The sequence below is a fragment of the Rhizobacter sp. Root404 genome (assembly GCF_001425865.1).
GTDB lineage: Bacteria > Pseudomonadota > Gammaproteobacteria > Burkholderiales > Burkholderiaceae_C > LMDS01.
Window position 1 is genome coordinate 164,954 of sequence record NZ_LMDS01000006.1, and the last position, 55,681, is coordinate 220,634.

Sequence of the window (55,681 nt, forward strand, 5' to 3'; positions counted from 1 at the left end):
CGACCCCGAGCACCTGCGCGAGCCGCCGCGCGCGATGTTCGTTTCGCCGTCACACCAGTACCCGACCGGCGCGCTGATGAGCCACGGCCGCCGCCGCCAGCTGCTCGACTACGCGGCGGTGCACGGCGTGTGGGTGGTCGAGGACGACTACGACAGCGAATTCCGCTACGGCGCGCGCCCGCTGCCCGCGCTGCAGGGCCTGGACGAACACGGCCGCGTGATCTACCTCGGCACGTTCTCGAAGACGCTGTTCCCGGCCATGCGCCTGGCCTACCTGGTGCTGCCGCCCGAGCTGGTCGACCCCTTCGCGCGCGCGCTGAACGAACTCTTCCGCGAAGGCCAGACGCTGCAGCAGGCCGTGCTCGCGCGCTTCCTGGCCGAGGGCCACTACGCCAGCCACATCCGCAAGATGCGCGCGGTCTACAGCGCCCGCCACGACGCGCTGATCGACGCGATCGGCCGCCACTTCGGCAGCGCGCTGCCGGTGATCGGCGGCGATGCGGGGCTGCACCTGGTGCTCGGCCTGCCGGACCCCCTCGACGACCATGCCGTCGTGCAGCAGGTGCTGCGCGCGGGCGTCGCGACCCGGCCGCTGTCGCTGTATTCGATGCGCCGGCCCGCGCCGGCGAAGGGGCTGCTGCTCGGCTACGGCGCGGTGCGCGAGGAAGAGATCGCGACGAACTTCGCGCTGCTGGCGCGGGCGGTGCAGGGGTTCCTGTGAAGGGCCGCATCGCCAACGAATTGGCGCACGCCCGCTACGATCAGCGTCGCCTCCACTCGAATCACTCCGCATGAACCCGCTCACCCGCCTGCCCGGCCACCGCTTCCTGCATTCGCCCGGCCCGAGCCGCGTGCCCGACGAGGTGCTGCACGCGATGAGCCGCCAGCCGATGGACCTGGCCGACCCGCGGGTCGACGCGACGATCGCCGCGTGCGAGGCCGGGCTGAAGCGCCTGCTGCACACGGAGCACGACGTGTTTCTCTACGCCGCCAACGGCCACGGCGCGTGGGAGGCGGTGATCGCCAACCTCGTGGCGCCGGGCACGAAGGTGCTGATCGCCGGCACCGGCCACTTCTCCGAGTCGTGGGCGGGGCAGACCGAGGCGATGGGCGGCGTCGTGGTCCGCACGCCGTGGGTCGAGGGGCTGCCGATCGCACCGGCCGACATCGAGGCGGCGCTGCGCGACGACACCGCGCATGATGGCCCGCACGAGATCGCCGCGGTGTTCGTCGTCCACACCGACACCGCCAGCGGCATCACCAGCGACCTGGCGGCGATCCGCGCCGCGATCGACCGCGCCGGCCACCCGGCGCTGTTCGTCGTCGACGTGGTCGCCTCGCTCGGCGCCGCGCCGTTCGACATGACGGCGTTGCGCGCGAACGTCGCGCTCGGCGCGTGCCAGAAGGGGCTGATGGTGCCGCCGGGCCTCGCCTTCGTCGCGGTCGATGACGTCGCGATGGAAGCGTCCCGTCGCAATCCCGCGCCGCGCTTCTACTGGGACTGGCGGCTGCGCCAGAGCCCGCTGTCGTACCGCAAGTTCTGCGGCACGCCACCGCAGAGCCTCCTCGCGGGCCTGGAAGCGGCGCTGACCCTGATCGAGCGCGAGGGCGAAGCCGCCGTGCTCGCACGCCACCGCCGCCTGGCCGACGCGGTGCACGCCGCGGTCGCGCGCTGGAGCGAGGGCGGGGCGCTGAGCTTCTTCGGGCAGGTGCCGGCGTCGCGCTCGGTCTCGGTGACGACGATCGCGGTCGCGCCGGGCGTCGACCCGGAGGCGATGCGCACGGTCGCGCGCGAGCGCTTCGAGGTCGCGATCGCCGGGGGCCTGGGGCCGCTCGCGGGCCGCGCCTTCCGCATCGGCCACCTCGGCGACATCAACGCGGCGATGGTGCTGGGCGCGCTCGCCGGCGTGGAGGCGGCGATGGCGGTGCAGCGCATCCCGTTCGGGCGCGGCGGCGTCGAGCAGGCCGTCGCGAGCCTCGCCGCCGACTGAGCGGCCGGCGGCGCGTCAGCCGCGCAGCAACTCGAACGGCCCGCGCCCGCTGGCGGCGGTCAGCAGCCCGAGCACGCGACCTGGTTCGGGGCCGACCATCGACCAGTCGAAGCGCCAGCTCCAGTTGCCGGTCGGCGTGCCGGGCAAGTTCATGCGGTGCGTTCCATCCAACCCGAGCACGTCCTGCATCGGCACGATCGCGGTGTTCGCGACCGAGTTGAACGCGGCGCGGATCATCGCCCAGTGCACGTCGTCGGCATCCGCCGCGAGGTATGCGCCGGCGAAGGCACGCTCGTGCGCCGGGATCGCCGCCCACCAGCCGCGCGAGGTGTCGTTGTCGTGGGTGCCGCTGTAGACCACCGAGGCGGGCGTGTGGTGGTGCGGCAGGTAGACGTTGCGCGCGTCGTCGCCGAACGCGAACTGCAGGATGCGCATGCCCGGGAAGCCGCAGCCGTCGCGCAGCGCGGTCACGTCGGGCGTGATCACGCCGAGGTCCTCCGCGACGATCGGCAGCGGGCCGAGCGCGCGCGCGAGCGCGTCGAACACGGCCTGGCCCGGTCCGGGCACCCAGTGGCCGTCAATGGCCGTCGGGCTGGTCGCCGGCACTTCCCAGTACGCCGCGAAGCCGCGGAAGTGGTCGATGCGGAACGCGTCGGTCTGCGCCAGCGCGCGCCGCATCCGGGCGATCCACCAGGCGTAGCCTTCGGCGGCCATGCGGTCCCAGCGGTACAGCGGGTTGCCCCAGCGCTGGCCCTCGGCGGTGAAGGCATCGGGCGGCACGCCGGCCACCACGGTCGGCTGGCAATCGGCGTCCAGTGTGTACAGGTCGGGGCGGGCCCAGCAATCGGCGCTGTGGTGCGCGATGAAGATCGGCAGGTCGCCCATCAGGTAGACGCCGCGCTGGTTCGCATGGGCCTTCAGCGCGGCCCATTGGGTGTCGAAGCACCACTGCACGAACTGCCAGAAGCGGATCTCGCCGGCCAGCTCGCGCCGCGCCGCCGCCAGCGCCGCCGGCTCGCGCGCGCGCTGCGGCTGCGGCCAGTGCCACCAGGGCGCGCCGGCGTGGGTCGTCTCCAGCGCCATGAACAGCACGTAGTCGTCCAGCCAGTCGGCCTGTACGAGGCACCAGGCCGAGAACTCGGCCCGGTCGACATCGGCAGCGCGTGCGAAGAAGGCGTCCGACGCCGCGCGCAGCTGCGCCAGCCGCCAGGGCGTGACGCAAAGGTAGTCGACCCGCTCGGTGCCGAAGCCCCCCGCGGGCAGCACCGGCGGCGCGAGCCAGCCTTTCGCGACCAGCGGCTCCAGCGCCACCATCACCGGGCTGCCGGCGAACGCCGAGACGCTTTGATAGGGCGAGTCGCCGGGGCCGACCGGCGTGGTCGGCAGCACCTGCCAGATTGACTGCCCCGCCGCCGCCAGCCAGTCGACGAAGTGATGGGCCTCGGGGCCGAGGTCGCCGATGCCGTGCGGCCCCGGCAGCGAGGTGATGTGCAGCAGCACGCCGGCGCTGCGCTGGTTCAGGTTCATCGGCAGGATTGTGCCGGCCGCCTCGGCCCGGCTTCGCGCGCGATCAGCCGTTCAGCAGGCCCGCGAGCACTTGTGCCGCTTGCGTGCACTGCGCGCCGCTCACGTCCAGGTGCGTGACCGCGCGCACCGTGCGCGGGCCGAACGCGTTCAGCAGCACGCCGCGCTCGCGAGCCCGCGCCGTCAATGTCGGCGCGTCGATCGCGACGCTGGCCGGCAGGTGGAACACGATGATGTTGGTCTGCACGCTGGCCAGGTCGAGCTGCACCGGTGCCGCAGCCGCCAGTTGCTCCGCGAAGGCACGCGCGTTCGCGTGGTCCTCGGCGAGCCGGTCGAGGTGGTGGTCCAGACCGTGCAGCGCGGCCGCGGCGAAGATGCCGTTCTGCCGCATCGCCCCGCCCAGGCGCTGGCGATGGCGGTGCGCGGACTGGATCAGCGCCTTGCTGCCGGCCAGCAGCGAGCCGCCCGGCGCGCCCAGGCCCTTCGAGAACGCGACCGCGATCAGGTCGAACGGGGCCGCCAGCGCGGCCGGCGCCAGCCCGGTCGCGACGCTCGCGTTCCACAGCCGCGCGCCGTCGAGAAAGCGCGCCAGCCCGTGTTCCCGCGCGGCATCGCACAGGCGCTGCACGTCGGCCTGCGGCACGACGACTCCGCCGGCGCGGTTGTGGGTGTTCTCGATCTGCATCAGCGTGGTCGACGGGAAGATCGCGAAGCTCTTCGGCTTGATCGCCGCGAGCATCTCGTCCACGCTGAACACGCCGCGCGCGCCGATCTCGTGCACCTGCACGCCGGCGTTCGCCGCAGCGCCGCCAGCCTCGTGCCAGCCGGCATGCGATTCGCGTGACGCGATCACCTCGTCGCCCGGCCGCGTCAGCACGCGCAGCGCGACCTGGTTCGCCATCGTGCCGGTCGGCAGCCACAGCGCCGCTTCCTGGCCGAGCAGTTCGGTCACGCGCGCCTGCAGGCGGTTGGTGGTCGGGTCCTCGCCGTACTGGTCGTCGCCGACCGGGGCGGCGGCCATCGCGGCGCGCATCGCGTCGGTCGGGCGGGTGACGGTGTCGGAGCGCAGGTCGATCGGTGCAGTCATGGTGGGGTCGAAGTCAGGGTTGGACGATGCCGAGCGCGAGCAGGCTGCGCGCGGTGTCGAGGATGCTTTGTTCTTCGGGCCGCGTCGCCCAGCCGAGCACGGCCCGGGCGTGCGAGGCGTCCTGGTTCCGGACCGAACCGAGCTCCGGGGCGACCGCGCGCGCGACCGGGTTGAAGCGCGCGGCGATCCGCACCAGCCAGTCGGGCACGTCGCGCGTGGTCACGCGCCGCGCCTGCGCCCCGAGACCGGCGCGCAGCACCTCGGCGACTTCGCGCATCCTCATGAAGCGGCCCGAGGCGATGAAACGTTCGCCGGCCATGTGCGGTGCCGTCAGCGCCCGCACGTGCAGGTCGGCCACGTCGCGCACGTCGACGATGCCGAAGCCGAAGTTCGGACAGGCGCGCACGCTGCCGTCGAGCAGCTTGCGCACGATCACGACCGAGGCCGAGTAGTCCACGCTCCACACCGGCCCGAGCACGACCGACGGGTTGATCGTGCAGAACTCCAGCTCCGCGCCTTCCGCGGCGACCCAATCGCGCGCCGCGCGCTCGGCGATGGTCTTGGAGCGCACGTACGGCGTCAGCCCCGGCTTGTCCAGCAGCGTCCAGTCGGCCTCGGTGAAGTGGTGGACGCCGCGGCCGCGGCCGTACGCGATCGCGGCGACCGACGACGTCATCACGAAGCGCCGTGCGCCCGCGGCCCGGGCGGCGCGCAAGGCCCGCAGCGCGCCGTCGCGCGCCGGCACGATCAGCTCGTCCGGGTGTTTGGGCACGCCGGCCGGCAGCGGCGACGCGAGGTGCGCCACGTGGCTGCAACCGGCCGCCGCCTCCGCCCAGCCGGCGTCGGCGTTCAGGTCGGCCGCGAAGAAGTGCAGGCGGCTGTCGTCGACGGCCAGCAGGCGCCGCACGCCGGCCTCCTTGGCCAGGTCGCGCACCGTCGTGTGCACGGTCCAGCCCTCGGCGACCAGCTGGCGGATCAGGAAGCCGGCGATGTAGCCGCTGCCCCCGGTGACGAGCACTCGCTTGTCCATGACGCTGTTCCCACTCCAGGTGCCGGATGCACCCCGGCCGGATTGTGGCCGGCTTCAACCGCGCGCCGCGTGCAGCAGGTTCGCGAGCTCGACGGCCGAGGCGACCTCGAGCTTGTCGAACACCTTCGCGCGGTGGACCTCGACGGTGCGCACGCTGAGCTCCAGCGCGTCGGCGATGCGCTTGTTCGGCAGGCCGCGGGCAACCAGCGCCATCACCTCCTGCTCGCGCTCGCTGAGTTCGGCCAGCCCGCGCAGCCGGCGCGCGCGCTCGCCCCGCGCCACCAACGCGGTGGCGCTGGCGGCGAGCGCCTGCTCGATCCGGTCGACCAGCGCGTTGTTCGAGAACGGTTTCTCGACGAAATCGAACGCACCGCGCTTGACCGCCGCCACCGCGGTCGGCACGTCGCCATGGCCGGTCAGGAAGATCACCGGCAGGGCGGCGGTGAAGCCCCGGTCCACCAGGCGCTCGAACAGCGCCAGCCCGCTCATGCCGCCCATGCGCAGGTCGAGCAGCAGGCACGAGGGCGCGTTCGGCCAGGCGCCGGCCTCGGCCCCGGCCAGCGCGGCCTCGAACGCCTCGGCGCTGGCGTGACCCTGCGACAGCAGCCGGCGCGAGCGCAGCAGCCAGGCCACGGCATCGCGCACCACGTCCTCGTCGTCGACGAGGTAGACCATCGGCAGGCCCAGGCCGGGCGGCAGGTCCAGGCTCACGACGCCAGCGCCTCGACAGCCAGCGGCGCGCGGGCCGCGGGGCCGGGCGCGGCCGGCAGCGTGAACCGGAACTCGGTGCCCACGATCACGCCGCCCGCCCCGCGCAGGTTCGCGAAGTCGAGCGCCCCGCCGTGCTGCTCGACGATCGTCCGGCACACGCTCAGGCCCAGGCCCATGCCGTCGCTGCGGGTCGTGAAGAACGGCGTGAACAGCTGGCGCGCGACCTCGTCGGCGATGCCCGGCCCGCGGTCGACGACCGACAGCTGCACCCATTGCGCATGGGTCTGGCGCACCCGCAGCGTCAACACCGGCTGGTGGCCGGCGGGCGCGCCCTGCATCGCCTGGATGCCGTTGCGGGTCAGGTTCAGCAGCACCTGCTCGACCATCGCGCGGTCGCAGACGACGCGCGCCATCGGCGTCGGCAGGTCGAGCTCGACGCGGGTGCCGCTCTTGCGCGCCTGCAACCGCACCAGCGGCAGGATCGCATCGATCAGCGCATCGGCGCCGACCGCCTCGCGCGCCTGCTCGCGGCGCCGCACGAAGTCGTGCACGCTCTTGATGACCCGGCCGGCGCGCTCGGCCTGCTCGGCGATGCGCTGCGCGGCTTGGTGCAGCAAGGGCCACAGCGTCGGGTCGTTCGCGGCGCCCGCGGCCTGCGCTTCCATCATGTTCAGCGAGCCGGTCGCGTAGGCCGCGATCGCCGACAGCGGCTGGTTCAGCTCGTGGCTCAGCAGCGAGGCCATCTCGCCCGCGGTCGCGAGCCGCGCGGTCGCCTGCAGCCGCTCCTGCTGCTGGCGCGCGACCTCCTCGACACGGCGCTGCGCGGACAGGTCGAGCACGGCGCTCATCCACCCGGTGTGGGTGCCGGTGCTGTCGAGCAGCGGTGCCTCGAACACCATCGCCGGGAAGCGTTCGCCGCCGCGGCGCACGAACACCGTCTCGAAGGCCTCGCGCGAATGGGTCGCCGGCGAACTCGCGAGCCGGCGCTGCTGGCGCTGCTGGTACTCGGGCAGCTGCTCCGGCGGCCAATACGGCGGCGGGTCCTGGGCGACGAGCGCGTCCGCCGCGTAACCGACCATCGCGCAGAACGCCGGGTTCACGTAGGTCGTGCGGCCCTGCAGATCGCGCGCCCGCAGACCGGTCACGACCGAGTCCTCCATCGCCTTGCGGAAGGCCAGCGCATCGGCCAGCGCGCCCTCGGCCTTCGCCCGCTTGCGGACGTCGTGCGCGAGCAGCACCACGACGCCGAATAGCGTCACCGACAGCCCGATCACCAGGCCGGTGACGAGATCGGGCACCAGGCTCGGCGTCCGGGCCGCGCTGTCGACCTGCAACTGCATCGCGGTGCCGGGCAGGTCGATCATCCGGCTGGCCTTGTAGACGCCGGCGCCGACGTGCATCCGGCCGTGCGCCAGGCGCGAGCCATCGGCCTCGACGAAGAACAGGTCGTGGCCGGGCGCGAGCGCCTGCGCCGACAGCTGGTCGAGCAGGCCGGTCAGCGAGTAGCTCGCGATCACGAAACCGGTGACGACATCGCTGGTGCGCTCGGCCACGCACAGGTCCATCACCTCGACGCCCAGACCGTCCGGCTGCGGGACGTAGTAGCTGTGCGAATATGTGGGCCCGCCGCGCCGCTGCGTCGCGCGACAGGCGAGTTCGACTTCGAACTGCACCTCCTCGCGCCGGTAGCGGCCGAACAGCGGCGGCCGCGCGCGGGTGTCGACCGCGCTGACGATACGCATCTGCGCATCGCGGCGCTCGAAGCGCAGCAGCTCGGGGCGCGCCACCAGCAGTTGCTCGGCCCGTGCCTGCCACGCGGCCGCCGGCGCGCCTGGGCCCGGCATGTCGAGCATCGCCTGCAGATCGCGCGCGAACAGCTGCGCCAGTTCGGCGCTGGCGGTCGCGGCAATCGCCTCGACCGCCTCCTGCGTGCGCGCCGAGCGGTAGTGGAAGGCGAGCGCGACCAGCAGCGTCTGCGCCGCGATCAGCAGCACCACGAGCGCCACCCACAGCAGCGTGCGCCAGCGGCGCGGGCGGGGCGCCGCCAACGCGTCGAGCGGCGGCAGCAGGAGGGCGGGCGGAGCGTTCATCGGAGGCGGGCGGGTCAGCCCCGCACGGTAGCCGATCCGGGCGGCGCGCGGGGCCGCCGCGCGCTATTCGGCGATCAGCTCGGCCGGCTCGCGCAGCTTCGGCGCCAGGCGGATCTTGCGGCCGTAGGCGACCAGCTGGGCGATGATCAACAGGCTGCAGGCGCCGATGAACCAGGCGCTGATCGGACGGTTCAGGAACACCATCAGGTCGCCGCGCGACAGCAGCATCGCGCGCCGGAAGTTCTCCTCCAGCATCGGCCCGAGCACGAAGCCGAGCACGATCGGCGAGACCGGGAAATCGAGCGACAGGAACACCGCGCCGATGACGCCGAAGATGGCCACCTCGCCGACGTCGAACAGGCTGTTCTTGGTGCTGTAGACGCCGACGCAGATGAAGAACAGCGCGGCCGGGTACAAATACTTGTACGGCACCTGCAGCATGCGCACCCACACGCCGATCATGGGCACGTTCATGATCACCAGCAGCACGTTGCCGATCCAGAAGCTCGCGATCAGGCCCCAGAACAGGTCGGGGTGCTCGGTGATCAGCTGCGGGCCCGGCTGGATGCCCTTGATGATCAGCGCACCCAGGATCAGCGCCATCACCGCGTCGCCGGGGATGCCCAGCGACATGGTCGGGATGAAGTCGACCTGGGTCTTCGAGTGCGACGACGCCTCCGGCGCGGCCACGCCTTCGATCGCGCCCTTGCCGAAGCGGCTCGGGTCCTTGGCGATCTTGCGTTCCAGCGCGTAGGCGATGAAGGTCGTGATCGTCGGCCCGGTGCCCGGCATCGCGCCGAACAGCGTGCCCACCATCGTGCCGCGCACCATGGGCCAGAACGCCTGCTTCATCTCGGCGCGGGTCGGCCGCATGTCCTTCATGCTGACCTTGGCGTCGCTCGCCTTGACCGTCGTGCGGTTGACGCTGACCAGGAAGTCGGCGATGCCGAACAGCCCCATGCACAGCGCACCGAGCTCGACGCCGTCGGCCAGTTCCGGCAGGTCGAAGGTGTAGCGCGTGGTGCCGCTGATCACGTCGGTGCCGACCACGCCGCACAGCAGCCCGAAGATCGTCATCGCCACGCCCTTCAGCGGCGAGCCGCGCGACATGGTCGCGCCGGCCAGCAGGCCGAGCAGCATGATCGAGCAGATCTCGGTCGGGCCGAACTTGAAGGCGATCTCGACCAGCAGCGGCGACAGGAAGATCATCACGATGATCCCGACCGACGCGGCAAAGAACGAGGACATCATCGTGATGCCCAGCGCCGCGCCGCCGCGGCCGGCCTTGGTCATCGGGTAGCCGTCGAGGCAGGTCACCGCATGCGGCGGGTGGCTCGGCAGGTTCAGCAGGATCGCGCCGATCGCGCCGCCGTACTGCGAGCCGTAGAAGATGCCCGCGAGCATCAGGATCGCCGGCACCGGCGCGATCACGTAGGTCAGTGGCAGCAGCATCGAGATCGTGGTCAGCGCGCCCATTCCGGGCAGCACGCCGATCAGGTTGCCGATCAGCACCCCGAACACGCTCCACATGAAGTTGCTCGGCTGCAGCGCGATGCCGAAGCCGTACCACAGGTCCATCATCGATTGGTACATGGTCGGCTCCTCAGACCCACTGGAACAGCGGCAGCTGCAGCTTCAGCCCGAAGTGGAAGACCACCAGGCAGAACAGCGTCAGGGTCGCCGCGAGCAACGCCGACGCCTTCACGGTGCTCTGCCGGTCGCCGAGCGCCGCGACGAACACCGAGGCGAAGGTCGCCGGCAGCAGCCCGCCGTGGTCGCCGATCACGACGAACGCCAGCACGGCGCCGAGGATGCAGCCCCAGCCGCGCCACTCCGGGCCGTGGTGCGCGCCGCTGTCGTGGCCGGGCAGCGGGTTGGTCATCTCGCGGCCGGCCGGTGCGGCGGTGATGCCGATCACCGCACCGACCGCCATCAGCAGCACGCCCAGCACGACCGGGATGAAGCCGGCGCCCATGTGGTTCAGGCTGCCGATGTGGTAGCCGATGCCGAGCGCGAGCACGGCGGCACCGAGCGCGAGCAGCAGCAGCGCACCGAGGTGGTCCTTGCTCCAGGTGGATGGTCGCGGCACGGTGGGTCTCCCGAAAAGTGGTCGACCCAGTCTAGGCAGCGCCGCCGTGCGTGCGCTGTGGGAACTACGTAGCCGCGACGCGCGTCAGGCGGTGTCGGCGATGCCGATCTCGGCGCGGGTTTGCGCGTGCAGCCGCGCGCACAGTTCGGCGGCGGTGGCCAGCGCGCCGTCAGCCAGGGCCGCGTCCACCTCGGCCGCCAGCGCGGTGATGCCGCAGTAGCCGAACGAACCGGCCGTGCCCTTCAGCGTGTGCGCCAGGCGGCGCAGCGCCGGCCAGTCGCCGTGGTTCAGGGCGCGGTCGATCGCGGCGAGCGTGTCGGGCAGGCCGGCGACGAACTCGGCGGTCAGCGCCGCGAGGTGGCGCTCGTAGCCCGTCTCGGTGTCCTCGAACGGCGCCGCCGCCGGGTGTGCCGCGGCGACGTGCCGCTCCAGCACCGCGTAGAAGTGGCCGCGGTTCACCGGCTTGGCGAGCACGTCGTCGCAGCCGCAGTCGCGGTAGGTTTCGACATCGGCGCGCATCACGTTGGCGGTCAGCGCGACGATCGGGCCGGCGTAGCCCCGGTCGCGCAGCGCGCGGGTCGCGGTCACGCCGTCCATCAGCGGCATCTGGATGTCCATCAGCACCAGCGCATAGTCGCCGGCCAGCGCCCGCTCGACCGCGTCATGGCCGTTGTCGACCATGTCGAACGCCAGCCCGGTCTGGCGCAGGTAGGTCGCGAACAGGCGCTGGTTGTCGACGCCGTCTTCGGCCACCAGCACCCGACCGGTGAGCACGGGCACCGCGATCGGCGCGCTCAGCGCCTGCGGGCGTTGCGCCTCCTCGAAATGGCGCGGATCGGCGAGCAGCTGCAACGCAGCTGCGTCGATGCCGAGCGGCACGCTCAGCGTGAAGCAGCTGCCCACGCCAGGCTCGCTGGACACGCTCACTTCGCCGCCGAGCACGTCGGCGAGCTGGCGCGAGATGTAGAGCCCCAGGCCGGTGCCGCCGAACTCGCGGGTCGTCGACACGTCGGCCTGCACGAAGGGCTTGAACAGGCGCGAGATCTGCTCGGCCGTCATGCCGATGCCGCTGTCCGTCACCTCGAAGCGCAGCGTCTGTGTCGCCGCGTCGTGCCGCACGTCGATGCGGACTTCGCCGGCCGCGCTGAACTTGATCGCGTTGCTGCAGAAGTTGAGCAGGATCTGCTTGAGCCGGACCGGGTCGGTGCGCAGCGCCGCCGGCAGCGGCAGGTGGTGCGCGACCGAGAACTTCAGCGCCTTCTCGCGCGCCCGGCCCGAGACCAGCGCCGTCACGTCGCCCAGCAGCTTCGGCAGCGCGACCTCGATGCGCTCGACCTCGAGCTGCTGGGTCTCGATCTTCGACAGGTCGAGGATGTCGTTGATGACCTCCAGCAGGTGGCGGCCGTTGCGGATGATGGTCGTGGCCGCATCGGCCTTGTCGCCCGCCGAGCCGCTCGGGTCGAGCAGCAGCTCGGCGAAGCCGATGATCGAGGTCAGCGGCGTGCGGATCTCGTGGCTCATGTTGGCGAGGAAGCTGCTCTTCGCGCGGTTGGCGCGCTCGGCGGCGTCGCGCGCCTCGCGGAACTCGGTCACGTCGACGATGCTGCCGACGATGCCGCCCGGCGAGCCGTCGAGCTTGTTGAAGCTCACCTTGGTGACGATCGTGTCGCGCGGCGGCCGACCCGGGCGACGCAACTGCTTCTCGTAGCTGGCCCGACCGGGTTCGCGCAGCAACGCCGCGTCGCATTCCAGGTTCGTGGGCGCCTCGTCGCCGAAAACCTCGTGCGGGTGGCGGCCGATCACCGCCTCGTGGGGGAGCGCCATCAGGTCCAGCCACGCCTGGTTGACGATCGCGTAGCGGCCCTCATCATCTTTCAGGAACACCGGGATCGGGCTGATCTCGAGCAGCCGCGCGTTGAACGCCAGCTGCGCCTTGAGCTTGTCGCGCGCAGTCTGCTGGGTCTTGCGGTCGGCGATCACCGACGCCGAGATGTCGTTGCCGACGCCGCGGTAGCCGATGAGACGCTCGCCCTCGAACACCGGCTCGCCGCTGATGCGCATGTAGTAGCACGGGCCCTGCGCGGAGGTGACCTCGAACTGCAGGTTGTGGAACGGCTTGCGCGCGGCCATGCGCTGCTGCAGCCGGTCGAGCTCGGCGGGCGCGCAGCGCAGCGTGCCGTCGACCGCGCAGGCGGCGCCGAGCAGCTGTTCGGCCGCGAGACCGGTGCGCACCTCCAGGTCTTCGGACACGTAGATGAAGCGGCCCTCGACGTCCTGCTCCCAGGCCCAGTCGGACGAGAGCGAGAGCAGGCTCGCGAGGCGCGACTGGCTGGCCTGCAGCGCCGCGTTCAGGGCCGCCATCTCGGCCGTGGCGTCGTCCTGGGACCGATCGAGCAGGCCGCGTTCGCGATCGGCATCGGCATAGGCGTGGCTGATCCGCGCCAGCAGCGACGCATACGTCGCGGCGTCGGGCAGCTGGCCGGGCGCCAGGCCCAACACCTGCAGCTGCCGCTGCAGCGCAGGGTGCAGGTCGGTGGTCGGCATCAGCAGCAGGTCTCCGAGAACAGCGCCCGCTCGGCGAGCGCCGCGGGCGGCAGCGTCGACGGCGGCGGCAGCGTGATGTGGATGGCCGCGCCGCCACCGGGCGCGTTGGCGGCGCTGATCCGGCCACCGTGGGCGCTCATGATCTTGCGGCAGATGGTCAGTCCGAGACCCGTGCCGCCCGAGCCGTCGCTGGTGCGCGAAGACTGCACGAACGCGTCGAAGATCGTCTCCAGCTCATCCGGCGGGATGCCGGGCCCATGGTCCCGGACGACCAGCTCGACCGTGCCCAGTGCATCCGCGGCGCGGCAGTCGACCTCGATGCGCGAGCCCTCGGGCGCATAGCGGATCGCGTTGGCGAGCACGTTGCGGATCACCTGCTGCATCCGGAACGCATCGACATCGGCCGGCAGTTCGGCGACCGGCCGCGGCACCTCGATGGCGAGGGCGCGCCCGGCGGCGATCGGCCGCAGTTCGCGCACCACCGCGTCGACCAGCTCGACGACATCGCGACGCTGCAGCGCCAGCGAGCCGACGCTGCTGTCCATCTTCGAGACATCGAGCAGCCCGTTGACCAGCCGCAGCATGCGCTGGCCGCCGTCCTGGATGTCGCCGAACATCTCGTGCAGTTCGGGCTGCGCACCGGCCAGCTCGGTACCGAGTTCGGAGAAGCCGATGATGGCCTGCAGCGGCGTGCGCAGCTCATGGCTGATGTTGGCGATGAACTCCGACTTGGCGCGGTTGGCGCGCTCCGCGGCGGCCTGCGCCTCGCGGGTGTGGCGCTCGGCCTCGCGGAACTCGGTCACGTCGATGATGCTGCCGACGATGCCGGCCGGCCGGCCATCGGCCTGCGTGAAGCGCACCTTGGTGACGACGGTGTCGCGCTCCTCGCCGTCCGGGCGGGTCAGGCGGTTCTCGTAGCGCACGCGCTGCTCGGTCGTCAGCAGTGCCCGGTCGCTCTGCGCGTGGGTCTGGATGTCGGCACCGAACAGTTCGATCGAATCGCGGCCGATCACGGCGTCGGCGCTCAGGCCCATCAGGTCCAGCCAGGCGTGGTTGACGGTCATGAAGCGGCCTTCGCGGTCCTTCACGAACAGCGGCGTCGGGCTGACCTCGAGCAGCCCGGCAGTGAACGCGAGCTGGGATTCGAGCTCGGCACGCGCGCGCTGGCGCTCGGTCACGTCGATCGCGAAGCCGGCGAAACCCTGGACCGCGCCGTCGCGGCCGTGCACCGCCGCCACGCTGACCTCCAGCGTGCGCGCGGCGCCGCGGGCATCGACGATCTGCACCGTCAGCGTGCCCGGTCCGTAGCCACCCGGTTGCGGGCCGAACAGCGCATCGACCTCCGGCTGCCCGGCCGGCACGCACAGCTCCGACAGGCGGCGCCCGATCGCGCTCGATTCGAGGCGGCCGGTGATCTGCGTCCAGCGCGCGTTGACGAAGGTGATGCGGCCCTCGGGATCGGTGCGGAAGATCATTTCCTGCACGCTCTCGACCAGCGTGCGCAGGTCGCGCTCGCTGGTCGCGACGCGGTCGCGCGTGGCCTGGAGCGCGAGCTGCACCGCCGCGTGGCTGCCAAGGCTGCGCCAGCCCAGCGCCACCATCACGCCGATCAGCAGCAACGCGATCGTGCAGGCGCCGACCAGCCAGCCGGCGATGCGCCGGAACTCGGCATCGACCCGGGCGTGGTCGCACTCGACGATCACCGCCAGCGCGCGCTTGCGCAGGGTGCGGAAAGCGGTCAGCACCAGCGCGCCGTCGAGACCGGGGCCCACATAGCTGCCGCTCTCGCGCGCGGGGAGGAAGCGCGTGAAGAACGCATGGCGCGCGGCCGAACTGCCGGGCGCGAGCTGGATGTTGCCGGTGGCCGCCAGCAGCGTGCCGTCGATGCCGAGCAGCGCGGCGGCACGGTCGCGATCGGCCAGCGTCAGCTCGTAGGCGTTCGCGAAGAAATCCGGGTTCAGCGCCGCGACCAGGTACAGCGCGTCGGCAGCCGGCGGGCCGACGCGCCGCACCAGCGGCACGAAGCTGTGCGAGGTGCCGACCGGCGGCGCGGCGGCGTCGGCCAGGTCGCGCCCCAGCACCAGCGAGCCGAGCCGGTCGACCGCCGTCTCGCCCGGCAGCGGGAGCTTCCGCGCCGCGACGGTGGCGCCGACGTTGCGCGTGTCGGAGCTCGCGAGCACGTGCCCGGCCGCGTTCACCATCGACAGGCTGCGCAGGAACGGCATGCCGCGCTGCGCCTGGGCCAGGGCGAGGCCCGCGCCCGCCGGGTCGGCGCGCGCCGCGTCCGGCGTCATCGCTTCGGCCAGCGTCGCGAGCGTCAGGTCGACGGTGTCGAAGGTGCGGTTCGCGTGGTCCTCGATCACGCGTGCCAGCATCTCGCTGCTCTGCAGTTCGTGGTGCTGGATCTCGCGGTGCTCGTACCCGAGGAAGGCGGCGACCACGGCCAGCACCGCCCCGGCCAGCGTGGCGCCGGTCCAGGCGATCGCGCGCCGGCTCAGCCAGCCCGGCAGTCCGGAACGTTGACGATGGGGCATGCCGACCACCGCTCGCTACTTGCTCACCGCGATCTCGCTGAGCCCGTTGTGCTTGGCCGCAGCCTCGAGCCGGCCGTCGCGCTTGATGCGCGCGACGAAGTCGTCGACCCGGCGCAGCCAGTCGTCGTCGCCTGGCTTCACCGCGTAGGCGTACGGCAGCACGTGGTACGGCGTCGGCGGCGCGACCAGGCGCGCCCAGTCGGCGTTGTCGAGCAGGCGCCGGCTGTACGGGTAGTCGGTCATGAAGACGTCGACCCGGCCGGCCTCGAGCTCCTGCTCGCGCGTCTGCGGCGGGCGGACCACGACCAACCTGGCCTGCTTCAGGCCGGCGGCCATCACCGGTTCCATGAAGGTCCCGGCCTGCACCGCCACCTGCACGCCGGGCTTGTCGATGTCGGCCCAGCTGCGGATCGCGCGGTTGCTGCGTGTCGTCACGCCGTAGATGTCGCTCTGCAGGTAGGGCTGCGAGAACCTGAGCGCCTGCTGGCGCTGCGGCAGCACGCCGATCGCGAACATCGCGATGTCGCAACGGTCGGCGACCAGGTCGTCGATCAGCTTCGGGAACGAGGAGTCGACGTACACGAGCTTCACGCCCAGGTCCGCGGCGAAGGCCTGCGAGAGCTCGATGTCGATGCCGGCGAGCTGCTGCGTCCGCGGGCTGCGGAACGTGACGCCGTAGTAATCGGGCCAGATGCACACGCGCAGGCTCGCCCCGGTGGTCACGCGGTCCTGCACCGGCCCGGCGTGCGCCGACGCGGCGAGGGTCAGGGCGATGGCCGCGCCGAGCGCGACGGCGGCGAACGCAGCAGTGGTCTTCATGCGGAAATCCAATCGAGCGTGTGGGTGGTGTGGAAGGGCGCCGGCTCGGTGGCCGGCGGTTCGGCAAAGCGCTCGCGGATGCCCTGGATCTCGGGCACGAGCGCGACGAAGTGGTCGAGCAGGCGCGGCTCGAAGTGGCTGCCCGACTGGCTGCGCATGAACGCGACCGCGTCCTCGACCGACCAGGCCGCCTTGTACGGGCGCTCGGAGGTCAGCGCATCGAACACGTCGGAGATCGCGACGATGCGCGCGGCTTCGGGGATCGCCTCGCCGGCCAGGCGGTGCGGGTAGCCGCTGCCGTCCCACTTCTCGTGGTGCGCGATCGCGATGTCGCGCGCCATCACCATCAGCTCGCTGCCGCCGCCGGCCAGGATCGCGGCGCCCACGCTCGTGTGGGTCTGCATGACCTGCCGTTCCTCGGGGGTCAGCGGGCCGGGCTTGAGCAGGATGCGGTCGGGAATGCCGATCTTGCCGACGTCGTGCATCGGGCTCGCGTGCAGCATCAGTTCGCAGCGCAGGCGGTCCCACCCGACCCGGCGCGCCAGCAGCGCCGACGCGTGGCTCATGCGCATCACGTGCTGGCCGGTCTCGTTGTCGCGGAACTCGGCGGCACGGCCCAGCGAGTGCACGATGTCCAGGCGCGACCGGCTCAGCTCGCGGGTGCGCTGCTGCACCATCTGCTCGAGCACGCCGTTCTGGTTCAGCAGGGCCCGGCGGGCCAGGTGCGCGAGCAGGATGTTGTTGACGCGCGCGAGCAGTTCGCGCCGGTTGAACGGCTTGTTGAGGAAGTCGGTCGCGCCGGCGTTGAGCGCGCGCAGCAGGAAGTCGTCGCCCGACTGCGCGGTCAGGATCACGATGGGCGGCGCGAGCATGTCGCCGACGCCGCGCACCTGCGCCATCACGTCGAAGCCGTCGAGGTGCGGCATGTTGATGTCGAGCAGGATCAGGTCGGGCCGCTCCCGCAGGTAGCTGCCGAGCGCCTCGCGCGGGTCCTGCACCAGCTCGATGTCGTGGTAGCCGGCGGTGCGCAGCATCAGGCCGAGCAACTTCAGGTTCGCGGGCTCGTCGTCGATGGCGAGGATCCGCGCCGATTTGGTGTCGAAGGAGGCGTCGGCTTGCATCAGGGTTCTGGCGGCTGCGGAGCGGGGGGTACGTCGCTATCGGCCCCGTCCAAAGGTTCTGAAATAGAAACACCTCAGAACTGATCCAGATCACGTTCGATAAATGAATTACGCGTCATTTCTCACGCCACCTTCGCGCCGGCGTCGCGCCGGACTTCGGGTAATCTCGGCGCGCCAGATCGAACGGGCCTTCTGACATGCTTCCCAAGACGCTTGCACTCGTCGACGACGACGCCGAGTTCTCCGAATTCCTCGCGCAGTACCTGCAGGAGCGCGAGGTCGCGGTACGCGTGTTCCACGACAGCGACGAGCTGTTGACCGACCGCGAGCCGTACGACTTCGACTTCTACGTGCTCGACCTGTCGCTGCCGGGCGTCGACGGCCTCGAACTGATCCGGCTGCTGCGCCGCCGCACCAGCGCCGGCATCCTCGTGGTCTCCGGCCGCCTCGCGCCCGACGTGTTCGACTCGGTGATCAACGCCGGCGCCGACATGTACCTGGCCAAGCCGGTGCGCTTCGAGCAGGTTGCGCTCGCGGTCAAGGCGGTGCACCGCCGCAGCGCGACGGCCCGCGAGCAGGTCTCGAACTGGCGCCTCGACCGGCGCGGCAGCGAGCTGGTCGCGCCCGATGGCGCCCGCATCGCGCTCAGCGAGACCGACCTGCTGGTGATGGAGTGCTTCGCCGCCGCCGCCGGCGCGACGGTCACCCGCGAGGCGCTGCGCGAGCGCCTGGGCCGTCCCGCCGCGGACGAGCCCGACAACCTGCTGCATGCCACGATCTACCGGCTGCGGCGCCGGATCGAGCGCGCCACGCCGGTGCTGGTGCCGCTGCAATCGCAATCGCGCGTCGGCTACGTGTTCCGCGCGACGCTGTCGAGCGGCTGACCACACGTCGCCGCACGCCGTCGATCAGTCGTCGAACGCCTGCGGCACCACCAGCTGCATCGTCAGCCCGGACGGCTCCTGCCGCACCCGGACCTCGCCGCCGTGCATCTGCAGGATGCGCTGCGTGACGTAGAGCCCGAGGCCGTGTCCGCGCGGGTTGTTCACGTGGTCGCCGCGGGCGCCGCGGGTGAACAGCCGCGCCGCCAGCTCGGGCGGAAAGCCGCCGCCCCGGTCGCTGACCTCGATCAGCAGCGCGAGGGGTTCGTCGGAATCGGCGATCTGCACCGTCACCGGCTGATCGGGCGGGCCGTAGGCCAGCGCATTGGTCAGCAGGTTGCGCAGCGCCAGGCGCATCAGGCCGGCGTGCATCGAGGCCGTGCGGGTCGACGTCGTGCGGCTGCGCACGATGCGCTCGCGGCTGGCCGGGTCGATGTCGGCGATCGCCAGCGAGACCAGGGTGTCGATGTCGATGTCCTGGCGGGCGAGCGGCCCGTCGCCGCCGAGCAGGACCGCGTCGGTCAGCGTGTTGTCCAGCGAGGCCGTCACCTGCGCCAGCACCGTCTTGGCGCGCCGCAGCCGGGCCGTGGCGCGTTCGCGGTCGTCCGGCCCGCCGACCAGCGCCTGGGCCGCGCTCTGCAGCGCCGCGGAGGCGTTGTTCAGCGGCTGCCGCACCTCGTGCGCCAGCACCGCCAGCATCTCCTCGCGGGACGACAGCAGACGCCCGCGCACCTCGAGCAGCGCCGCCTGCTCGGCGTTGCGCAGCTCGGTCTGGGCCCGGCGTTCGAGTTCACGGGCCAGTTCGGCGGAGCGCCGCAATTCGTGGTCGCGCGATTTCTCGAGTGCGATGCCGATGTAGCCGAGATTGCCGAACAGCGCCGCGACCACCGACGACGCGAAGCTGAGCACGAAGTCGAGGCTGCCGGCGAACGGCCGCGGCTCGCTCCAGTGGCCGCCGACGAAGGTCAGACGAACCCCCAGGGCCACCGCGTAGAGCGCGAAGGTGCCGCTGACGAGTGCGGCGCTGCGGTACCCGGTGGCGCGGTGCAGTTGCCAGGCGGTCCACGCCAGCCAGGCGGCACCGGCGAGGTTGACCGCCAGCGCGATCAGGAAGCGCGCTTCGTCGGCGCCGGGCCGCAGCCAGGTGATCGAGTACAGGCCCGCCGCCAGCAGCCACGGCAGTGCCAGCGGCAGCACGGCGACCGGCAGACCGCGCTCGCGCTGCATCGCCGCGCCGCGCAACGGGTAGGCCGCGAACATCAGCGGGCTCGCCAGCCCGAAGCCCAGCCAGTCCGGCAGCGGCTCGCGCTGCACGAGCAGGATGAAGCCGAGGCCGTAGAGCAGGCTGCCGCTGCACCACAACGCCACCGCGACGCGGTCGTGGCGCCGGTGCAGGATCGTCCACGCCGTCGCCGGCAACGCGAGGAAGAGAAGTCCGACGATCAGGAACGCCGTGGGCGGGTGCAGCATGGGGGCCGATCATCCGCGATCGATCCCCGGGCAGCCAGCGGCGCGCACAAGCCGGTCGAGTAACAATATGAGCTTCTTGGTCAGATATGACTCAAGGTCGGGGGGTTGCGGACGATAAGTGTTCCGTGCCGCTCCTTTGCCATCGCTCCATCCGCACTCACCTGCTGACCCTGGTCGCCGCCTGCGTGATCCCGGCGATCGTCGCGTCCGCGTTCCTCGTGTACCAGAACCACCGTCTGCAACGCGAGCGCACCTACCTCGATGCCGAGCGCGTCGCACGCAACCTGGTCGCCGACGTCGACGGCGAACTGCAGGGCATCGAATCGGGCCTGCGGGTGCTCGCCACGTCGGCAGAACTGGAACGCGGCGACCTGCCGACCTTCCACACGCGTGCGCTCGAGGCCCTGAAGTTCCAGAACGCCGACAGCTATGCCTTGACCGACCGCAGCGGCCAACTCGTGCTGAGCACGCTGCGCCCGTTCGGCAGCCTGCTCGCGCCGAGCGGGGTGGCCGCGCAACTGGCGCCGGTGTTCAGCGCGCGGTCGGTCGTGCTGAGCGACCTGTTCCAGGGCACGCTGATCAACCGGCCCCTGATCGTGATGGCGGTCCCGGTCCAGCGCCGGGGCGAGGTCGTCTACACGCTGAACGCCAGCCTGTCGCCGCAGCGCCTGACCGACATCCTGGTGCGACAGAAGCTGCCCGAGGGCTGGGTCGCGGCGCTGCTCGACAGCTCCGGCACGATCGTGGCGCGCAGCCGCGACGCCGCCCGGTTCGTCGGCCAGCGCGCCGTGGAGCCGCTGATCAAGGCGTCGCACGAGCGCCGCGAGGGCACGCTCGAGACCGTGACCAAGGACGGCGTGCCGGTGCTGACGGCGTACAGCCGCTCCGGCACGTCGACGTGGACGATCGCGGTCGGCGCGCCGCGCCAGGCCCTCATCGCGCAGGTCGAGCAGGGGCTGACCGGGATCGGCATCGGCATGATGGTCGCGCTCGTGTTCGGGCTCTGGCTGGCCTCCTCGATCGCCGCGCGGATCGCCAGCGCCGTGCGCGGCCTGATCGAGCCGGCGCTGGCGCTCGGCAGCGGGCGCCCGGTGGAGCTGCCGCCGCAGCCCCTGCGCGAGACGCAGGCGGTCGGCCAGGCGCTGCAGCGCGCGGCCCAGATGCTGGCCCAGGCGCAGCACCTCGCGAACCACGACGGCCTGACCGGGTTGTGCAACCGCATGCTGTTCGACGAACTGGCGCGCCGCGAACTGGCCGAGGCCCGGCGCTACGGCCGCGCGCTCGCGGTGCTGGCGATCGACCTGGACGGCTTCAAGGAAGTGAACGACCGGCACGGCCATGCCGCCGGCGACGCGGTGCTGAAGGGCGCCAGCGAACGCATCCTGGGCATGGCCCGCGCGACCGACACGGTCGCCCGCCTCGGCGGCGACGAGTTCGCGATGCTGCTGCCCGGCGCCGATCGCGACGGCGCGAGCCGCTTCGCCGCGACGCTGGTCGAAGCGCTCGGGCGGCCCTACCCGGGCGTGGGCACGGCCGTGTCCGCGAGCATCGGCGTGGCGCTGCTCTCCGAGGCCGGCACCACCGTGACGACGGTACTGAAGCGCGCCGACGGCGCGCTCTACGACGCCAAGCGCGCCGGCAAGAACCGCGTGATGGTGTGGAGCGACACGATCGCCGACGCCTTCGCCTGACGCGCCGCCGCGGTCAGCGGGTGTTCAGGAAGAAGCGCACCATCTCGGCCGACGCGTCGGGCCCGCGCGGATCGGTGTACGAGCCGTCGGCGCTCCCGCCCGACCAGGCGTGCGCGCCGCCGTGCACCAGCCACGCTTCGACCCGCGGGCGGCCGGCACCATCGGCGTAGACGGTGCGGGTGTAGGCACGGCCGCGGGCCGAGCCGCGTTCGCCGGGGGTCGCGGTCAAGGGCTCGGTGCCCGCCACCGCCTGCGCGACGATCGCCTCGCCGTTGCGCGCCACCACCGTCGCGTCCTGGTCGCCGTGGAACACGATGGTGCGCGGGACGCGCGCGCCGGGGGCGACGCGCGGCGGCGCCTTGGCGGCGCGTCCGCCGCTCATCGCCATGAACGCCGAGCCCACGTCGTGCGCGGCGCCGATCGGCAGGCCCGAATGCGCGCCCACCGCGGCGAACACGTCCGGATGCGTCTGCCCGAGGATCACCGCCATCGCCGCGCCCGCGGACAGGCCGGCGACGAAGACGTGCGCCGGGTCGACACGGTGGTCGCGCGCCACGTCGGCGACGATGCCCGCGAGGATCGCCGGTTCGCCGCCCTCGCGGCGCTGGTCCTCGGGTCGGAACCAGTTCCAGCAGTTCGAGCCGTTCGCGTTCCGCGATTGCGCCGGGTAGGCGACCAGAAAGCCGTGTTGCGCGGCCAGCGCATTCATCCGCGTGCCGGCCGCGAAGTCGTCCGGGTCCTGCTTGCAGCCGTGCAGCATCACCACCAGCGGCCGCGGTGTGCCACCGGCGCCGGCCGGCACGTAGAGCCTGTATGAGCGGCTGCCCGCCGCGCCGGAGTGGGTGCGCGAGAGGAAAGAACCGCCGTCGACCCGCTCGACAAAGGGCAACGGTTCGTCGCCCGGCGGCGCCGCCGGCGCATCGGCCGGCCGGGCGGGCGCATCCTGCGCCAGGCCGGCCGACTCGAGGGCGCGACGGATCGTCTCGGAAACGCTGCGGGTGGTGCCGCTGGTCGGGTCGAGCCCGGCCGAGCGCAGGGCGCGCTCGATGGTGTCGGAGATCGTGTTCAGGCTCATGAAGGTCCGTGAAGGAGAAATGGTGCAGTGCAGCATAGTGCCCTGAATTTCGATTCCGGGTCATCGGCAGCAACCCTTTCCCGTGTGGGACATCGCCTACCCCGACGGCGCCGGGTGCCGCCTGTCGTCCTACAGCACGAGCCGCTGCAGGCCGGCACGGGCGCCGAGGTGCGCTGCTTAAGCTCAGCGAACCAAGAAACCGAGGAGAACCCCGCATGAGAACCATCCTGATCCCCGCCGCCCTGGCGTCGCTGTTTGCCCTCGCCGCCTGCGACAAGCCGGCCGTCGTGGCCGTTCCGGCCCCGTCGCCGGCCCCGTCGACCGTCGTCGTCCCGGGCCCTCCGGGTCAGCCCGGTCCGCAGGGCGAGTCCGGCAAGGCGGGCGACACGACCGTCATCGTCACGCCGCCGGCCAGCGCCGCGTCGAACTGACCGCCTGACCGCCGTCACCGGCTCGCGATCGGCGAGCCGGGTTTGACGGCTCTTTTCCGGCGATCGCGCGGGGCGCGCCGCGGCATGCTGCGGGCTGGGCCGTCTGGTCTGCCCGCCGCACAGTCTCGACATGCCCGCTTTCACCGAAGAACAAGCCCGCGCCTACATGCACAAGCTGCTGGCGGCCATGAGCCAGGCCGGCGGCTCCGACCTGTTCATTGCGGCGGACTTTCCGCCGAGCATGAAATCGCACGGCGCGATGAAACCGCTGACCACGCAGAAGCTCAGCGCCGAGCTGACCCGCGAACTGGCCAACGCCCTGATGAACGAAGCGCAACGCGCCGAGTTCGAGCGCGAGATGGAATGCAACTTCGCGATCTCGATCCCGGGCATCTCGCGCTTCCGCGTCAACGTGCACGTGCAGCAGCAGTGCGTCAGCATGGTGATCCGCACGATCGCCTCGGAGATTCCGAACTTCGAGAAGCTCAAGCTGCCCGAGGTGCTGAAGGACGTGGTGATGAACAAGCGCGGCCTCGTGCTGGTGGTGGGCGCGACCGGTTCGGGCAAGTCGACCACGCTGGCCGCGCTGATCGACCACCGCAACCGCACCCATGCCGGCCACATCATCACCGTGGAAGACCCGGTGGAGTACGTGCACGCGTCGCGCCTGTCGCTGGTCACGCACCGCGAGGTCGGCGTCGACACCAAGTCGTGGCACCACGCGCTGAAGAACACGCTGCGTCAGGCGCCCGACGTGATCCTGATCGGCGAGATCCGTGACGCCGAGACCATGGAACACGCGATCGCGTTCGCCGAGACCGGCCACCTGTGCCTGGGCACGCTGCATGCCAACAGCTCGAGCCAGACGATCGAGCGGATCATCAATTTCTTCCCCGAGGAGCGGCGTGCACAGCTGCTGATGGACCTGTCCGCGAACCTGCGCGCGATCGTCTCGCAGCGCCTGGTGCGGCGCGAGGACGGCCACGGCCGCGCCGCCGCGATCGAGATCCTGCTCAACACGCCGATCATCGCGGAGCGCATCTTCCAGGGGCAGTTCCACGAACTGAAGGCGATCATGTCCAAGTCGCGCGAGCTCGGCATGCGCACCTTCGACTGGGCGCTGTTCGAGCTCTACAACGCCGGGACGATCAGCTTCGAGGAGGCGATCCGCAACGCCGATTCGGCCAACGAACTGCGCCTGCACATCAAGCTCAAGAGCGAGCGCGGCGAGCCGCCGCCGTCCAACTTCATGGACCTGGCGATCGAGGACGACGGACCGACGCCCGAACAGCTCGAGGAGCAGCGCCACGAGGAGCTGCTGCGGCAGCAGGAGACGCGCCGCCGGCGCGAGGACGCGGAGCTCGAACAGATGCGCGAGCGCAAGCGCCTGGCGGAGGCGGCGGCGCGCAAGCCCTGACCGCGGGCTCTCCGCCCAGTTCCCGACACCTGTCGGGTGCGTGCAGCGCCACCCGGCGGGTACGCTCGTCCCGTGGACGCGATGAGACCCGTCTTTGCCGTCTGGCGCGCGATGCTCACGCCGGCGCGGGCGTTTCAGCCGGCGTCGCTGGAGCGCGATTTCCTGCGCGACTATGCGCGCCGCTTCGCCAACGAGCGTCGCGCGATCACGCTGCTCGCGGCGCTGCTGTGGATCCCGCTCGCGGGCTGGGACCTGATCAACATGCGGGAGATCGGCGCCGACCTCCATGACGCCGGCCTGTTCGTCGGCGTGCGGGTGACCAGCATGGCCGTGCTGCTGGGCGTCGCGGCGGCCGCCACCGGCCCCTGGATGGAGCGCAACGAGCACGCGGCGTCGGCGCTGCTGATGGGTTCGTGCACCACGACCTTCGTCTTCGCCTACTGCCAGATGCGGCTGCTGCCGCCGGAGTACGGCCACGTCTACTACGGCCTGGCCCTGTCGACGATCATGACCGCTGGCTTCGCGGCGCTGCGGCTGCGCGGCCTGCCGGTGCTCTGCGTGATGGCGGCCTGCGTGGTCGCGCCGGTGGTCCTGCTGCACCTCGAGATGCTGTGTCGCCCGGGGGTCGACCTGCAGGCCGAGCAGCACTATGTGTTCAAGCTCTGCAACATCCTGCTGGTCGTCGGGGCGCTGGGCACGGCGCTCGCACAACAACTGGAGCGGTCACAGCGTGCGACCTTCCTGCGCGAGCACGAGCTGGCGCACTCCAACCACATCCTCGCGCGGCAGCGCCACGAGCTGGAAGCGCTCAACGGCGCGATCCGCCGCGCGAGCCAGCAGACCGAGGAGAAATCCAGGCTGCTGATCGACGCGCAGACCGCGCTGTCGCTCGCGCTCGACGCCGCGAAAGCCGCCAGCCGCGCCAAGAGCGACTTCGTCGCGAACATGAGCCATGAGTTCCGCACGCCGATGAACGCGATCATCGGCCTGACCCACCTGCTGATGCAGTCCGAACAGCAACCGCGCCAGGTCGAGTGGCTGCGCTCGATCGAGACGGCGTCCGCGCACCTGCTGTCGCTGATCAACGCGATCCTCGACATCTCGAAGATCGAGGCCGGCAAGCTCGAGCTGCAGCACGCCGACTTCGACCTCGCGGCCACCTTCAACCAGCTGCGCGCGCTGGTCGCCAACCAGATCATGACGAAGGGCCTGCAGATCGAGCTCGACACCGGCGACGTGCCGGTGCGCCTGCGCGGCGACTCGACCCGCCTGCTGCAGGCGCTGCTCAACTACACCGGCAACGCCATCAAGTTCACGACGCAGGGCACGATCGTCGTGCGCGCCGAGCTGCTCGAGGCCGGCACCGAGGAGGTTCTCGTCCGCTTCCAGGTGAGCGACCCCGGGCCCGGCTTGTCGTCCGATCAGCTCTCGCGCCTGTTCCGCGCGTTCGAGCAGGCCGACGGGCCGCCGGGCCTCAAGGCGGCCGGCACCGGCCTGGGGCTGGCCATCACCAAGAGCCTGGCGACCTCGATGGGCGGGGACGCCGGCGCCAACAGCGAGCCGGGCCGGGGCAGCACCTTCTGGTTCACCGCGCGGCTGGAGCGGGCCCGCGAACCGGCGCGCCACATCGACCGGCACGAGCAGGTGCGCGACGCGCGCGCCGAGCTCCGGCGCCGCCACGAGGGGGCTCGCGTGCTGCTCGCCGAGGACAACGAGGTGAACCAGGAGGTGGCGTGCGCGCTGCTGTCGGCGGCTGGCATCAGCGTCGAGGTCGCCGGCGACGGGCGCGAGGCGGTCGAGAAGGCGAGCAAGGAGAGCTTCCAGCTGATCTTGATGGACGTGCAGATGCCGGTGATGGACGGTCTGGCCGCGACCCGGGCGATCCGCCTGCTGCCGGGCCGGGAGGCGACGTCGATCCTGGCGATGACGGCGGACATCTTCACCGACAACAAGCAGGCGTTCGAGGAGGCCGGCATGAACGACTACGTCGACAAGCCCTGCCACCCGAACGACCTCTACAAGGCGCTGCTGAAATGGCTGGCGCCGCTCGCCGCGCCCGCGCGCAACGAGCGCGGGCCGGCGAACACGGTCCACTAGCGAGTCCGCGCGGCATGAAGCTTGCAACACTCGCCCCTTCAACTCCCGGGGACCAGCGTGCAGGTGTCGACGTCGATCAAGGTGCGACTCCGGGCCATCGCCGAGGTGCTGGTCATCGCGATGCTCGGCACGATCCCGGCGCTGCTGCCCGCCACCGCCCTGCTGGCGCTGATCGACTTCCACAAGGACAGCGACGGCTTCATGATGGCGATGCTTTACGCGGGCAGCGTCGGCGGCGCCGCGGTCGGCATGGCGTTCGCGAAGCGGCGCGCCGGCAAGCCCTGACGGTCGCGCGGCGACGCCCTACATCGCCGCCCGCGCCGATGGGCTAAGTTCGAGGCTGCAGGACCGAGCCTGCCAGCCACGAAGGAGCCAGCGCATGAGTGCCGAGGGCGTCGAGCGGTTCCTGGATGCCCAGGAGCCGATCTACGGACAGGTCGTCGAGGAGTTGCGCCGCGGGCGCAAGACCGGCCACTGGATGTGGTTCGTGTTCCCGCAGCTGCGCGGCCTGGGCCGCAGCCCGACGGCGCAGTTCTACGGGCTCGCATCGGCGGACGAGGCCCGGGCCTACCTCGCACAGCCAGTGCTCGGTCAACGACTCAGGCAGTGCGTGGACCTCGTGCTCGCGGTCGACGGCCGCTCGGTGCACGACATCTTCGGCAGCCCGGACGACCTGAAGCTGCGCTCCAGCCTGACCCTGTTCGACCACGTGGCGCCGCACGACCCGGTGTTCGGTCGGGCGCTGGACCGCTTGTTCGGCGGCGTGCGCGACGACCGCACGCTGGCGCTGCTCGGCCATCGACCCTCAACCCCAGGAGATCCCCCATGACTTCTCAGCAGATCAAGCCCGAGCTTCACGGCAAGACCATCGAATCGGCCGAAGTGCTCGAACGCCCGAGCGGCGACGCGGAATTCGTGATGCGATTCACCGACGGGTCCACGGCCACCGTGGCCGCGTGGAAGCGCGAGGGTCATGCGCTGCAGATGAACGTCGACCTGTCGCAGAACGCGCATCCTCTGACCGATGGCGGGACGCATCGGCGCAACGTCTGAACATCGCCAGCCCGACCGCGAGGCCCAGCCCGAGCAGCGCGGTCGTGGACGGCTCCGGCACCGGCAGGAAGCGGATGTCGTCGATCGCCACGGCGGTGCGTTCGTCCGGGGTGCGCAAACCGATCCTCAGCTCGACCAGCCGACCCGCGAACGCCGACACGTCCCCGCGCCATTCGCCGCCGACGGGCCGCATGTCGATCATCGTGCCGTCGAGCGACAGCGAAAAAGCGGCGTCGCTGGCGAGCAGGCTCACGGTGGTCGCACCGATCGGGACCGTGCCGGTCTGCCACACCTCGGCCTCGACGAAGCCGCCACGCGGGATCTGCTCGTACAAGGTTCCGCTGTGCATGTACAAGGCGTACGAGCCCGTCCCGAAAGCCGTGCAGCACCCCGACACCGGATACAGCGAATAGCTGACGCTGTAGCCCACGTTGAGATTCTCGTAGCCGAGGTAGGCATCGGCCGCCAGGTGACTCCACCCCGGGGCACCCTGGCTCCAGGTCAGGAAGCCGCCCTGCTCGAGTTCGGACAGCTGCGCCTCCTCGAACCCGAGGTTGACGAAATTCTGCGCGTGAACCCCGAAGCTGGCGCCTGCCAGCACAGCGATGACGCAGGACGCGAGTCTCATGGTCGTCTCCCGCCGACAGAGGAAGCCCGGATATTCGGCGGTGCGACGGCGCCTTGCAAGTGCTTGATGCGGGGCCCGGGCTCTTCCCCGGGTCGAGGACCTGCTACTTAAACGTCGATATTCGCCGCCCGCAGCGCATTCGTCTCGATGAAGTTGCGCCGCGGCTCGACCTCGTCGCCCATCAGCATCGTGAAGACGCGGTCGGCCTCGATCGCGTCGTCGATCTGCACGCGCAGCAGGCGGCGCACGGCCGGGTCCATCGTCGTCTCCCAGAGCTGCGCGGGGTTCATCTCGCCCAGGCCCTTGTAGCGCTGGCGCGCGACGGCGCCTTCGGCCTGCTGGATCAGCCAGGCCATCGCCTCGCGGAAATCGCCGACGCGCATTTCCTTCTGCTTCTCGCCTTCGCCGCGCATCACCACGGCCTCCTCGCCGACCAGGCCGCGGAAGGTCGCGCCGGCGGTGCTCAGCGCCTCGTAGTCGGCGCCGTGCACGAAGTCGGCGGTGATCACGCTGCTCTTCACGTTGCCGTGGTGCATGCGGCTGATGCGCAGGATGTGCTTGTCGGTGCGGGCGTCGAACTCGGCGGTGACCTCGGCGTCGTGCAGCGCGGCCTTCAGCGCGGCGGCCGATTGCTCGGCGGCCTCGAGCGTGTCGACGTCGAGCGCGAGGCCGTTGGCCATCGCGCGCAGGGCTTCCACGTCCATCCAGCTCGACAGGCGCTCGACGACGTTCTTCGCGAGCACGTACTGGCGCGCCAGCGCTTCGAGCGCATCACCCTGCAGCAGCGCGGCACCGGGCACCTTGGTGTCGAGCTTGGCGTCTTTCAGCGCGACCTTGAGCAGGTACGCGTCGAGCTCGTGGCCGTCCTTCAGGTACTGCTCTTCCTTGCCGAGCTTGACCTTGTAGAGCGGCGGCTGCGCGATGTAGATGTGGCCGCGCTCGACCAGCTCCGGCATCTGGCGGAACAGGAACGTGAGCAGCAGCGTGCGGATGTGCGCGCCGTCCACGTCGGCGTCGGTCATGATGATGATGCGGTGGTAGCGCAGCTTGTCGGGGTTGAAGTCGTCGCCGCCCATGCCCTTGCCGATGCCGGTGCCCAAGGCGGTGATCAGCGTCAGAATTTCATTGCTGGTCAGCAGCTTCTCGTAGCGCGCCTTCTCGACGTTCAGGATCTTGCCGCGCAGCGGCAGGATCGCCTGGAACTTGCGGTCGCGCCCCTGCTTGGCGGAGCCGCCGGCGGAGTCGCCCTCGACGATGTAGATCTCGCACAGCGCCGGGTCCTTCTCCTGGCAGTCGGCCAGCTTGCCGGGCAGGCCCATGCCGTCGAGCACGCCCTTGCGGCGCGTCATCTCGCGCGCCTTGCGCGCGGCCTCGCGGGCGCGGGCGGCGTCGACGATCTTGCTGCAGATGATCTTCGCGTCGTTCGGGTTCTCCTGGAGGTAGTCGGTCAGCGCCTTGCTGACGACATCTTCCACCGGGCCGCGCACTTCGCTGCTGACGAGCTTGTCCTTGGTCTGCGAGCTGAACTTCGGCTCGGGCACCTTGACGCTGAGCACGCAGCACAGGCCTTCGCGCATGTCGTCGCCGGTGACCTCGACCTTCGCCTTCTTGGCGAGCTCGTTGTCCTCGATGTACTTGTTGATCACCCGCGTCATCGCGGCACGCAGGCCGGTCAGGTGGGTGCCGCCGTCGCGCTGCGGGATGTTGTTGGTGAAGCACAGCACGCTCTCGCTGTAGCCGTCGTTCCACTGCATCGCCACGTCGGTCGTGATCGTCGTGCCCTGCTCGCTGATCTTCTCGCCGGTCGCGCCGAACACCGTCGGGTGCAGCACCTTCTTGCCGGTGTTGATGAACTCGACGAAGCCCTTGACGCCGCCGGCGAACGCGAAGGTGTCTTCCTTGTTGTTGCGCTCGTCCTTCAGGCGGATCTTCACGCCGTTGTTCAGGAAGCTCAGCTCGCGCAGCTTCTTGGCGATGATGTCGTAGTGGAAGTCGATGTTCGAGAAGATCTCGAGGTCGGGCAGGAAGTGCACTTCGGTGCCGCGCAGGTCGGTCTGGCCGATGATCTTCATCGGGCTGACTTCGAACCCATCACGTTGCTCGATCAGCCGGTCCTGCGGGATGCCCTGCTTGAACTCCATGAAGTGCGCCTCGCCGTCGCGGCGCACGGTCAGGCGCAGCCACTTGCTCAGGCCGTTGACGCAGCTCACGCCCACGCCGTGCAGACCGCCGGAGACCTTGTAGCTGTTCTGGTTGAACTTGCCGCCGGCATGCAGCTCGGTCAGCGCGATCTCGGCGGCCGAGCGCTTGGGCTCGTGCTTGTCGTCCATCTTTACGCGCGTCGGGATGCCGCGACCGTTGTCGGTCACGCTGATCGAGTTGTCGGAGTGGATCGTCACGACGATGTCGTCGCAGTAGCCGGCCAGCGACTCGTCGATCGAGTTGTCGACCACCTCGAAGACGAGGTGGTGCAACCCGGTGCCGTCGGACGTGTCGCCGATGTACATGCCGGGCCGCTTGCGCACCGCCTCCAGGCCTTCCAGGATCTGGATGCTGCCTTCGCCGTACGCGGCGCTGTCGGCGGCGTGTCGGGTGGTCTTCGCGGCGTCGTCTTCGGGGGTGATCGGGGTGTCGCTCATCGGGTCTTTCACACTCGCATCTGGGGCCGGAATCGCTAAAAGCCAGCCCTTTGAAAAGCACTCAAGCGGGCCGAAGCCCGCTTGGTCGTGGGTCGTTCGCAGCGGCGCTAGATGCGCATCGGCATCACGACGTACTTGAAGCCGGCCTGCTCGGGCACGGTGATCAACGCGCTGGAATTGGTGTCCTGCAGCTCCATCTTGATCATGTCGACGCTCATGTTCGACAGCGCGTCGATCAGGTAGGTCACGTTGAAGCCGATCTCGATCGCGTCGCCGCCGTAGTCGACCTCGAGTTCTTCCTTGGCCTCTTCCTGCTCGGCGTTGCTCGACGCGATGCGCAGCGTGCCCGGCTCGAGGTTGACGCGCACGCCCTTGAACTTCTCGCTGGTCAGGATCGCAGCGCGCTGCAGGCTGGCCAGGAACGGCGCCCGGCCGAGCGTCACCGAGTTCTTGTGGTTCTTCGGGATCACGCGGTTGTAGTCGGGGAACTTGCCCTCGACCAGCTTGGTGACGAACTCCATGCCGCTGAAGCTGAACTTGGCCTGGTTGCCGGCGAAGCGCATCTCGATCAGGCCCTCGTCGTCCTTGCCGTCGTCCTTCAGCAGGCGCTGCAACTCGAGCACCGTCTTGCGCGGCAGGATCACCTCCTGCTTCGGGATCTCGACATCGAGCGTCGCCTGCGCCAGCGCGAGGCGATGGCCGTCGGTCGCGACCAGCGTCAGGCTCTTGCCCTCGGCGACGAACAGGATGCCGTTGAGGTAGTAGCGGATGTCGTGCACCGCCATCGCGAAGTGCACCTGGTTGATCAGCCCCTTCAAGGCCTTCTGCGGGACGCTGAACGCCGGTCCGAAATCCGCCGCTTCCTGCACCAGCGGGAAGTCGTCGCTCGGCAGCGTCTGCAGCGTGAAGCGGCTCTTGCCGCCCTGCAGCGTGAGCTTGCTCTGGTTCGCGGTCAGCGTGACGATCTGGTCCGCCGGCATCGAACGCAGGATGTCGATCAGCTTGCGCGCTCCGACCGTGGTCGCGAAGTTGCCGCTGTCACCACCCAGTTCGGCGCGGGTTCGGACCTGAATCTCCAAGTCGCTGGTCGTCAGTTCGAGGTTCTCGCCGGTCTTGCGGATCAGCACGTTCGCCAGGATCGGCAGCGTGTGGCGCCGCTCGACGATTCCGGCCACAGCCTGCAGCGCGCTCAAAACTTTTTCTTGTGCTGTCTTCAAGACAATCATTTGAACCTCTCAACTTGGTCGTAATAGTAGAGAACGCCGGTTTCTGTGGACAACGCCATTTTCGCCTGTTCCATCAATCACTTAGGCCAATGACAAGCCTGGGGCCCGACCCCTTGGCACGCTCGTGCCGAACAGACAACAACTTCCCGGAACCCGTCGGGCCTGTGGACAGACCGGCAGTTGCCAGAAAGTTGTCCCCAGGGTTGTGGCTTGACAAGGCGCGATTCATCTCAGCCCTTCAGGGTCTGCTCGAGCACGTGCAGCTGCTGGTTCAGCTCGGTGTTCTTCTGGCGTTCGGCGGCGATCTTGCGCACCGCGTGCAGCACGGTCGTGTGGTCGCGGCCGCCGAACAGCTCACCGATCTCGGGCAGGCTCTTCTGCGTCATGTCCTTGGCCAGGTACATCGCGATCTGACGCGGCCGGGCGATCGAGGCCGGGCGCTTCTTGCTGTACATGTCGGCGACCTTGATCTTGTAGAAGTCGGCCACCGTCTTCTGGATGTTCTCGACACCGATCTGGCGGTTCTGGATCGACAGCAGGTCCTTCAGCGCCTCGCGCGCCAGGCCGATGTTGATTTCCTTGTGCGAGAAGCGCGAGTACGCGAGGATCTTGCGCAGCGCGCCTTCCAGTTCGCGCACGTTGGCACGCACGTTCTTCGCGACGAAGAAGGCCACGTCCTCGGGCATCGGCGTGGCTTCGAGCTCGGCCTTGCGCATCAGGATCGCCACGCGCATCTCGAGTTCGGGCGGCTCGATCGCCACCGTCAGCCCCGCGTCGAAGCGCGACGTCAGCCGCTCGTCGATGTCCACCAGCCCCTTGGGGTAGGTGTCGCTGGTCATGATGATGTGGGCGCGCTTGGCCAGCAGCGCCTCGAAGGCGTTGAAGAACTCCTCCTGCGTGCGCTCCTTGCCGGCGAAGAACTGCACGTCGTCGATCAGCAGCAGGTCGAGCTGGTGGTACTTGGCCTTCAGTTCGTCGAAGGTCTTGCGCTGGTAGTTCTTCACCACGTCGGTGATGAACTGCTCGGCGTGCAGATAAAGGATGCGCGCGTCCGGCTTGTCGGCCAGCAGCGCGTTGCCGACGGCGTGGATCAGGTGCGTCTTGCCCAGGCCGACGCCGCCATAGATGAACAGCGGGTTGTACATCTGGCCCGGCGCGCCGGCGACATGCAGCGCCGCGGTGCGCGCCATCTGGTTGGCGCGGCCGGGCACGAGCGTGTCGAAGGTAAGCGCCGGGTTCAGCCGGCTGCGCGACGGCACCTGCTGCCCCGCGCCGACTGGTGCGGTCGCGGCCGGAGGGCGCGTCATGTGGAGCGCCTGCGAGACCGGCACCGCACCGCCCGCACCGTTCGATACCGCCTGATGCGCGGCCTCGTGCTGCACCGGAGCCGTGCGCGCGGCCAGCGCGATGTCCAGGCGCACCGGCTTGCCGGCGAGTTCGGCCAGCACGGCCTCGATGCGGCCGCCGTACTGGTTGCGGATCCAGTCGAGCTTGAACCGGTTGGGCACGCGCAGCGTCACGACGGCGCCTGCCTCGCCCTGGTCGGTGACCTCGGCAGCCGCCAACGGGCGGATCCAGGTGTTGAATTGTTGTTCAGGCAGCTCGGCGGCGAGTCGCTCGCAGCCACGTTGCCAAAGGTCAGCGCTCATTGTGGAAAACTTGTCTCGGGAGCGGGCGAATTGTACGTTGCGCGGGGCGGTCGGGGATGGTTATCCACAGTCCCAGGGGCGCCTCGAATGCCCCCGCTCCTGCAAGGCCCGCGGTGTAAGTCATTGACCGAGCAGGGGGTTTTTGGTGTAATAGTGGGTTTCCCGAAGCCGACCCCGGCCGACGGCAAAAACCAAATCGAAACATCGACCTGGCGTTTCGCCAGGGCACATGCTGGTCTTCGCCAGCGGGGATCAGATCATGAAACGCACCTACCAAGCCTCCAAAGTCCGCCGCGCCCGCACCCACGGCTTCCTCGTCCGCATGAAGACGCGTGGCGGCCGCGCCGTGATCAACGCGCGCCGCGCCAAGGGCCGCAAGCGCCTCGCCGTCTGAGGCCCGCGCCTCGTCGAACTGCGCCAGTCCATGATCGCGCGCCTCGTGCGGTCGGCAGATTTCGAACGCGTGCTGCGCACGCGAACCCGGGTGAACAGCCAGCACTTCGCGGTGCACCACGTGGCTGAGCGTCCGAGCACGCCCTCCAGGCCGGCCGCCAAGGCGCTCCCGGGTGAGTTGTCAACAGGTGAGGTACGTATTGAACTTCCGCCTGTGGATGACTCGGTCTGGCTGGGCACCGTCGTGCCGAAGCGCCATGCCAAGCGGTCGGTCACGCGCAGCTTGCTGAAACGCCAGATCCGGCACGCCGTCACGGCCCATTCGGGAGCGCTGGCGGGCGGCCTCTGGGTCGTTCGCCTGCGGGCCCCGTTCGACCGTGCGCACTTCGTCAGCGCCGCGTCCGACGAACTGCGGCGCGTTGCGCGCGAGGAACTCGACAGCCTGATCGGCAGCGCCGCCCAACGCGTGGCCGCCGGCGCCTAGTCGCCGCGCGCGTGCCATGCTGAATGCGATCGCCCTCTTGCCGCAGCGCGCGCTGATGGCGCTGGTGCGCGGCTACCGGCTGGTGCTGAGCCCGTGGCTGGGCAGTTCGTGCCGCTTCGAGCCGACCTGTTCCGCGTATTCGCTGCAAGCACTCGAAAGACACGGTGCCGCAGTGGGCACTTACATGACACTTCATCGGCTGGCGCGTTGCCACCCCTTCTGCGCCGGCGGCCATGACCCGGTGCCGGAGCGCGCGCCGGCCCTGTTCCCCACCTCGACCGACAAAGCCTCCCCATGACCGATATGCGCCGCACCCTGCTGTGGGTGGTGTTCTCGATGTCCCTGTTCCTGATCTACGACGCCTGGCAGAAGCACAACGGCCACCCGTCGTTCTTCAGCCCGGTGCCGGCCAAGGTCGCGGCGCCCGCGGCGTCCGCCGCCGGTGGTCTGCCCACCCCCACGGCCGCGAACCCGGCCACCGGTGCCACGGCTGCCGCGCCCGGCGCACCGGCCGGGGCGGCGCCGACCGTGGCCGAGCGCACGACGATCACGACCGACGTCGTCAAGGCCACGCTCAGCGGCGCCGGCGGCACGCTGACCCGTGTCGAGCTGCTGAAGTACCCGGATCACGTGCTGAAGGAGTGGTACGACCCGCTGCTCGAGCTGTTCGGCAAGAAGGCCGCGGCGGCCGCGCCGAAGGACGTGGTGCTGCTGGACGAATCACCCGAGCGCCTGTACGTCGCCGAATCCGGCCTGATCCCCGCGGCGGGCGGCTCCGGCCTGCCCAACCACCACACCGTGATGACGCTGGTGCCGGGCGAGCGCACGCTGGCCGCCGGACAGAACACCTTGCAGGTCAAGTTCGAATCGCCGGTCGTCGGTGGCGTCAAGCTGGTCAAGACCTACACCTTCAAGCGCGGCGACTACGTGATCGACGTGAAGAACGAGGTCGTCAACGAATCGGGCGCCGCGGTCTCGCCGCGCCTGTATCTGCAGCTGGTGCGCGACGGCGTGCCGCCGCCGGGCGAATCGAGCGTGTACTCCACGTTCACCGGCCCGGCGGTCGACGACGGCAACAAGTTCCAGAAGGTCGACTTCAAGAGCATCGAGAAGCGCACGCCGACCGACAAGCCCGACCACACCACCGAGTCGGACAGCGGCTGGGTCGCGATGGTCCAGCACTATTTCACTTCCGCCTGGCTGATCGACAAGGCCGACGGCAGCAAGCAGCCGCGCGAGTACTTCACCGGCAAGACCGACATGACCAACCCGTCGACCGGCCAGAGCGCGCGGGTCTATTCGGTCGGCATGTTCGTGCCGCTCGGCGAGATCGCGCCCGGCGCCACCAAGGCGTTCGACGCCAAGTTGTTCGTCGGCCCGCAGGAAGAAGAGAAGCTCGCCAAGCTGGCGCCGCGCCTCGAGCTGGTCAAGGACTACGGCATCTTCAAGATCCTGGCCGAGCCGCTGTTCTGGCTGCTGACGCAGCTGCACAAGGTGATCGGCAACTGGGGCTGGTCGATCGTCGGCCTGGTCGTGCTGCTGAAGATCGCGTTCTACTGGCTCAACGCCAAGGCCTACGGCTCGATGGCCAAGATGAAGGCGATCAGCCCCAAGATCACCGCGATGCGCGAGCGGCTCAAGGACAAGCCGCAGGAGATGCAGCAGGAGATGATGCGCATCTACCGCGAGGAGAAGATCAACCCGCTCGGCGGCTGCCTGCCGATCTTCGTGCAGATGCCGTTCTTCATCTCGCTCTACTGGGTGCTGCTGTCCACGGTGGAGATGCGCGGCGCGCCGTGGATCGGCTGGATCACCGACCTGTCGGCGAAGGACCCGTACTTCATCCTGCCGATCCTGATGACGCTGACCAGCCTGCTGCAGACCTGGCTGAACCCGACGCCGCCCGATCCGGTGCAGGCCAAGATGATGTGGTTCATGCCGCTGATCTTCTCGGTGATGTTCTTCGTGTTCCCGTCCGGCCTGGTGCTGTACTGGCTGACCAACAACATCCTGTCGATCGCGCAGCAGTACGTGATCAACAAGCGGCTGGGCGTGCTCGGCAAGTAGACGCGCCGTCGCCGCGATGCTGCCGCGCCACCACGAGCCGATCGTCGCCGTCGCGACGGCGAGCGGGCGCGGCGCGGTCGGCATCGTGCGGGTCTCGGGGTCCGACCTCGGCGCCTTCATCGGCGCGCTGCTCGGTCGCCCGCTGCAGCCGCGCCACGCGACCTACCTGCCGTTCACCGACGCGAGCGGCGCGCCGATCGATCGCGGGCTCGCGATCCACTTTCCGGCGCCGCACTCGTACACCGGCGAAGACGTGCTCGAACTTCAGGCCCACGGCGGCCCGGTCGTGCTGCAGCTGCTGCTCGCGCGCTGCCTCGAACTGGCCGCGACGCACCTGCCGGGCCTGCGCCTGGCGGAGCCCGGCGAGTTCACCGAACGCGCGTTCCTCAACGACAAGCTCGACCTCGCGCAGGCCGAGGCCGTCGCCGACCTGATCGAGGCCAGCACCGAGGCGGCCGCGCGCTCGGCCGGGCGCTCGCTGACCGGTGCGTTCTCGGCCGAGATCAACGCGCTGCGCGATCGGCTGATCGAGTTGCGCATGCTGGTCGAGGCCACGCTCGACTTCCCCGAAGAGGAGATCGACTTCCTCGAGAAGGCCAATGCGCGCGGCCGGCTGCAGGCGATCGCCGCGCAGGTCGACGCCGTCCTCGACCGCGCGCGCCAGGGCGCGCTGCTGCGCGAGGGCATCACGGTCGTGCTGGCGGGCCAGCCGAATGTCGGCAAGAGCTCGCTGCTGAACGCGCTGGCGGGTGCGGAGCTGGCGATCGTCACGCCGATCGCCGGCACCACGCGCGACAAGGTCAGCAGCACGATCCAGATCGAGGGCGTGCCTGTTCATGTGATCGACACCGCTGGGTTGCGCGACTCGACCGACGAGGTCGAGCAGATCGGCGTCGCGCGCAGCTGGAGCGAGATCGAGCGCGCCGACGCCGTGCTGCTGCTGCACGACCTGACGCGCGTCGGCGAGCCCGCCTACGAAGCCGGCGAGGCCCAGATCGCCACGCGGCTGCCGGCGGCGCTGCGCGCCAGCGACCGGCTGCTGCACGTCTTCAACAAGGCCGACGCCGTGCCGGCGTTAGGCGCCGCAGCGAGCGGCCTGACGGTGTCGGCCCGCACCGGCGCCGGCATCGGTGCGCTACGAACGACCCTGCTCGAACTGGCGGGCTGGCACGCCCAGCCGGAGGGCCTGTTCATCGCCCGAACCCGCCACGTGCAGGCGCTGCGCGAGACGCGCGAGCACCTGGCATCGGCGTTGGCGCAGGCGGCGCGCGCCGACGCCGCGCTCGACCTGCTCGCCGAGGAGCTGCGCCTCGCGCACGACGCGCTCGGCGCCATCACCGGCGCGTTCACGCCGGATGACCTGCTCGGCGAGATCTTCAGCCGCTTCTGCATCGGCAAGTAGCTCAGGTCAGCGGCTTTTCCTCGGTCGGCACCGGTGCGGCCTCGTCCGGCACCTTCGCGACATCGGAGGCGTGGTGCTCCATGTGCGTCTTCTTGCCCGGCTGCGGGGTCTTGTCGGCGCCGGGCGCGATCGCCTCGCCCTGATGCTTCTTTTCCTGCTGGACCTTCTTGTCGTGGGCGATGTTGCGCGGGTCGGTCATGGGATGCTTTCGTGGAGTGAGTCCGCATCTTCCCTGCCTGCACGTCCCATGCGGGTAGGACAAGCCGACGTTGGCGCCCGGCCGAGGCGACGCCTGCTCAGGCCGCGACGCCCAGGATCACGCTCGACGCCTTGAACACCGCCGTCGCCGCGGCACCGATCGTCAGGCCCAGCGCGTCGGCACTCGTGTTCGTGACGACCGCGGCCACGCTGCCGCCGCCGGGCAGCGACAGCACCACCTCGGTGTTGACGGCGCCCGGCAGCACGCGGGTCACGGTCCCGGCGAGTTGGTTGCGCGCGGACAGGCGCACCTCGCCGGCGTCGGTCATCAGCAGGATCGACGAGGCCTTGATGAGCGCGAACGCCTTCGCGCCGACCTCGAGCCCGAGCTCGGTGCGGCTCTCGCGCGTGACGGTCGCGACGATGTTCAGCCGGCCGATCACCTGCAGCTCGATCTCGTCGTTGATCGCGCCGCTGCGCACGGCACGCACAACGCCGGCGAACTGGTTGCGGGCACTGGTCTTCATCGCGATGCTCTCCATCAGCGCGTAGTCGTCGGTCAGGCCGCGCGCCTGGCGGTTCAGGCGCGCGACGAAGCGGGCGTGCTCGTCGCGCACCAGCTCGAAGTTGCGCACCAGCTTCTCGCCGCGCGGCGTCAGGCGCGTGAAGCCGCCGCCCTTGCCGCCGGCCGCGCGTTCGAGCAGCGGCTCTCCCGCCAGGTTGCTCATGTCCTCGATCGCGTTCCAGGCGCCCTTGTAGCTCAGGCCGACGACCTTCGCGGCCTGCGTGATCGAGCCGACCCGCGCGATCTCGGACAGCAGCGCGACACGCCGCGCCCCGGCCAGGTTCTGGCCGCCGAGGTCGAGCCAGAGGTCGGCCCCGACCGTCAGCGCCGGCGCGGCGGACCGGGCGCGGCTCATGGCACCGGCCCGCGCGCCGCACGCGGCGGCACGAGCCGCTCGACGGCCGCGGGGGCGTCCGCGATGCGGCCGTCGCGCAGGTACAGCGCCGCGTCGCCGAACCACCCGAGATCGTCCGGGTCGTGCGTGATCATCAGCACCGGGATGTCGATGCGCCGCAGCAGCGCGTCGAGCTCGGCGCGCAGTCGGTCGCGCAGCGCGGGGTCGAGGGCCGAGAACGGTTCGTCGAGCAGCAGCGCACGCGGCGAATGCACCAGCGCCCGCGCCAGCGCGGTGCGCTGGCGTTGACCGCCGGAGAGTTCATCGGGCCGCTGGGCCGCGACCTCGGTCAGTTCGAACGCCTGCAGCGAGCGCTCGACCGCCGCGTCGTCGTCGCCCCGCGCCGGCGGGTTGCGCCAGCCGCGCATGAGGCCGAACGCGATGTTCTGGCGCACGTTCAGGTGCGGGAACAGCGCGTAGTCCTGGAACAGGTAGCCGAAGCCGCGATCGCGCGCCGGCCGGTCGATGCCGGCGTCGGCATCGAACAGCGTCGCGCCGTCGAACGCGATGCGGCCGCGATCGGGTGTGACCAGCCCGGCGATCGCCTGCAGCGTCAGCGTCTTGCCGGCGCCGGACGGCCCGAAGATCACCGTGCGTCGCGCGGTCGTGTCGAAGCGCACGCGCAGCTCGAAGCTGCGGCGCGCGCTGCGCACGGTCTTGACGATGTCGACCTGGAAGCTCATCGCGCTGCGGCCGTCCGGCGCGGTGCGAGGCGCCCGGCGGCAAGCAGCACGACGATGCAGGTGACCGAGGTGATCGCGACCAGCAGGTTGGCCGTGTCGTCCTGTCCCGCCTGCACTGCCTCGTACACCGCGACCGACAGCGTCTGCGTGCGGCCCGGAATGCTGCCGGCGACCATCAGCGTGGCGCCGAACTCGCCCAGCGAGCGCGCGAACACCAGCAGCGTGCCAGCCAGGATACCGGGCCACGCCAGCGGCAGCGTGACGCGGCAGAACAGCGCCCACTCGCCGAGGCCCAGCACGCGCGCCGCGTTCTCCAGCTGCGGATCGACCGCCTCGAACGCGGTCCGCGCCGCCTTCAACACCAGCGGGAACGCGACGATCGTCGCGGCGATCACCGCGCCCTGCCACGTGAAGATCAGGTGGATGCCGAGGTGCTGTTCCAGCCAGCCACCGAGCCAGCCGCGCCGGCCGATCACGACCAGCAGGTAGTAGCCCAGCACGGTCGGCGGCAGCACCAGCGGCAGCGTCAGCACCGCATCGACGAACTCGCGACCCGGAAAGCGGCGTCGCGCGAGCAGCCAGCCTGCCGCGACGCCCAGCACCAGGTTGATGGCCGTCGCCCACGCCGCGACCTTGAGCGTCAGCGCGAGCGTGATCCAGATCGGGCTGTCCATGCGGTGCGTGCTCAGGGCCGGCTGAAGCCGTGGCGTGCCAGCACCGACTGCGCCGTGGGCGTCGCGAGGAAGGCGAGGAACGCGCGGGCCGCCGCCAGGTTCGGCCCGCCGGCGACCGCGGCGACGGGATACGTGATCGCCGTCCCGGTCGGCACCGTGGCCACGACCTTCACCTTGTCCTTCAGCACCGCCGCGTCGGTCGCGTACACGAAGCCGGCCTCGACTTCGCCGCGCGCGACATAGTCGAGCGCCTGGCGCACGCTCTGCGCCAGCACGGCCTTGGGTTCGACGACGGGCCACAACGCCGAGGCTTCGAGCGCACTTCGGGCATAGCGGCCCGCCGGCACGCTGGCCGGGTTGCCGATCGCGACGCGCCGGACCGCGGCCTGCGCCAGATCGGCCGGCGCCTTCAGGCCGAGCGCGCCATCGGCCGGCGCGATCATCACCAGCGCGTTGCCGACGAAGTTGCGGCGCGTGCCCGGCACGAGCAGCCGTTGCCGGTCGGCGCGGTCCATCGCGTCCTGGTCGGCCGACGCGAACACGTCGACCGGCGCACCCTTCGCGATCTGCGCCAGCAGCGCATCCGACGCCGCGAAGTTGAAGACGACGGTGGAGCCCGCGTGCTGCGCCTCGAAGGCCGGCCCGAGCTCGCGGAACGCGTTCGTCAGGCTGGCGGCGGCCGAGACGGTGAGGTCGGCGGCGTGCGACGCCAGCGCGAGCGGCAGCGCCACGGCAGCGAGCAGAAGGCGGACAACGAGGCGGGTGTGCATGGGACCGAAATATAACGGAGTACATAACGATTGTTGATGGTGCGGGCGAGCACGACAGACGGGCCGATCCCGCGGACAGGGGGCGGACCCCCACGCTTGCAGGCACGCGCGACGCCGGTGCGCGCGCCCATAATCGCGGAGCACGAGCGTCGCATGCATGCCGTCGCCGTCGTTGGGAGGTACCTCATGATGGAAATCGACGAACTGGTCCAGGCAATCCAGACCCTCAACGCGGAGGACGCGTTTCGAGCGCGCCTGAGCCTCGAGCAGTGGCGCAGCATCGCGCCGTACCTGACGCGGCACGAGATCCGCGCCGGTGACCTGCTGATCAAGCAGGGCGACGCCGACCGCTCGATGTACTTCCTCGCGCAGGGCAGCCTGCAGATCTTCGTCACCGGCGGTCCGCCGGGCAGCAACCGCATCGCGATCCTGCGCACCGGCTCGGTCGTCGGCGAGCCCGGGCTGTTCGGCGACAGCCCGCGCATGGCCAACGTCGAGGCGATGACGCCGTGCGTGGTCTACGCGCTGCGCGTGCCGCGCCTCGAGGAACTCGCCCAGCGCCTGCCCGCGCTCGCGCTCGAACTGTTGCGCGCCGCCGGCGGCGTGATGGCGACGCGGATGCGCGCCAACCTCGCGAAGCAGACGCCGTTCAGCTGAGCGCGAACGCGCCGAACACGCGCACCGGCGCGCCGGGCCGGCCTTCGATCACGCAGCCGGCGCCCATGTCGGCGAACTGGCCGGTCAGTGCGGTGATGTTGACCTGGTGCGTCACCCAGACCTCGAACCGTCCGGCCGGGATCGTCGCCGCGGCGGTCGCGAGCGCCGCGGTCTGGCGCTGGCGCGCCGCGTCCTCGCCGAAGAACGAGTTCAGCGCCGGCCACGGCTCGACGTTGCCGAACGCGAGGCGGGCGGTGTCGACGCAACGGCACCACGCGCTGCTGCGCACCCGCGCCGGCACGAGCCCGTGCGTGCGCGCCCACGCGCCGATGCGCTGCGCGAGCTGACGGCCCGGGTCGCTGAGGTTGCGCTGCGTGCTGCAGTCGTCGAGCCGGAAGCCCGGCGGATCGCCGACGCCCGGGTCGGTCGTCGCGTGCCGCAGCAGCAGGACGACGCCGCCCGCGCGCAGGCGCTCGACCAGGGCATCGGCGGGCGCGGCGATCGTCGAACGGACAAGCGCCGGGCCGACCAGCGGCGCGGCGGCGAGGCGAAGGAGGTCACGTCGTTGCATCGCGCGCATGCTGCCGCAACGCGGCAACCTTGCGGCGGACAGGGTCGCGCTACTTCTTGCCGAGCAGCCGCCCTTCGGCGAGCGCCAGCGCCTCCGGCTTGCCGGCCAGCACCAGCGTGTCGCCGGCCGCCAGCACCATCGCCTCGTCCGGCTTGACGACCGCGCCGCTCGCGCGCCGCACCGACGCGACGGACACCCCGACCGCGTGCAGCGCCTGTGCCGCGAGCGTCTGGCCGAGGTGGCTGCCGGCGGCCGGCAGCGTGACGCTGAGCAGCCGCGCGGTCTTCATCTCGTCGACGGTGTCGTCGTCGGCGCCGTGGAAGTAGCCGCGCAGCAGGCCGTAGCGCGCGTCGCGCTGGTCCTGCACGACGCGGATCACGCGCCGCATTGGTACGCCGACCAGCGCCAGCGCGTGGCTCGCGAGCATCAGCGAGCCCTCGATCGCCTCGGGCACGACTTCGGTCGCGCCGGCGGCTTGCAGGCGTTCGATGTCGGTGTCGTCGATCGTGCGCACGATCACCGGCACCTTCGGTGCGTGCTCCTGCACCAGCCGCAGGATCTTCAGCGCCGACGCGGTGTCGGCATAGCTGACGACGACTGCGCTGGCGCGCGCCAGGCCGGCCGCCATCAGGCTCTGCAGCCGCGCCGCGTCACCGAACACCACACTCTGGCCGGCGGCGGCGGCCTGGCGCACGCGGTCGGGGTCGAGGTCGAGCGCCATGTACGGGATCTTCTCGCCGTCGAGCAGGCGCGCCAGGTTCTGGCCGCTGCGGCCGTAGCCGGCGATGATGATGTGGGCCTCGGCGTTGATCGAGCGTTTCGCGATCGTCGTCATCGCCACCGACTGCATCAGCCAGTCGTTCGCCGACAGCCGCATCACGATGCGGTTGCTGTACATGATCAGGAATGGCGTCGCCAGCATCGACAGCACCATGCTGGCCAGCACCGGGCTCTGCAAATTGGGCGGCAGCAGCCCGCCGTCGGTGGCGAGCGCCAGCAGCACGAAGCCGAACTCGCCCGCTTGCGCCAGGTACAGGCCGGTGCGCAGCGCCACGCCGGGTGCGGCGCCGAACAGGCGCGCCAGCAGCGTCACCAGCACGAACTTGAAGACCACCGGCGCGACCGTCATCGCCAGCACCAGCGGCCACTGCCGCCACACGGCCTCGGCGTCGAGCTTCATGCCGATCGTGATGAAGAACAGGCCGAGCAGCACGTCGTGGAATGGCCGGATGTCGGTCTCGACCTGGTGCTTGTACTCGGTCTCCGCGATCAGCATGCCGGCCACGAACGCGCCGAGCGCGAGCGACAGCCCGGCATGCTCGGTGAGGTAGGCCAGCGCCAGCGTGACCAGCAGCAGGTTCAGCACGAACAGCTCTTCGCTCTTCAGGCGCGCGACGATCGTCAGCCACCAGCGCATCACGCGCTGTCCGCCGACCAGCAGCACGGTCAGCAGCGCGGCCGCCTTCAGCCCGGCGATCGCCAGCGCCTCGAGCAACTGGGCCGGCGGCGAGCCCAGCGCCGGGATCAGCACCAGCAGCGGCACCACGGCCAGATCCTGGAACAGCAGCACGCCCATCACGCGGCGGCCGTGCTCGCTCTCGAGCTCGAGCCGCTCGGCCATCAGCTTGACGACGATCGCGGTGCTGCTCATCGCGAGCGCGCCGCCGAGCGCGACCGAGCTCTGCCAGTTCAGCCCCCACGCGCGACCGGTCATCGCGAAGCCCCAGCCGAGCAACAGGTTGCCGGCCACCGCGGCGACGATCGTCAGCGCGACCTGGCTCAGGCCGAGCCCGAACACCAGCTTGCGCATGCTCTTCAGCTTCGGCAGGTTGAATTCCAGCCCGATCACGAACATCAGGAACACGACGCCGAACTCGGCCAGGTAGCTGACCCGCGCGGTGTCCTTCGCCAGCGCCGTGGCGTTCGGGCCGATCAGCACGCCGACCGCCAGGTAGCCCAGCATCGGCGGCAGCTTGGCCATGCGGCACACGACCACGCCCGCGACCGCGGCCACGAGGTAGAGCAGCACCAGACCGAGCGGGGAAGAGATCATCGTCGAGGGGATTGCAAGCGGCGTGCCCCGGGCGGTCGGCGCGCGCAGGCGGGGTCATAGAATCGGTCGATCCTACTGGACGCCCTGCCGGGCTCCTATCCGTACAGTGCCTGCCCAAGCCTCATTTCCCGACTTCGACGCGGACCGCGCGCTGCAACTCGCGCGCGAGACCTTCGACATCGCCGCCCAGGCGCTGCTTGCGCTGAAAGCGCGCCAGGGCGAGGGCTTCACGCGCACCTGCCGGGCGATGCTCGAGTGCCGCGGCCGCGTGGTCGTGATGGGCATGGGCAAGAGCGGCCACGTCGGCCGCAAGATCGCCGCGACGCTCGCGTCCACCGGCACGCCCGCCCTGTTCGTGCACCCCGGCGAGGCCAGCCATGGCGACCTCGGCATGGTCGCGCCCGGCGACGTGGTGCTCGCGATCTCCAACTCCGGCGAGAGCGATGAGCTCGGCGCGATCATCCCGGCGTTGAAGCGCCTGGGCGTCACGCTGGTCGCGATGACCGGCCGGCCCGACTCCACGCTCGCGACCGCCGCGGACATCACGATCAGCAGCGCCGTCGACCAGGAGGCCTGCCCGCTCAACCTCGCACCCACCACCAGCACCACCGCGCAGATGGCGCTCGGCGACGCGCTGGCGGTCGCGCTGCTCGACGCGCGCGGCTTCCGCGAAGAAGACTTCGCGCGCTCGCACCCGGGCGGCAGCCTCGGCCGCAAGCTGCTGATGCATGTGCGCGACCTGATGCGCAGCGGCGCCGACGTGCCGCGCGTGACGCCCGAGACGGCGTTCACGGAGATGCTGCGCGAGATGACCGGCAAGGGGCTGGGCTTCACCGCGGTGGCCGACGCCGACGGCGCCGTGCTCGGCATCTTCACCGACGGCGACCTGCGCCGCCTAATCGAGCGCGGCGCCGATCTGCGCGCGCTGCGGGCCGCCGACGTGATGCATCCCTCGCCCAAGCTGATCCACGCCGACGCGCTCGCGGTCGAGGCCGCCGACCTGATGGAGCTGCACCGCATCACCAGCGTGCTCGTCGTCGACGCCGCCGGCCGGCTCGCCGGCGCGCTGAATTCGAACGACCTGATGAGAGCGAAGGTCATCTGACGATGCCGGGCGAAGGTCATCCGACGAAGCCGACGGCGCTGACCCCGGCGCTCGCGCTGCCGCCCGAGTTGCTGCTGAAGGCGCAGGGCATCCGCTGGGCGATCTTCGATGTCGACGGCGTGCTGACCGATGGCCGCCTCTACATCGGCGAGCACGGCGAGACCGTCAAGGCGTTCTCGACGCTCGACGGCCACGGCCTCAAGCTGCTCGCGAAATACGGCATCGTGCCGGTCGTGATCACCGGCCGCGATTCGCCGGCGGTGCGGCGCCGGGTCGCGGACCTCGGCATCGCCCACGCGGTCTACGGCGCCGCCGACAAGCTCGCCGCCGCGAATGCGCTGATGGCGCAGCTCGGCCTCGGCTGGGACACGTTGGCCGCGATGGGCGACGACTGGCCCGACCTGCCGCTGCTGACCCGCGCCGCGTTCGCGTGCGCGCCGGCCAACGCCCACCTCGAGGTGAAGGCGATCGCGCACCACGTGACCACGGCCCGCGGCGGGCACGGTGCCGCACGCGAGTGCTGCGACCTGCTGCTGACGGCCGCCGGTCGCTACGCCGACGCGCTGCGCGACCACCTCGTCACGCTCGACGGCGGCACCGCGCCGTGAACGCCATCGCCAGCCCGCCGCCCGCGCCCTGGCAGCGGCGCGCATCGTGGTACCTGCGCGTGATCGACGCGGCCTCGACCTACCTGCCGCTGCTGCTGATGGCGGTGCTCGCGCTCGGCACCTGGTGGCTGGTGAAGAACACGCCGCTGTTCGAGAACGACCGCGTCATTGCGCCGCCGCGCCACGAACCCGACTACACGATGACCCAGTTCCTGGTGCAGCGCTTCGGCACCAACGGCGCGATGCGGGTGCAGATCGAGGGCGACCTGATGCGCCATTACCCCGACACCGACACCATCGAGATCGACAACCCGCGCATCCGCGCGATCGGCGACGACGGCCGCGTCACCGTGGCGAGCGCACGCCAGGCGCTGTCCAATCGCGACGGCAGCGAGGTGCAGTTGACCGGCGGCGCCCACGTTGTCCGCGAGGCGACCGCGAAGGACGAGGCGATCGACTTCCGCGGCGAGTTCCTCCACTATTTCCAGTACACCGAGCGCGCGCGCTCCCACCTGCCGATCGTCGTGACGCGCGGCAACTCCGAGGTCCGTGCCGACGCGATGGAATACGACAACCTGTCCGGGCTGCTCAGCCTCAAGGGCCACGTGCGTGGCGTGCTGATGCCGCCGGGAACCAGGAAGTGAGCGTGCCGCTCGTCTTCATCACCGGCGCGTCCAGCGGCATCGGCCAGGCGCTGGCGCTGCGCTTCCATCGCGCCGGCTACCGGCTCGCCCTGGTTGCCCGCCGCGCGGCGGAGCTGCAGGCCTGGGTCGACGCGCAGGGCATCGCTGCCGACCGCGCCGCCGTCTACGCGGCCGACGTGCGCCAGGTGGATTCGATCGTCGGCGCCGGCCACGCGTGCATCGCGGCCCAGGGCGTGCCGGACGTCGTGATCGCCGCCGCCGGCGTCAGCATCGGGTTCGACACCGCCGAGTTCGCCGACCTGGAGGTGATGCGCAGCGTGTTCGAGACCAACAACCTCGGCACCGCGGCCACGTTCCATCCGTTCGTCGGGCCGATGACGGCGCGCCGCAGCGGCACGCTGGTGGGCGTCGCGAGCGTGTCGGGCATCCGCGGCCTGCCCGGCCACGGCGCTTACAGCGCCAGCAAGGCCGCGGTGATCAGCTATTGCGAGAGCCTGCGGGTCGAGCTGGCCGGGCAAGGCGTCAAGGTGGTCACGATCGTGCCGGGCTACATCGACACGCCGCTGACGCGCGGCAACGCCTACGGCATGCCGTTCCTGATGCCGGTCGAGGCGTTCGCCGACCAGGCCTTCCGCACCATCGATGCCGGCACGAGTTACCGCGTGATTCCATGGCAAATGGGTCTTGTCGCGAAAATGCTGCGGCTGCTGCCGAACGCGCTGTACGACAAGGCCGTCAGCGGCAGAGGCCGCAAGGCCCGCCAGACCCGCTGAGCGCGGCGCGCGCCCATGAAAAAAGCGGTGGGCTTTCGCGCCACCGCTTTCAGATTCGATCCGGGTTCCGCTCAGTAGCCGCCGCGGCCACCGCCGCCGCCGCCACCCGAACGGCTGCCGCCGCCGCCGCCGTAGCCGCCGCCACCGCCAGAGCGGCCACCGCCACCACCGCCGTAGCCGCCACCACCGCCGCCGCCGAAGCCGCCGCCACCACCGCCCGAACGGCCACCGCCGCCGAAGCCGCCACCGCCGCCACCCGGACGCCCGCCGCCGAAGCCGCCCGGACGCTCTTCGCGCGGACGGGCCTCGTTGACGACGATCGCACGGCCGTCGAGGGCCTGGCCGTTCATGCCGTTGATGGCGGATTGCGCTTCCGCATCCGACCCCATCTCGACGAAGCCGAAGCCTTTGGAGCGACCGGTGTCGCGATCCATCATGACCTTGGCGGACGAGACGCTGCCGTATTGCGCGAACGCCTGCTGCAGATCGTCATCGCGAATGTTGTACGAGAGATTACCGACGTAGAGTTTGTTGCCCATGGGAGAGCCCCTTTCCATTTCCTGAAGACCATGTGGAGCTTCTACCCATCGTGAACCATTCAAGCGAAGGCGCTGCTTCCATACACAGATTTGTGAATATAAGTGAATTGCACGAAACCGCGCAGGAACCGCTTGAAGAAAGTGTTGTTTTCGGGCAAGCAAGTATCAACCCGAATATCAACCCGTTCGCAGCGGACCCTTCAGGGGGCCACCGCTATGATCCGGCTCGCCTGTTGGTCCCCCTGAACGAGCCTTCCCGATGCCCGAGCGCGACCCGTTGAGCGCCCTCAGCCTGGTGCTTCGCAGCGTCGACGCGCTGCGCAATGCCCGCGCGCTGTTCGTGCTGCTCGGCACGTTCGCGATCGCCGGCATCCTGGTCGCGATGGCCGAAGCGTCGCTGGCGCGCGACGCCGGCTGGTGGGGCCCGGTGCAGGCCGGGGCCGCGCTGTTCGTCGCGTTCTACGGCGGCAACGCGGCCGGCATCCTGGTGATGGACGACGCCCGGGGACGCCCGGTGCGCGAGGTGCCCGAAGCGTTGCGCGCCTCGCTGGCCCGCGCGCACCGGCTGCTGCTGGTGCTGGCGTTTTGGATCGTTGCCTACGGGGTCATCGCCGCAGGCGTCTGGGCCCTGTTCTGGCTCAGCCGGGTGGCCGTGACCGGGGCGGTCGTCGGCCCGCTGCTGTTCGGGCTGGCCGTGCCGGTCGGCGTGGTCGTCTCCGGCCTGGCGGCGGTCACGGCGATGGCCGTCGTCGTGCCGTTGTCGGCACCCGCGGTCTGGTCCGGTGCCGGCGTGGGCCGGGTCGTCGCCGGCCTGGTCCGCGTGATGCGCCGGCGGCTGCCGATGGCGGCGCTGCTGGCGGCCGTTGTCAGCCTGTTGACCGCGGCGATGGGCGCGCTGGTCACCTCGGTGGTGATGATCGGCGGCCGGGTCGTGGCCGAATTGGGCGTGCGCGTCGTCGGTGTCGACGTGCCGGCGCAGCAGTTGACGGCCGGGCTGTTCGGTTATGGCCTGCGCAGCCTGGGGGCGGCAGGCGCGCCGACCGGCTCGACCGGCCACGCCGCTGCGGCCCTGGTCGGTGGCGGCGTGGTGTTCGCGATCGCGCTGCTGCTGCCGGGCCTCGTCTACCTGCGCGGCACCTGTGCGGCCTACCTGGCCTTGACCGACGACGATCCCGTGGCGCCATGACGGTGCGGATCGCCAGCCTGGTGCCGAGCCTGACGGAGCTGGTCGTGGCGCTCGGGCTCGGCGACGTGCTCGTGGCGCGTACCGGCTTCTGCATCCATCCGGCCCAGGCGCTGCGCGCGGTGCCCAAGGTCGGCGGCACCAAGGACGTCAACCTCGCGAAGCTCGAGCGCCTGGCGCCGACCCACGTGCTGGTCAACGTCGACGAGAACCGCCGCGAGACGGTCGACGCGCTCGCCGCCTGGGCGCAGCCGCCGCAGGTCATCGTGACGCACCCGCTCGATCCCGAGGACAACCTCGCGCTGATCGATCAGCTGGTCGCGCACTTCGGCGCGTTGCCCGGTGTGCGCGAGCGCGCGGCCGCGCTGACCGGCACGCTGGCCGCCGAGCTCGCGCAGACCCGGCCCGAGGGCCGCGCACCACAGCGCGTGCTCTACCTCATCTGGCGCGAGCCATGGATGACGGTCGCGCGCGACACCTACATCGCCCGCATGCTCGCCCGCATCGGCTGGCACACGTTCCCCGCCGTCACCGGTGGCGCTTCCGGCGCCGCCCGCTACCCGGGCTTGCGTGGCGACGAGCCCTGGCTCGCCGATGTGGAGCAGGTGTTGCTCAGCTCCGAACCGTACCGCTTCGACGCCTCGCACCTGGCCGAGGCCCAGCGCCTGTGCCCGAACGCGCGGGCGCGCCTCGTCGACGGGGAAATGCTGAGCTGGTACGGGCCCCGGGCGGTGCCGGGCCTGCGCTACCTGCGCGCGCTGGCCGACGCGGTGGCCTGAAGAGACACAATTCGACATGGACATCTACAAGCCCCTGATCGCGTTGCTCGCCATCGTGAACCCGATCGGGGTGATTCCGTTCTTCATCCATTTCACCCACGGCTTCACCCGCGAGCAGCGCCACAACACCGCCCGGGTGGCCGGGATCGCGGCCTTCTGCGTGATCGCGGTCAGCGCGCTCGCGGGGCTGCGGATCATCGAGATGTTCGGCATCTCGCTCGCGTCGTTCCAGGTCGGCGGCGGGCTGCTGCTGCTGATGTCGGCGATCCAGATGTTGAATGCCCAACCTGCCGAGAGCCGCAAGGAAGACCTCGACCAGGGCGGCGACAAGGCCGAGACCGGCGCCAGCATTGCGATCGTGCCGCTGACCATCCCGCTGCTGACCGGGCCGGCGTCGATCTCGACGATGATCATCTACGCCGACAAGACGCGCCACTGGTGGCAGCTCGCGGTGCTGGTCGGCTACGGCGTCGTGATCGGGCTGGTGGTGTGGATCGCGTTCCGCCTGTCGGGCACGATCGCCAAGGCGCTCGGCCAGACCGGCATCAACGTGATGACGCGTCTGATGGGCCTGCTGCTCGCCGCGCTCGCGGTGGAGGTGATGTCCGACGGGCTGATCAAGCTGTTCCCGGCCTTGTCCGGCCTCAAATAGAACCATGAGCGACACGACCTACGACTACATCGTCTGCGGCGGCGGCACCGCCGGCTGCCTGCTCGCCAACCGCCTCAGCGCCGATTCGAACAAGCACGTGCTGCTGGTCGAGGCCGGTGGCAACGACGACTACCACTGGATCCACATCCCGGTCGGCTACCTTTATTGCATCGGCAACCCGCGCACCGACTGGCTGTACGCCACCGACGCGGACCCGGGCCTGAACGGCCGCAGCCTGCGCTACCCGCGCGGCAAGGTGCTCGGCGGCTGCAGCAGCATCAACGGCATGATCTACATGCGCGGCCAGGCGCGCGACTACGACGGCTGGGGCGCCGGCGACGGCTACGGCGCCAACCCCGGCTGGAGCTGGGAAGAATGCCTGCCCAACTTCCTGAAGCACGAGGACTTCTACAAGGGCGCCGACGCCTTCCACGCCGCGCCCGGCTTCGACCCGACCGGCGCGCGCCCCGGCGGCGAGTGGCGCGTCGAGAAGCAGCGCCTGCGCTGGGACGTGCTGGACGCGTTCGCGCAGGCCGCTCAGCAGGCCGGCATCCCGCACAGCGAGGACTTCAACCGCGGCGACAACGAAGGCGTCGGCTACTTCCACGTCAACCAGAAGGCCGGCATCCGCTGGAACGCGACCAAGGCCTTCCTGCGGCCGGCGCAGCACAAGCGCGGCAACCTGCAGGTCTGGACCGGCGCGCAGATCGGCCGAGTGTTGATCGAGGATCGCGACGGCGCGCGGGTGGCGGTCGGCATCGAGGCGCTGCCGGTCAACGGCGGCGCGCCGGTGCAGGCGCGGTTGTCGCCGGGCGGCGAGGTGGTCCTCGCGACCGGCGCGGTCGGCACGCCGCAGGTGCTGCAGCTCTCGGGCATCGGCGACCCGGCGCTGCTGCAGCCGCTGGGCATTCCGGTCGTCCACGCGCTGCCCGGTGTCGGCCAGAACCTGCAGGACCACCTGCAGATCCGCGCGGTGTATGCCGTCGACGGTGTCAAGACGCTGAACACGATGGCCAACTCGTGGTGGGGCAAGGCGCTGATCGGCATGGAGTACGCGTTCAAGCGCAGCGGTCCGATGAGCATGGCGCCGTCGCAGCTCGGCCTGTTCACGCGCAGCGATGCGACCCGGCCGCACGCCAACCTGCAGTACCACGTGCAGCCGTTGTCGCTCGAGGCGTTCGGCGAGCCGCTGCACGGCTACAACGCGTTCACTGCGAGCGTGTGCAACCTCAACCCGTCGAGCCGCGGCGCGGTGACCATCAGGACGCCGAACGCGCAGGACGCGCCGAGCATCGCGCCGCGCTACCTCGGCACCGACGAGGACCGGCTCATCGCCGCGAACAGCCTGCGCCTGACGCGCCGCATCGTCGCGCAGCCAGCGCTCGGCAAGTACCGCCCGAAGGAAGTGAAGCCGGGCGTGCAGTTCGAGACCGACGCCGAGTTGTGGAAGCTCGCCGGTGACATCGGCACGACGATCTTCCACCCGGTCGGCACCGCGAAGATGGGCCCGGCCGCCGACCCGATGGCGGTGGTCGACGCGCGCTTGCACGTGCACGGGGTCAGCGGGTTGCGCGTCGTCGACGCGAGCGTGATGCCGCGCATCACCAGCGGCAACACCAACTCGCCGACGCTGATGATCGCGGAGCGCGCGGCGGGGTGGCTGCTTTCGGGCGCGTGAGGCGAACGCTGCGCCCGCGCGCAGCGTCGATCAGGACGCGGGCGGCTGCTCCGCGGCCTGCTCGGGCGCGAGGTGGCCGGACGCGTGGAACTGCCGGATCGCGACCCGCACCACATCCTCGGCGCTCAACTCGGGCCGGGTCTGCTGCAGGCGCGTCGCACAGATGCGAATCCAGTCGACCGAGTTGCGGCCGAGCATGTTGGAGGCGAGCTGCATGGCGGACTCCCGTCAGCTGAAGAGCCAGTTCAGGCGCGCCAGGTACTGGCTCCACGAACGGTTCGGGAGGCTCGGCAGCGGCGTCGGCTGGCGCAGGCGGCGAAACGTGAGGCGGCTCGAGTTGTGCGGCAAAGTCGGCGCGCGGCGGCCGGTGTCGAACGAGGACATGGTCAGCTCCTGAATCCGACGCGGGGGTCGCGTTCGGTAAGGAGATGTTCCCTTGCGCCCCGGCCGCGGACTGCCGGACGTTTGTCGAATCCGCTGTAGGCGAATTCCTGCCTCAACCAGGGGGGCAGGCGGCGCCGTTCGAGATCCACGCCTCGACGAGCTGGCCGAATGCGGCCTGCGTGCCGGGCGCCGGCGTGCGGTTGCCGCCCGGGTTCCAGCCCCAGCCGACCAAGGTGTCGCGCGCCATGTGCTCGTGGATCTGCGCGAGCGACTTGTCGCCGTTGCGCTTTCGGTCCTTGATCTGCTCGCAGATCTGGCCGAGCGACTTGCCCTGCCACGCCATCGAGATCGGCGCCAGGTGCCACAGCGGGTGTCCGGGCACGCCCGAGGGGGCGAAGTTCGCGCCCTGGTGGCAGGTCATGCAGCGCAGCGCGGTCGCGCCCATGTCGGCCTGACCGCGCACGACCATCGGCTGGTGCAGGTGCATGTCGTTGCCCTGCGTCGGGCGGTCGCCGTTCGGATGGCAGTTCAGGCAGCGCGGGCTCTGGATCACCTTGCCGGCCTCGACGAACAGTGCGCGCGAGCGCTCGGTCTTGTCGGCGATCGCGTCGAAGCTCTGCGGCGTGCGCAGTTCGACCGCCTGCGCGAATGCACCGCCGCTCAGCAGACCCGTCATCAGCACCAGCGCCGCATCTCGTAGCGATCCTTGCATCGTCGAGCTCCTGCAGAATTTTCGATGCACCAGCATACTGCGGCATCCGCTTTTTCACAGGATGCCGGCCATGCCCTTCACCCTCAACGTCAACGGCCAGAACCGGACCGTCGATGCCGATCCCGAGACCCCGCTGCTGTGGGTCATCCGCGAAGACCTGGGCCTGACGGGCACCAAGTACGGCTGCGGCGTCGCGCAGTGCGGCGCCTGCACCGTGCATGTCGACGGCGAGTCGCTGCGCTCGTGCTCGGCGCCGGCCGGCGCAATGGCCGGGCGCAAGATCACGACGATCGAAGGCCTGTCGTCGCGCGCCGCCCAGGCGGTGCAGAAGGCCTGGGTCGACCTCGACGTCGTGCAGTGCGGCTACTGCCAGTCGGGCCAGATCATGACCGCCACGGTGCTGCTGCAGCAGAACCCCAAGCCGACCGACACCGACATCGACCAGGCCATGGCCGGCAACATCTGCCGCTGTGCCACCTACCAGCGCATTCGCGCCGCGATCCACGCGGCGTCGAAGCAGCTGGCCGCCTGAGGAGCACCACGATGCATCCGCTGCTCCAGAGCCTGAACACCCCCGAACAACGCGCCGAGCTCGAAGCGGCGTTCGGCCTGCCGCCGCGCGCCGTCGTCGGCCGCGGCGTCACGCGCCGCGCCGTGCTCGCCGGCGGGGCCGGCACCGGCCTGCTGATCGCGGTCGGCGGGTTGCTGCCGTCGTCGGCGATGGCCGCCGCGCCCGGCCCCGAGGGTGCTGCCACCGGGCTGCTCGCGCCGAACCAGTTCGTCCGCGTCGGCACCGACAACCTCGTCACGATCGTCTGCAAGCATCACGAGATGGGCCAGGGCAACGCGACCGGGCTGGCCTCGATGGCGGCCGACGAGCTCGACGCCGACTGGTCGCTCGTGCGCACCGAGTTCGCGCCGGCCGATGCCAAGCTCTACGCCAACCTCGCGTTCGGCATGCAGGGCACCGGCGGCTCGTCGGCGATCTCCAATTCGTATCTGCAGATGCGCAGCGCCGGCGCGACGGCCCGCGCGATGCTCGTCGCGGCCGCTGCCGAGGCGTGGAAGGTGCCCGCCAGCGAGATCAAGGCCTCGAAGAGCGTGCTGACCCACGCCTCCGGCAAGCGCGCCACCTACGGCGAGATGGCCGCCGCTGCCGCGAAGCAGACGCCACCGGCGAACCCGGTGCTCAAGACCCCGGCGCAATTCACGCTGATGGGCAAGAGCGACGCGACGCCGCGCGTCGATTCGCTCGAGAAGTGCACCGGCAAGGCGACCTACACCATCGACGTCAAGCTGCCCGGCCTGCTGACCGCGGTGATCGCGTGGCCGCCGTCGTTCGGGGCGAAGCTGGTGTCGTTCGACGCGGCCGACGCGAAGAAGGTCAAGGGCGTGACCGACGTGGTGCAGGTGCCCGAAGGCGTTGCCGTCGTCGCCACCGGCACCTGGGCTGCACTGCAGGGGCGTCGCGCGCTGAAGGTGGTGTGGGACGAGGCCGAGAGCGGCAAGCTCGATTCGGACGCGCTGCTCGCGCAGTACAAGGCGCAGGCCGCCACCGCCGGCAAGCCGTTCGCGCGGCCCGCGAAGGACGCGCCTGCCGCGCAGCCGGTCGCGAAGACGGTCGAGGCCGTCTACGAGTTCCCGTTCCTCGCCCACGCGACGATGGAGCCGATGAACTGCGTCGCCTGGCTGCACGACGGCATGCTCGAGACCTGGAGCGGCCACCAGTTCCCGACCTTCGACCACATGTTCGCCGCCAAGGCCGCCGGCCTGCCGATGGAGAAAGTCAAGCTGCACACGCTGGTCTCGGGCGGCAGCTTCGGGCGCCGCGCCAACGCGTACAGCGACTTCACCGTCGCCGCCGTCAACGTCGCCAAGGCCATCAACGGCCGCGCGCCGGTGCGGCTCCAGTATTC

Annotated in this window: 52 protein-coding genes and 1 pseudogene (2 of these 53 cut by a window edge); 25 read left to right on the forward strand and 28 right to left on the reverse strand. The window is 70.6% G+C overall.

Going from position 1 to position 55,681, the window contains the following annotated elements; all coding sequences use genetic code 11:
- Together ASC76_RS21515 and ASC76_RS21520 are read left to right on the forward strand one after the other, a co-directional pair.
- Positions 1 to 721: the final stretch of a PLP-dependent aminotransferase family protein gene (locus tag ASC76_RS21515; RefSeq protein WP_056471676.1), read on the forward strand. 794 nt of this gene lie to the left of the window's left edge; only the last 721 of its 1,515 coding nucleotides appear in the window; its start codon lies off the left edge, out of view; the stop codon is at positions 719 to 721.
- A 70-nt stretch (positions 722 to 791) separates the two neighbouring features.
- On the forward strand, positions 792 to 1,991 hold the full coding sequence (locus ASC76_RS21520) for an alanine--glyoxylate aminotransferase family protein (RefSeq protein ID WP_082549371.1): 1,200 nt from the start codon (positions 792 to 794) through the stop codon (positions 1,989 to 1,991).
- 15 nt (positions 1,992 to 2,006) lie between these two features.
- Here the strand turns inward: ASC76_RS21520 and malQ are convergent, their stop codons facing one another.
- The 11 genes from malQ to ASC76_RS21575 form a co-directional block, all read right to left on the reverse strand.
- A complete protein-coding gene (gene malQ, locus ASC76_RS21525) occupies positions 2,007 to 3,518 on the reverse strand; it encodes a 4-alpha-glucanotransferase (RefSeq protein ID WP_056471679.1) in 1,512 nt (503 codons plus the stop codon).
- 43 nt (positions 3,519 to 3,561) lie between these two features.
- Positions 3,562 to 4,602 carry a low specificity L-threonine aldolase gene (locus tag ASC76_RS21530; RefSeq protein ID WP_056471681.1) on the reverse strand — a complete coding sequence of 347 codons (1,041 nt, stop codon included), beginning with the start codon at positions 4,600 to 4,602 and terminating at the stop codon, positions 3,562 to 3,564.
- A gap of 13 nt (positions 4,603 to 4,615) precedes the next feature.
- The gene (locus ASC76_RS21535; protein WP_056471684.1) at positions 4,616 to 5,632 is read right to left on the reverse strand and encodes an NAD-dependent epimerase/dehydratase family protein; all 1,017 of its coding nucleotides are present in this window, start codon (positions 5,630 to 5,632) and stop codon (positions 4,616 to 4,618) included.
- A gap of 54 nt (positions 5,633 to 5,686) precedes the next feature.
- The gene (locus ASC76_RS21540) at positions 5,687 to 6,307 is read right to left on the reverse strand and encodes a response regulator transcription factor (protein ID WP_056472148.1); all 621 of its coding nucleotides are present in this window, start codon (positions 6,305 to 6,307) and stop codon (positions 5,687 to 5,689) included.
- A 32-nt stretch (positions 6,308 to 6,339) separates the two neighbouring features.
- A complete protein-coding gene (locus tag ASC76_RS21545; protein ID WP_056471686.1) occupies positions 6,340 to 8,433 on the reverse strand; it encodes a sensor histidine kinase in 2,094 nt (697 codons plus the stop codon).
- A 63-nt stretch (positions 8,434 to 8,496) separates the two neighbouring features.
- Positions 8,497 to 10,026: a tripartite tricarboxylate transporter permease gene (locus ASC76_RS21550; protein WP_056471694.1), complete on the reverse strand. Its 1,530-nt coding sequence runs from the start codon at positions 10,024 to 10,026 to the stop codon at positions 8,497 to 8,499.
- 10 nt (positions 10,027 to 10,036) lie between these two features.
- Positions 10,037 to 10,522 carry a tripartite tricarboxylate transporter TctB family protein gene (locus tag ASC76_RS21555; protein ID WP_056471698.1) on the reverse strand — a complete coding sequence of 162 codons (486 nt, stop codon included), beginning with the start codon at positions 10,520 to 10,522 and terminating at the stop codon, positions 10,037 to 10,039.
- Positions 10,523 to 10,606: 84 nt separating this feature from the next.
- Entirely contained in the window at positions 10,607 to 13,066 is a 2,460-nt protein-coding gene (locus ASC76_RS21560) for an ATP-binding protein (RefSeq protein ID WP_056471701.1), read from the reverse strand.
- Positions 13,066 to 15,600 carry a PAS domain S-box protein gene (locus tag ASC76_RS21565; RefSeq protein WP_157615953.1) on the reverse strand — a complete coding sequence of 845 codons (2,535 nt, stop codon included), beginning with the start codon at positions 15,598 to 15,600 and terminating at the stop codon, positions 13,066 to 13,068. The genes ASC76_RS21560 and ASC76_RS21565 overlap by 1 nt, the downstream gene beginning before the upstream one ends.
- 15 nt (positions 15,601 to 15,615) lie before the next feature.
- Positions 15,616 to 16,419 carry an ABC transporter substrate-binding protein gene (locus tag ASC76_RS21570; protein ID WP_056471707.1) on the reverse strand — a complete coding sequence of 268 codons (804 nt, stop codon included), beginning with the start codon at positions 16,417 to 16,419 and terminating at the stop codon, positions 15,616 to 15,618.
- A complete protein-coding gene (locus tag ASC76_RS21575; protein ID WP_056471710.1) occupies positions 16,416 to 17,540 on the reverse strand; it encodes an HD domain-containing phosphohydrolase in 1,125 nt (374 codons plus the stop codon). The genes ASC76_RS21570 and ASC76_RS21575 overlap by 4 nt, the downstream gene beginning before the upstream one ends.
- 197 nt (positions 17,541 to 17,737) lie before the next feature.
- Here ASC76_RS21575 and ASC76_RS21580 point away from each other — a divergent pair, with 197 nt between their 5' ends.
- On the forward strand, positions 17,738 to 18,424 hold the full coding sequence (locus ASC76_RS21580; RefSeq protein ID WP_056471712.1) for a response regulator transcription factor: 687 nt from the start codon (positions 17,738 to 17,740) through the stop codon (positions 18,422 to 18,424).
- A 24-nt stretch (positions 18,425 to 18,448) separates the two neighbouring features.
- Here the strand turns inward: ASC76_RS21580 and ASC76_RS21585 are convergent, their stop codons facing one another.
- The gene (locus tag ASC76_RS21585; protein ID WP_056471714.1) at positions 18,449 to 19,891 is read right to left on the reverse strand and encodes a sensor histidine kinase KdpD; all 1,443 of its coding nucleotides are present in this window, start codon (positions 19,889 to 19,891) and stop codon (positions 18,449 to 18,451) included.
- 125 nt (positions 19,892 to 20,016) lie between these two features.
- On the opposite strand from ASC76_RS21585, the gene ASC76_RS21590 reads away from it, so the two are divergent.
- Positions 20,017 to 21,582, forward strand: a complete 1,566-nt coding sequence (locus ASC76_RS21590) for a sensor domain-containing diguanylate cyclase (RefSeq protein ID WP_235580549.1) — start codon at positions 20,017 to 20,019, stop codon at positions 21,580 to 21,582.
- 13 nt (positions 21,583 to 21,595) lie between these two features.
- Here ASC76_RS21590 and ASC76_RS21595 read toward each other — a convergent pair whose 3' ends face one another.
- A complete protein-coding gene (locus ASC76_RS21595; RefSeq protein ID WP_157615955.1) occupies positions 21,596 to 22,657 on the reverse strand; it encodes a PHB depolymerase family esterase in 1,062 nt (353 codons plus the stop codon).
- A 215-nt stretch (positions 22,658 to 22,872) separates the two neighbouring features.
- On the opposite strand from ASC76_RS21595, the gene ASC76_RS21600 reads away from it, so the two are divergent.
- The 5 genes and pseudogenes from ASC76_RS21600 (at position 22,873) to ASC76_RS21620 (ending at position 27,431) form a co-directional block, all read left to right on the forward strand.
- Entirely contained in the window at positions 22,873 to 23,088 is a 216-nt protein-coding gene (locus ASC76_RS21600; RefSeq protein ID WP_056471721.1) for a hypothetical protein, read from the forward strand.
- Between the two features lie 130 nt (positions 23,089 to 23,218).
- Positions 23,219 to 24,325 (forward strand): annotated as a pseudogene (locus ASC76_RS21605) (PilT/PilU family type 4a pilus ATPase); the annotation flags it as partial.
- Between the two features lie 261 nt (positions 24,326 to 24,586).
- Positions 24,587 to 26,602 carry a response regulator gene (locus tag ASC76_RS21610; protein ID WP_082549372.1) on the forward strand — a complete coding sequence of 672 codons (2,016 nt, stop codon included), beginning with the start codon at positions 24,587 to 24,589 and terminating at the stop codon, positions 26,600 to 26,602.
- A gap of 57 nt (positions 26,603 to 26,659) precedes the next feature.
- Positions 26,660 to 26,887 (forward strand): hypothetical protein, encoded by a 228-nt coding sequence (locus tag ASC76_RS21615; protein WP_056471726.1) that lies wholly within the window; start codon positions 26,660 to 26,662, stop codon positions 26,885 to 26,887.
- Between the two features lie 94 nt (positions 26,888 to 26,981).
- Positions 26,982 to 27,431, forward strand: coding sequence for a DUF1810 domain-containing protein (locus ASC76_RS21620; RefSeq protein WP_056471728.1), 450 nt, complete (start codon positions 26,982 to 26,984; stop codon positions 27,429 to 27,431).
- A gap of 96 nt (positions 27,432 to 27,527) precedes the next feature.
- On the opposite strand, the gene ASC76_RS24915 is transcribed toward ASC76_RS21620, so the two are convergent.
- The 4 genes from ASC76_RS24915 to dnaA form a co-directional block, all read right to left on the reverse strand.
- Entirely contained in the window at positions 27,528 to 28,283 is a 756-nt protein-coding gene (locus ASC76_RS24915) for a PEP-CTERM sorting domain-containing protein (protein ID WP_082549373.1), read from the reverse strand.
- 107 nt (positions 28,284 to 28,390) lie between these two features.
- A complete protein-coding gene (gene gyrB, locus ASC76_RS21635) occupies positions 28,391 to 30,922 on the reverse strand; it encodes a DNA topoisomerase (ATP-hydrolyzing) subunit B (RefSeq protein WP_056471739.1) in 2,532 nt (843 codons plus the stop codon).
- Between the two features lie 107 nt (positions 30,923 to 31,029).
- Positions 31,030 to 32,148 carry a DNA polymerase III subunit beta gene (dnaN, locus tag ASC76_RS21640; protein ID WP_056471742.1) on the reverse strand — a complete coding sequence of 373 codons (1,119 nt, stop codon included), beginning with the start codon at positions 32,146 to 32,148 and terminating at the stop codon, positions 31,030 to 31,032.
- Between the two features lie 230 nt (positions 32,149 to 32,378).
- Positions 32,379 to 33,797, reverse strand: a complete 1,419-nt coding sequence (gene dnaA / locus ASC76_RS21645) for a chromosomal replication initiator protein DnaA (RefSeq protein ID WP_056471745.1) — start codon at positions 33,795 to 33,797, stop codon at positions 32,379 to 32,381.
- 259 nt (positions 33,798 to 34,056) lie between these two features.
- On the opposite strand from dnaA, the gene rpmH reads away from it, so the two are divergent.
- The 5 genes from rpmH to mnmE are packed head-to-tail and all read left to right on the forward strand — an operon-like array spanning position 34,057 to position 38,143.
- Positions 34,057 to 34,191: a 50S ribosomal protein L34 gene (gene rpmH / locus ASC76_RS21650; protein WP_007834827.1), complete on the forward strand. Its 135-nt coding sequence runs from the start codon at positions 34,057 to 34,059 to the stop codon at positions 34,189 to 34,191.
- A 30-nt stretch (positions 34,192 to 34,221) separates the two neighbouring features.
- On the forward strand, positions 34,222 to 34,674 hold the full coding sequence (locus ASC76_RS24920) for a ribonuclease P protein component (protein ID WP_082549374.1): 453 nt from the start codon (positions 34,222 to 34,224) through the stop codon (positions 34,672 to 34,674).
- A 37-nt stretch (positions 34,675 to 34,711) separates the two neighbouring features.
- Positions 34,712 to 34,972 (forward strand): membrane protein insertion efficiency factor YidD, encoded by a 261-nt coding sequence (yidD, locus tag ASC76_RS21660; RefSeq protein WP_056472150.1) that lies wholly within the window; start codon positions 34,712 to 34,714, stop codon positions 34,970 to 34,972.
- Positions 34,969 to 36,741 (forward strand): membrane protein insertase YidC, encoded by a 1,773-nt coding sequence (gene yidC, locus ASC76_RS21665; protein ID WP_056471752.1) that lies wholly within the window; start codon positions 34,969 to 34,971, stop codon positions 36,739 to 36,741. The genes yidD and yidC overlap by 4 nt, the downstream gene beginning before the upstream one ends.
- A gap of 16 nt (positions 36,742 to 36,757) precedes the next feature.
- The gene (mnmE, locus tag ASC76_RS21670) at positions 36,758 to 38,143 is read left to right on the forward strand and encodes a tRNA uridine-5-carboxymethylaminomethyl(34) synthesis GTPase MnmE (RefSeq protein WP_056471755.1); all 1,386 of its coding nucleotides are present in this window, start codon (positions 36,758 to 36,760) and stop codon (positions 38,141 to 38,143) included.
- 1 nt (position 38,144) lies between these two features.
- Here the strand turns inward: mnmE and ASC76_RS21675 are convergent, their stop codons facing one another.
- The 5 genes from ASC76_RS21675 to modA form a co-directional block, all read right to left on the reverse strand.
- Complete coding sequence (locus tag ASC76_RS21675) at positions 38,145 to 38,342, reverse strand: hypothetical protein (protein ID WP_056471758.1); 198 nt, start codon at positions 38,340 to 38,342, stop codon at positions 38,145 to 38,147.
- A 97-nt stretch (positions 38,343 to 38,439) separates the two neighbouring features.
- Complete coding sequence (locus ASC76_RS21680) at positions 38,440 to 39,261, reverse strand: TOBE domain-containing protein (RefSeq protein WP_056471763.1); 822 nt, start codon at positions 39,259 to 39,261, stop codon at positions 38,440 to 38,442.
- Positions 39,258 to 39,983, reverse strand: coding sequence for an ATP-binding cassette domain-containing protein (locus ASC76_RS21685; RefSeq protein WP_056471766.1), 726 nt, complete (start codon positions 39,981 to 39,983; stop codon positions 39,258 to 39,260). The genes ASC76_RS21680 and ASC76_RS21685 overlap by 4 nt, the downstream gene beginning before the upstream one ends.
- The gene (gene modB, locus ASC76_RS21690) at positions 39,980 to 40,657 is read right to left on the reverse strand and encodes a molybdate ABC transporter permease subunit (protein ID WP_056471768.1); all 678 of its coding nucleotides are present in this window, start codon (positions 40,655 to 40,657) and stop codon (positions 39,980 to 39,982) included. The genes ASC76_RS21685 and modB overlap by 4 nt, the downstream gene beginning before the upstream one ends.
- A gap of 11 nt (positions 40,658 to 40,668) precedes the next feature.
- Positions 40,669 to 41,427: a molybdate ABC transporter substrate-binding protein gene (modA, locus tag ASC76_RS21695; RefSeq protein ID WP_056471773.1), complete on the reverse strand. Its 759-nt coding sequence runs from the start codon at positions 41,425 to 41,427 to the stop codon at positions 40,669 to 40,671.
- A gap of 186 nt (positions 41,428 to 41,613) precedes the next feature.
- Between modA and ASC76_RS21700 the strand changes: the two genes are divergently transcribed.
- Positions 41,614 to 42,084 carry a cyclic nucleotide-binding domain-containing protein gene (locus ASC76_RS21700; RefSeq protein WP_235580550.1) on the forward strand — a complete coding sequence of 157 codons (471 nt, stop codon included), beginning with the start codon at positions 41,614 to 41,616 and terminating at the stop codon, positions 42,082 to 42,084.
- Here the strand turns inward: ASC76_RS21700 and ASC76_RS21705 are convergent.
- The gene (locus ASC76_RS21705; protein ID WP_056472157.1) at positions 42,077 to 42,655 is read right to left on the reverse strand and encodes a histidine phosphatase family protein; all 579 of its coding nucleotides are present in this window, start codon (positions 42,653 to 42,655) and stop codon (positions 42,077 to 42,079) included. The two genes, ASC76_RS21700 and ASC76_RS21705, sit on opposite strands and share 8 nt — an antisense overlap.
- A gap of 49 nt (positions 42,656 to 42,704) precedes the next feature.
- Positions 42,705 to 44,708: a monovalent cation:proton antiporter family protein gene (locus ASC76_RS21710; RefSeq protein WP_235580551.1), complete on the reverse strand. Its 2,004-nt coding sequence runs from the start codon at positions 44,706 to 44,708 to the stop codon at positions 42,705 to 42,707.
- A 97-nt stretch (positions 44,709 to 44,805) separates the two neighbouring features.
- Between ASC76_RS21710 and ASC76_RS21715 the strand changes: the two genes are divergently transcribed.
- From ASC76_RS21715 to ASC76_RS21730, 4 genes are read left to right on the forward strand one after another with little or no spacing between them, the layout of a single operon-like run.
- Complete coding sequence (locus tag ASC76_RS21715) at positions 44,806 to 45,813, forward strand: KpsF/GutQ family sugar-phosphate isomerase (protein WP_082549390.1); 1,008 nt, start codon at positions 44,806 to 44,808, stop codon at positions 45,811 to 45,813.
- A 2-nt stretch (positions 45,814 to 45,815) separates the two neighbouring features.
- Entirely contained in the window at positions 45,816 to 46,421 is a 606-nt protein-coding gene (locus tag ASC76_RS21720) for an HAD family hydrolase (protein WP_056471786.1), read from the forward strand.
- Entirely contained in the window at positions 46,418 to 47,065 is a 648-nt protein-coding gene (lptC, locus tag ASC76_RS21725; protein WP_235580552.1) for an LPS export ABC transporter periplasmic protein LptC, read from the forward strand. Before ASC76_RS21720 ends, lptC begins: the two co-directional genes overlap by 4 nt.
- Complete coding sequence (locus ASC76_RS21730; RefSeq protein ID WP_056471788.1) at positions 47,062 to 47,838, forward strand: SDR family oxidoreductase; 777 nt, start codon at positions 47,062 to 47,064, stop codon at positions 47,836 to 47,838. Before lptC ends, ASC76_RS21730 begins: the two co-directional genes overlap by 4 nt.
- Before the next feature lie 71 nt (positions 47,839 to 47,909).
- Here the strand turns inward: ASC76_RS21730 and ASC76_RS21735 are convergent, their stop codons facing one another.
- Positions 47,910 to 48,377 carry an RNA-binding protein gene (locus ASC76_RS21735; protein ID WP_056471789.1) on the reverse strand — a complete coding sequence of 156 codons (468 nt, stop codon included), beginning with the start codon at positions 48,375 to 48,377 and terminating at the stop codon, positions 47,910 to 47,912.
- 259 nt (positions 48,378 to 48,636) lie between these two features.
- On the opposite strand from ASC76_RS21735, the gene ASC76_RS21740 reads away from it, so the two are divergent.
- Genes ASC76_RS21740 through ASC76_RS21755 form a run of 4 tightly spaced genes read left to right on the forward strand, consistent with a single transcriptional unit; the run spans position 48,637 to position 52,669 of the window.
- Entirely contained in the window at positions 48,637 to 49,563 is a 927-nt protein-coding gene (locus tag ASC76_RS21740; protein ID WP_056471793.1) for a hypothetical protein, read from the forward strand.
- Complete coding sequence (locus ASC76_RS21745) at positions 49,560 to 50,339, forward strand: helical backbone metal receptor (protein ID WP_056471796.1); 780 nt, start codon at positions 49,560 to 49,562, stop codon at positions 50,337 to 50,339. Before ASC76_RS21740 ends, ASC76_RS21745 begins: the two co-directional genes overlap by 4 nt.
- 16 nt (positions 50,340 to 50,355) lie before the next feature.
- Positions 50,356 to 50,991, forward strand: coding sequence for a MarC family protein (locus ASC76_RS21750; protein WP_056471800.1), 636 nt, complete (start codon positions 50,356 to 50,358; stop codon positions 50,989 to 50,991).
- 4 nt (positions 50,992 to 50,995) lie between these two features.
- Positions 50,996 to 52,669, forward strand: coding sequence for a GMC family oxidoreductase (locus ASC76_RS21755; RefSeq protein WP_056471803.1), 1,674 nt, complete (start codon positions 50,996 to 50,998; stop codon positions 52,667 to 52,669).
- A 30-nt stretch (positions 52,670 to 52,699) separates the two neighbouring features.
- Here the strand turns inward: ASC76_RS21755 and ASC76_RS21760 are convergent, their stop codons facing one another.
- The 3 genes from ASC76_RS21760 to ASC76_RS21765 form a co-directional block, all read right to left on the reverse strand.
- Entirely contained in the window at positions 52,700 to 52,885 is a 186-nt protein-coding gene (locus ASC76_RS21760) for a hypothetical protein (RefSeq protein ID WP_056471806.1), read from the reverse strand.
- Positions 52,886 to 52,897: 12 nt separating this feature from the next.
- Positions 52,898 to 53,053 (reverse strand): hypothetical protein, encoded by a 156-nt coding sequence (locus tag ASC76_RS25590; RefSeq protein ID WP_157615957.1) that lies wholly within the window; start codon positions 53,051 to 53,053, stop codon positions 52,898 to 52,900.
- 112 nt (positions 53,054 to 53,165) lie between these two features.
- Positions 53,166 to 53,765: a hypothetical protein gene (locus ASC76_RS21765; RefSeq protein WP_056471808.1), complete on the reverse strand. Its 600-nt coding sequence runs from the start codon at positions 53,763 to 53,765 to the stop codon at positions 53,166 to 53,168.
- Between the two features lie 70 nt (positions 53,766 to 53,835).
- On the opposite strand from ASC76_RS21765, the gene ASC76_RS21770 reads away from it, so the two are divergent.
- Both ASC76_RS21770 and ASC76_RS21775 read left to right on the forward strand, forming a co-directional pair.
- On the forward strand, positions 53,836 to 54,297 hold the full coding sequence (locus ASC76_RS21770; protein WP_056472166.1) for a (2Fe-2S)-binding protein: 462 nt from the start codon (positions 53,836 to 53,838) through the stop codon (positions 54,295 to 54,297).
- 11 nt (positions 54,298 to 54,308) lie between these two features.
- On the forward strand, positions 54,309 to 55,681 hold the 5' portion of the coding sequence (locus tag ASC76_RS21775; RefSeq protein WP_082549376.1) for a xanthine dehydrogenase family protein molybdopterin-binding subunit. Its footprint extends 886 nt past the window's final position; the window shows 1,373 of its 2,259 coding nt (coding positions 1–1,373); the start codon lies at positions 54,309 to 54,311; the stop codon falls past the right edge of the window.

Bases quoted from the DNA above. Each gene is read 5' to 3' on its own strand.
- ASC76_RS21755 (WP_056471803.1), top strand. From the start codon at position 50,996: ATGAGCGACACGACCTACGACTACATCGTCTGCGGCGGCGGCACCGCC.
- ASC76_RS21735 (WP_056471789.1), bottom strand. From the start codon at position 48,377: ATGGGCAACAAACTCTACGTCGGTAATCTCTCGTACAACATTCGCGAT.
- ASC76_RS21770 (WP_056472166.1), top strand. From the start codon at position 53,836: ATGCCCTTCACCCTCAACGTCAACGGCCAGAACCGGACCGTCGATGCC.
- modA (WP_056471773.1), bottom strand. From the start codon at position 41,427: ATGCACACCCGCCTCGTTGTCCGCCTTCTGCTCGCTGCCGTGGCGCTG.
- ASC76_RS24920 (WP_082549374.1), top strand. From the start codon at position 34,222: ATGATCGCGCGCCTCGTGCGGTCGGCAGATTTCGAACGCGTGCTGCGC.
- ASC76_RS21765 (WP_056471808.1), bottom strand. From the start codon at position 53,765: ATGCAAGGATCGCTACGAGATGCGGCGCTGGTGCTGATGACGGGTCTG.
- ASC76_RS21720 (WP_056471786.1), top strand. From the start codon at position 45,816: ATGCCGGGCGAAGGTCATCCGACGAAGCCGACGGCGCTGACCCCGGCG.
- ASC76_RS21740 (WP_056471793.1), top strand. From the start codon at position 48,637: ATGCCCGAGCGCGACCCGTTGAGCGCCCTCAGCCTGGTGCTTCGCAGC.
- ASC76_RS21620 (WP_056471728.1), top strand. From the start codon at position 26,982: ATGAGTGCCGAGGGCGTCGAGCGGTTCCTGGATGCCCAGGAGCCGATC.
- ASC76_RS21575 (WP_056471710.1), bottom strand. From the start codon at position 17,540: ATGCAAGCCGACGCCTCCTTCGACACCAAATCGGCGCGGATCCTCGCC.
- dnaA (WP_056471745.1), bottom strand. From the start codon at position 33,797: ATGAGCGCTGACCTTTGGCAACGTGGCTGCGAGCGACTCGCCGCCGAG.
- ASC76_RS21680 (WP_056471763.1), bottom strand. From the start codon at position 39,261: ATGAGCCGCGCCCGGTCCGCCGCGCCGGCGCTGACGGTCGGGGCCGAC.
- ASC76_RS21745 (WP_056471796.1), top strand. From the start codon at position 49,560: ATGACGGTGCGGATCGCCAGCCTGGTGCCGAGCCTGACGGAGCTGGTC.
- ASC76_RS21750 (WP_056471800.1), top strand. From the start codon at position 50,356: ATGGACATCTACAAGCCCCTGATCGCGTTGCTCGCCATCGTGAACCCG.
- ASC76_RS21585 (WP_056471714.1), bottom strand. From the start codon at position 19,891: ATGCTGCACCCGCCCACGGCGTTCCTGATCGTCGGACTTCTCTTCCTC.
- ASC76_RS21550 (WP_056471694.1), bottom strand. From the start codon at position 10,026: ATGTACCAATCGATGATGGACCTGTGGTACGGCTTCGGCATCGCGCTG.
- ASC76_RS21540 (WP_056472148.1), bottom strand. From the start codon at position 6,307: ATGGTCTACCTCGTCGACGACGAGGACGTGGTGCGCGATGCCGTGGCC.
- mnmE (WP_056471755.1), top strand. From the start codon at position 36,758: ATGCTGCCGCGCCACCACGAGCCGATCGTCGCCGTCGCGACGGCGAGC.
- ASC76_RS21535 (WP_056471684.1), bottom strand. From the start codon at position 5,632: ATGGACAAGCGAGTGCTCGTCACCGGGGGCAGCGGCTACATCGCCGGC.
- dnaN (WP_056471742.1), bottom strand. From the start codon at position 32,148: ATGATTGTCTTGAAGACAGCACAAGAAAAAGTTTTGAGCGCGCTGCAG.
- yidC (WP_056471752.1), top strand. From the start codon at position 34,969: ATGACCGATATGCGCCGCACCCTGCTGTGGGTGGTGTTCTCGATGTCC.
- ASC76_RS21705 (WP_056472157.1), bottom strand. From the start codon at position 42,655: ATGCAACGACGTGACCTCCTTCGCCTCGCCGCCGCGCCGCTGGTCGGC.
- malQ (WP_056471679.1), bottom strand. From the start codon at position 3,518: ATGAACCTGAACCAGCGCAGCGCCGGCGTGCTGCTGCACATCACCTCG.
- ASC76_RS21675 (WP_056471758.1), bottom strand. From the start codon at position 38,342: ATGACCGACCCGCGCAACATCGCCCACGACAAGAAGGTCCAGCAGGAA.
- ASC76_RS21520 (WP_082549371.1), top strand. From the start codon at position 792: ATGAACCCGCTCACCCGCCTGCCCGGCCACCGCTTCCTGCATTCGCCC.
- ASC76_RS21530 (WP_056471681.1), bottom strand. From the start codon at position 4,602: ATGACTGCACCGATCGACCTGCGCTCCGACACCGTCACCCGCCCGACC.
- ASC76_RS21610 (WP_082549372.1), top strand. From the start codon at position 24,587: ATGAGACCCGTCTTTGCCGTCTGGCGCGCGATGCTCACGCCGGCGCGG.
- ASC76_RS21565 (WP_157615953.1), bottom strand. From the start codon at position 15,600: ATGCCCCATCGTCAACGTTCCGGACTGCCGGGCTGGCTGAGCCGGCGC.
- ASC76_RS21600 (WP_056471721.1), top strand. From the start codon at position 22,873: ATGAGAACCATCCTGATCCCCGCCGCCCTGGCGTCGCTGTTTGCCCTC.
- ASC76_RS21570 (WP_056471707.1), bottom strand. From the start codon at position 16,419: ATGAAGACCACTGCTGCGTTCGCCGCCGTCGCGCTCGGCGCGGCCATC.
- ASC76_RS24915 (WP_082549373.1), bottom strand. From the start codon at position 28,283: ATGAGACTCGCGTCCTGCGTCATCGCTGTGCTGGCAGGCGCCAGCTTC.
- modB (WP_056471768.1), bottom strand. From the start codon at position 40,657: ATGGACAGCCCGATCTGGATCACGCTCGCGCTGACGCTCAAGGTCGCG.
- ASC76_RS21760 (WP_056471806.1), bottom strand. From the start codon at position 52,885: ATGCAGCTCGCCTCCAACATGCTCGGCCGCAACTCGGTCGACTGGATT.
- ASC76_RS21580 (WP_056471712.1), top strand. From the start codon at position 17,738: ATGCTTCCCAAGACGCTTGCACTCGTCGACGACGACGCCGAGTTCTCC.
- ASC76_RS21560 (WP_056471701.1), bottom strand. From the start codon at position 13,066: ATGCCGACCACCGACCTGCACCCTGCGCTGCAGCGGCAGCTGCAGGTG.
- ASC76_RS21595 (WP_157615955.1), bottom strand. From the start codon at position 22,657: ATGAGCCTGAACACGATCTCCGACACCATCGAGCGCGCCCTGCGCTCG.
- ASC76_RS21545 (WP_056471686.1), bottom strand. From the start codon at position 8,433: ATGAACGCTCCGCCCGCCCTCCTGCTGCCGCCGCTCGACGCGTTGGCG.
- rpmH (WP_007834827.1), top strand. From the start codon at position 34,057: ATGAAACGCACCTACCAAGCCTCCAAAGTCCGCCGCGCCCGCACCCAC.
- ASC76_RS21685 (WP_056471766.1), bottom strand. From the start codon at position 39,983: ATGAGCTTCCAGGTCGACATCGTCAAGACCGTGCGCAGCGCGCGCCGC.
- ASC76_RS25590 (WP_157615957.1), bottom strand. From the start codon at position 53,053: ATGTCCTCGTTCGACACCGGCCGCCGCGCGCCGACTTTGCCGCACAAC.
- ASC76_RS21700 (WP_235580550.1), top strand. From the start codon at position 41,614: ATGATGGAAATCGACGAACTGGTCCAGGCAATCCAGACCCTCAACGCG.
- gyrB (WP_056471739.1), bottom strand. From the start codon at position 30,922: ATGAGCGACACCCCGATCACCCCCGAAGACGACGCCGCGAAGACCACC.
- ASC76_RS21710 (WP_235580551.1), bottom strand. From the start codon at position 44,708: ATGATCTCTTCCCCGCTCGGTCTGGTGCTGCTCTACCTCGTGGCCGCG.